Genomic DNA, 54110 nt, shown 5'->3' on the forward strand with positions numbered 1-54110 from the left:
TCGGCCGTGGCCAGCCAGCGCTGCGATTCCTTGTCGGCCAATAACCGTTGACTATGTGGCGTTTCCACCCGGCCATCGCGCGTCCAGATCTGGCCCGATACCAGTCCGAGCACCTCGCCCGTTCCCGCATCCAACGCCAACATTGCATGCAGCAGCGCGCCTCGGACGTTGCCGCCCTTGCCGATCTCGCCCAGGCCCCGCCGGTGCTGCGCCGTGGTCGTAAAGTTGATCTCACTGGTGTCTTGGACCGCCAGCACGTGACGGCCAGCGCAGGCCTGCGAACTCGTCAGCCCCCAGCCTTCGATCAGGCTCTGCGTCGTCACCCGCTTGTTCGCCAGGAACCGGCCAAAGCCAATGATCCGTCCCCGCGATCCTCCCRCAAGCCGTCGAACGCAAACGCTCTGACGATCCACCATGAGCCCCAGCAGCTGGGCCCCCTTTTTTGCAAGCGCTCGTCGCCGAACGCTCCTAATCCGATCTCATGGGCTGACATCGCGACACATCTCCATCAACGCATCGCAGACGGAATCACAGCCCAACACAAGATCGCCAATCAAAAGCGAGTCATTCACTTCAAAAGATGTGTGCATCCCCTAGACGAATGTGGGGAGAGGTGGCTCGGCGAAGCCGAGACGGAGAGGGGAGCACCCTACGAAGGCCCCCTCTCCGTCCGCTTCGCGGACACCTCTCCCCCGCCTCGGCGGGGGCGAGGAACAGCGCTGCGCCTACTTCGCGTCGTGGAAGATAATTCCGACTGTATGTCGCCGTCCTGATCTCAGTCGGCTGACCCCGTGTCTGAGATTCACCCGGTAATATCCCTTGGTGCCCTGCACCGGCCGGTTATGCACCGCAAAGATCACCGCGTCACCGCGCTTGAGCGGCACCACCTCGGCGCGGCTTYGCATGCGCGGGCGCTGCTCGGTGAGCACGAATTCGCCGCCGGTGAAATCCTCGCCAGGTTCGGACAACAGGATCRCCACCTGCAGCGGAAAGGCGAGCGCGCCGTAGAGGTCCTGATGCAGGCAGTTGAAGTCGCCAGGGCCGTATTGCAAGAGAAGCGGTGTCGGCCTCGTCTGGCCCTCGTCGTGGCAGCGCTCCAGGAAAGCAGCGTGCTCAGCCGGATAGCGCTGCGCCACGCCCATTTTCTCGTTCCAGTCGTTGGCGACGGTTGCGAGGCGCGGGTAGAGGGCGGTGCGCAGCCCGTCGATCAGGTCCGGCAGCGGATATTTGAAGTAGCGATATTCGCCCTTGCCGAAGCCATGGCGCGCCATCACGACATGGCTGCGGAAATGCTCCTCATGCGGATAGAGGCCGGCGAGGTCGGCGCACTCCTCGGCCGACAGCAGGCCGGGCATGACGGCGCAGCCATGGGCGTTAAGGTCTGAGACGATGCCCTGCCAGTCTTGCGCCGCGACGCGGGATTCGGAGGACCGGCTGACGCGCTTGGTGCTGAGGGAATGAATGGTCATGGGTCGGCTCCTTCGATGCGACCAAAGTGGGGAGAAGGACGCGCCTCGGCCACCCGATTCCTGCGGAGGTGAGTGAGATCCATCGGAGAAGCTGGAGGGACAGCGCCCCCCTCTGTCCTGCCGGACATCTCCCCCACTTGGGGGGAGATTGGCAGCTTGGGCGGCGGCGCTCTTTCTTGCGACGCTGGAGATTGGCGAAAGCGGCGACGGCAGCTGATCTCCCCCCTTGTGGGGGAGATGTCCGGCAGGACAGAGGGGGGCGCGAAGGATCTCGGCCTCAACCTTTTCTGCGATACTTCTCCAACTCCGGGTCGAGATCCACCCTCACCGCATTGGTGAACACGCAGGTCGCCACCATGATGCCGGCGAAGGCGGTGAGGTTTACCAGCAGCGTCTCGTCATAGCGCGCCTTGAGCGCGGCCCAGGTTTCGTCCGGAACGGCGTTGGCATCGGCGGCGACCGCCTTACCAAACTTTATCAGCAGCGCCTCGTCGGCCGAAGGCGCAATCCCCTCGGGTTCGAACCCGCTGTCGATCAGCGCGCGGCGGAAGAAGGTCACGGGGATCTCGGCGCGCATCGTCTCGGCAATCGCCTTCGAGAACAGCCAGATGGCGCGGTCGTCGAGCGTCGGCTTCAGCAGGTCGCGCAGCGTGAACCATTCGGCGTAGATGCGGTGGGCGGCCGGCGAATGCAGCAGGATGCGCTTCATGTTGGTCATGCGGCCGCGCAGCGCAAGCTCGCGGTCGTGCTCGGCACGGATCTCGTCGGAAGCGGTCGCGTAGTCGATCGGCGAGAGATGCGCCATCGCGATCATCCTAGCGTCGCGTGCAGCGCCGGCGCGCCGCGTAGAGTGTTGGAGACAGTGCAGATGCCCTCGGCGTCGGCGAGGATGCGCTGCTTCGTTGCCGTATCGAGGTCGCCGGTGATCTCGAGCTTGACGGTGAATGTCTCGACCCGCGATGGCTCGTCCTTCGCCTTGTCGCCGGTGACATCCGCCCTTACCTCGCCAAGCCGGTCGGCGACGCCGAGGCGCGTGGCAGCGATGCGGGCGCTGAGCACCATGCAGGCGGCCAAAGAAGCATAGAGCAGGTCAAGCGGGCTGAAGCCCGGAGCGCTCACCTGCGTGACGACATCGACCGCACCGCCGGTCGGAGTCGTGACCGTGGGCAGGCCGCCCGGCGGCAGGACGGCGAGCGCGCCGACATTTCGGGTTCTGACCTTCAATTCTGCCATCGTGAAGTCTCCAATTTTGGAGACATTGATAGCGGAGGGGAATTGCTGAGGACAACCAGCAAGGTCGGCGCTGCCCCTCATTGTCCTGCCGGACATTTCTCCCCGTATAGTGACGGGAGGAAAGGGCTTGTCGCCGGCGTCGCGGCCATTTCCTTCTCCCCGTCACTATACGGGGAGAAGGTGCCCGAGGGGCGGATGAGGGGCAGCGCGGCGACGGCCAACTGGCATCGCGCCCTACGAAGGCCCCTCTCCGTCCGCTTCGCGGCTCCCCGCCTTTGGCGGGGCGAGGAAACGCTACTTCGTCAGGTCGAGCGCCGCCGTCAGATCGCCCATCGGCGGCTGGTCGTTGTTGCGCAGCGCCTTGTCGCGGGCGACGATGCCGGGCAGCACCGGCAGGTCGTAGCGGTTGGTGATGAAGCGCAGGATCGAGGTGGTGTCGTACTGGGTGTGGTCGACGATACCCATCTTGGCATAGGGCGAGATGATGAAGGCCGGGATGCGGTTGCCCGGGCCCCAGCGGTCGGCCTTGGGCGGCGCGACGTGGTCCCAGAAGCCGCCATTCTCGTCATAGGTGATGACGACCAGCATGTGAGCCCATTGCGGGCTCTTCTCCAGATGCGAAACGAGGTCGGTCAGGTGCTGGTCGCCGGAGGTCACATCGGCATAGCCGGCATGTTCGTTGAGGTTGCCCTGCGGCTTGTAGAAGGTGACGGCCGGCAGTTTGCCGTCGTCGATCGCCTTGATGAACTCGACGCCGTCGAGGCCGCCATCCTTGATGTGCTCGGCCCGCGCGGCCGTGCCCGGCGCATAGGCCGCGAAATAGTTGAAGGGCTGGTGGTGGAACTGGAAATTCGGCACCGGCGTCGCGTTCTTGCCGTCGAGCGCGGCCTGCCAGGCGCCCGAGTACCAGGCCCAGGAAATGCCCTTCAGCGACAACAGGTCACCGATGGTGATCTCGTGCTGCGGCGGCAGCGTGGTCGGCTGCGCCGGATCGGCCAGCGCCTTGTCGCCGCCCTCGGCCGGCTTGTTGGCGCTCGGCTGGTAAGGCGGCTGCATGGTGTTGACGGCGTAGAAGTCGGGCGTGATGGCGCCGTCATTGGCGAATTTCGGCACGCCGCCAAGTGCGGAGGCCGGTGAATTGTCGGCCGGCTTCAGCGTCACGCCGTCCGGTTCGACGACGGCGATCTGGCCCTTCACCGGGCTGGTGGCGGCGTTCGGGTAATAAGGCGCGCAGGCGCAGGCGAGCATGAAGTGGTTGAGGAAGGAGCCGCCGAAGGCGCCCTGGAAGAAATTGTCCGCCAGCACGTATTTCTTGGCGATGTTCCACATTGGCAGGACCGAGCCGTCATAGTGGCCCATCACCAGCGAGCCGGAATCGGCCCAGGCGACGAACTTGTCGTTCTTGCCGCCGTCGATCTGCATCTGCTCCTGGTAGAAGCGGTGCCAGAGATCGTGCGTGACGACGTTGGTGCCCTCGTTGAAGCCCTTGGGATCGTCGATCGCGAATGTCGCGTTGGCCAGATGCGCGCTCTGCGCCTCCGTCACCGCCGGCGTGACGCCCTTGCCGGTCAGCCCGCCCCAAGCCGGCGGCAGTTCGGAAAGCGGCGTGCCGTCGCGGTCGAGCTGGCGCGCCTGGCCGGGCGAGACGTTGGCCAGGCCGTTGGCGCCGGGGAAGCCGCCATAGAGGTTATCGAAGCTGCGGTTCTCGGCGTAGATGACGACGACGGTGTCGATCTTGTCATAGCCGGGAGGTGCCGCGTGGGCAGCAGCGGAGAGCGATGCCAGCGCTGTGGAGGCGAGGCAAAGGGAGAGAAAGGTTCGGGTCATCGGGAAATGCCTCGTGGCTTGGGAATGGCTGGAGGACGGCAATGCAGGGACGCAGCTGCATCAATGCCCAGCTACTTCGACGCCTTGTCACCCATGTGACAGTTCCGCAGCGTCCGAACACGGTTTCGTGAGCGAGGAAGCCAGTCATCAATCCGTTGTACTAGCCTCCTACTTCGCCAAAGAACCCAGGGATGTCGCCGAAGATGATGGGACGTTGGAGAAATCAGGGGATCGCCATTGGCGCGGCCGCGATGATCGTCTTGACCGCGCCTGCCAACACCGCGCAGCCTTCCGGCGTCCATCCCGGCCCGATGTCACGCCAGGACGCCTTCGCCCGCGCCGAGGCGCTGACGGCGTTGGGGCGGCAGATGTTCTTCGATCCGTCGCTCTCGGCCTCGGGCAAGCAGGCCTGCTCGTCCTGCCATGATCCCAACCACGCCTTCGGACCGGCATCGGCGGCACCCGTCGAGATGGGCGGACCTAACCTCGACCGGCCCGGCATTCGCGCCGTGCCGTCGCTGCGCTACCTGCAGGCCGCGCCCGCCTTCACCGAGCATTTCTACGACTCCGAGGATGAAGGCGACGAGAGCGTCGACAACGGCCCGACCGGCGGCCTGACCTGGGACGGCCGTGCCGACCATGGCAAGGATCAGGCGAGGATCCCGCTGCTGTCGCCCTTCGAGATGGGCAACAAGGACGAGGCCCAGGTGGTCGCCAGTCTGCGCAAAGCGCCCTATGCCGACGCCTTCAAGGCTGCCTTCGGCGCCGATGTCTTCGACCATCCGCAGGACGCCTTCGACGCCGCGGTGGAGGCGCTCGGCACCTTCGAGCAGAGCAGCACCGATTTCTATCCCTATTCCAGCCGCTACGACGCCTTCCTTGCCGGCAAGGCGCAGCTCTCGGCGCAGGAGCTGCGCGGCCGCATGCTGTTCGAGGACGAGGCGAAGGGCAATTGCGCGAGCTGCCATTTGAGCGAGCCCGCCAATGACGGCGAGCCGCCGCAATTCACCGATTACGGCCTGATCGCGATCGCAGTGCCGCGCAATCCGGCGATCCCCGCCAATGCGGATCCTAATTATGTCGACCTCGGCCTGTGCGGTCCGCTGCGCACCGACTTCAAAGGGCGGACGGAATATTGTGGGCTGTTCAAGACGCCGACCTTGCGCAACGTGGCCTTGCGCAAAAGCTTCTTCCACAATGGCTATTTCCACACGCTGCGCGAGGCGGTCGCCTTCTACGCCAGCCGCGACAGCGATCCCGCGCGCTGGTATCCGAAGAAGGCCGATGGCATGGTCGACAAATTCGACGACCTGCCGAAAGCCTACTGGCCGAACCTCAACACCGACCCACCGTTCAACGGCAGGAAACCCGGCGACAAGCCGGCGCTGACCGACGCAGAGATCGACGACATCGTCGCCTTCCTCGGCACGCTGACCGATGCCGACCAGGCGGGGCAGTAGGGCCAATGGCTACGGAGATCGGTAGACGCACGGCCTGATTGCAGCCGAGGTCCGGATATCCACCATAAATGTGTGCCAATGTGAGCCACGTCATAGGAACGCCAAGTCGCGCCTGCTATGTTGCCCATCTCTTCACAGATGGAGTCTCCGATGAGGTTCGTCGCGGTGCAGGAGCCGCCCGGGAGCAGCTGGGCGGTGTTCGACGCGGGCAATGGGTCGCCGGCGGAATATGCCGGGCGGGTGCTTATCGGCCTGACATGGCGTGAGGCCCGCTGGTTCGTCGCCGCGGGCAATGACCATGCAGCCTGGCCGCGGCCCGGCCGGCCAGCGGGGCAACTGCGGCTCGTCAGCGGAGGCGGCTCGCAGCCGATCCGGGAAAGGCACGGCCAAACAGGCGGTTGAGAAGGCGCGCTGCCAGATTGATTCAAGGCAGCGCGGCCGCGGTTGCACCTCTCATTGCGCCGGCGCGTAACGGCTCACCACCATGCCGCAGGCATAGGCCTTCGAGCTGAGAAGCTTCAGGCTTGAAAAACCACCCTGGTCGAAGATGCGGCGGCCGCTGCCCAGCACCGCCGGATTGATGAAGAGCTGGAATTCGTCGACCAGGCCCGCGGCGATCAGCGCGGACGCAAAGCCCGCACCGCCGAACACGGCGATATCGCCGCCCGCGCCTTGCTTCAGCCTGCGCACCTCGCGCGGCAGATCGCCGCTCACGACCCGCGTGCGCTCCCAGCGCGATGCTTCGAGCTTGTCGCTCGCCACAACCTTCTCAATCTCGACGATGCGTTGCGCGAAGGCGTAGAACGGGTCCTTCGGATATTTCCTCGCCGCGTTGCCCCAATGGGTCAGATACCCCTCCTCAGCCATCTTGCGGCTCAACAGGATGGTGTCGATCGCCGTGAAAACAGCGTTGAAGTCCCGCTTGAGCTCCTCGTCCCATGCGCTGTCGTCGCCCCATTCCCAGAGCTGCCAGCGGCGGTCCTCGTCGGAGCCGACAAAACCGTCAACCGACATCTGCATTTGCAGGATGAGCTTTTTCATGTCCGGTCTCCCTGTGAAAGCTCAGGCCGCAGCGTGCGAACGGGCGATAGCCCGTGCCCAGGCTTCGAAGCTGGTCGGCGTGGCGTTTTCGGCCGTGGGGGCTTCCAGCGCCCAGCGCTCGCCTCTGTTGAAACTTGCCGCCGTCTCGCCAAGCGCATCGGCAAAACTCGCCGATATGCCATTGGCGACCATGCCGGCCCGCGCTTCGGCGAACGGCGCTTCATGGTAGGCGACGTCCTTGCCGATGGCCCGGCCCAGGATCGTGGTGGCCTGTTCGAGCGTGTAGGAACCGCCGCCATGCAATTCGACAACGCGTCGGGCCGGGAAATGTTCGGCACTCAATAGCGCGGCGGCGCGCTCGCCAATGTCCTTGGCGGCAATCAGCGGCATCGGCAGGTCGCCACGGAAGGGCGAGGCGAAGACTCCGGACGCCGCCTGCTCGAGGAAGCCCATGCCCTTGATGAAATTCTCCATGAAGAAGGCAGCGCGCAGATAGACGAGTTCCTCCAGGCCCAGCGCGGCGAGCCGCTCTTCCATCAGCGCAGCGCCAAGCGAGGTACCCATTCTGAGATGGGCGTTAAGGCCGCTGAGCAGTACGATCCGACGCAAGCCCGCCTTGCCGATGGAGGATACCAGCCGTGCGCCGACCTCGTCCTCAAAGCGGTGCAGATCGGGCGCGGTGACATCGAATGGGATCATCACGTAAGCGCTGTCGGCGCCCGAGAAGGCAACGTCGAGCGCCGCCTGGTCGTCAAGCGCAACGCCCAGGCTGCGGGCGATGCCGCGCACCTTATGCCCTGCCCTGGTCAGCCTGACCGAAACCTCGGCGCCGACTTCGCTGGTCGCGCCGACGACCACGATCGTACGGTTGGCTTGCTGGTTCATCACGTTCTCCTCTCTGCTCAAATGATTTACTTTTAAAACCATTTGACGCAGGGCAGGAGCGATGTCAATAGTAGAGTGATTTTAAAATGGAACCGTACCGATGTCGACCAAGGGACGATCCGGCTGCCCGATCAACCTCTCGCTCGAACTCGTCGGCGACCGCTGGACGCTGCTCATCATCCGCGACCTGGTCTTCGCCGGGAAAAGGCATTTTCGCGAGTTCCTGCAATCCGATGAAGGCATCTCGTCGCGGACGCTCGCCGAGCGGCTGCAGACGCTGCAGGACGAAGGCATCGTCACCCGCAGCGGCGACCCGACGCATGCGCTGAAGGCGATCTACCGGCTGACGGAAGCCGGCATCGACCTTTTACCGGTGCTGGCGACGCTGGGCGCCTGGGGCAGCAAACATCGCAATGCCGACGACAAGCTCGCGCAGATAGCGGATGAGCTCGCGGCCGGCGGTGAGCCGGCGCTCCAGCGGATGAAAGAGAGGCTCAGGGCGGAGCATCTGGGGTAGTAGGGCTGCCAATCTCCCTCGTGTGGAAGATGCCTCAGCGGGCCCGCCCGCGTCGCAGCGGCCCGACCGGCTCCTCGGTCGGCGGTTCCCCGGGCAGCCCCAATCGCAGCCGCTCCTCCTCGGCGAAGATCTCGGCCTGCGCGTGAATGTCGAACACCTGCTGCGTCAGCCTGCCGCCATCGACGACGCGCACGATCCATTGACCATTGATGGCTTTTACGCGGACACTGTCTGGCTCGCTCGTTACCATATACAGCCCCTGCTCTTTGCTCGAAGAACTGCCTATTTCATTCCCAATATGATCTAGCGCGCCTGGATTTGTCGAAAAGTGGTGGCTTATCGGCGTTTAGTTCTAACCAGCTCACCGTTATTCATCACAATTGCGGGGCACCGCGAATAAAGACGATTATGGTGGAGCATGCATGCCGTTGCAACTTTGCCCAGCGGAATCCGACTTCGCTACCACGTCCGGTCTGCGAAACGGCGTGGCACTGGATTTCGAAAGCGTTCGGATGGGCTGCGGATCGCGCAGCCTGGCGCCTGGCGGTGCGTGGATGCGGACGAATTCGCCGCGGCGGCGGCCCGGCAGCCTTGGGGGGTGATACTGGGTTCGGCGGCCGGGCCTGACCGGAGTTTGCGAGGCCGCCGGCTGTCATAAGCATGCGCTCGGGCCCAGCCAAGGACAAGAACGACCTAGGCCCTAGGACCAAAGCTGCAAGGGCATGGCCCTCACGACCGCCGGCCGCGTCAAAAGCCGAAGAAATGCCGGCCGACGAGATAGCCGAGCGCCGCGACGACCAGCGGAAACAGCGCCGGCGCGGCCTTGCCGAACAGCGAGGGGTTTATCTCCTTGGCGGGAGCGCTGGGTTTGGCATTGCCGAGGTTTTTGGTCATGAGCTCATTACCGGTTGGGGGCTAGCTGCCGGTTGAGCCATTAAATTAGAAACTGCTTATTAAGTTTCCGGCAAGCCCCACGCTACAATTCGCGGCAATTTATTCCGATTGCTGGGTACGCTCGGCAAGCGCGAAGGCCTGGAGGTTGCGCGACTTGCCGGGGTCCTGGTCGGCGTTGGCGATGATGGCGTGGAAGGCCGCCCGGGCGATATCCTTCTTCTTGGCATCCGGATGCCGTTTTCGCACCGCCTTGAGCAGGTCTTTCGGTTTCATATCGGGGGTGACAACGCGCATCAGCGTATCACCTATGGCCTGCAATTCGCTGGCATCCATAACGATGAACCCTGTTTTGGCGGCGGGAGCCTGGCATATAGCGACATGAGCGCGTCACTTTTGTGATGCGCTCACCCATCGCCCTGGGAGCGTTCAGAGAATCTTCGTGGCGAAGGCGTCGAGCCGTGAATTCTCGCGATAGCAAAGCCGCGTCGCTTACGCGCCGGCGACCCCCGCGGCCGCGCCGTCGAGTTTGGAACTCTTCATCCTCTCGCGGGGTTTATATGCGAGGCGAACCGCCATGGAAGACAAACCGCCTGCCGAAAACCCGGGAAGGATTCTCGCCACCGTACTGGCGATCTGCCTCATCATCATCGCCTTGTTCTTTATCGGCTTCAGATATTCGGAGCACGACCAGGGAGCATTGATCGTGCCCGGAGCGACGCAAGGCAATAAGTGATCGGCCCGCAGTCCTTGTTTCCAGAGGCAGGGAAAGGCTGTAACGGTTTGATTTTGCCTACTATTCCCTCCCAAATCTTTTAGGCTCGGGATCACGCGCCAGGGAAGAAACAGGTTTCCCGAAACGTTTATCGAACAGGCAACGCTCAGCGTCTGGCGCCCGACAAAGGCGCTCGCGAGCAATGAAACCCTCCGGCAACAGCGCGCTCCGCGCCCGAGGCCCAGGGAGACAGTAGATGTCCGCCAACGCCTATATCAACCGGATCGCGACAGCGGTTCCGGAGCATGAAGTCCACCAGTTCTACCTGCGCTACGCGGCCTCCATGCTGACCGCCGACCGCAGGAGGATATTCCAGCGCATGGCCGGCCTTGCCGGCATCGAGCACCGCTTTTCCTGCTTTGCGCCCGCTCTCGACCCCGAAGGGCCGTCGGCCGACCTTGCCGGGACCTTCAGGCGCGGCGCCTTTCCGGGAACAGCCGCCAGGATGGTTATGTTCAGCCAAGCAGCACCCATTCTGGCGCAAAAGGCCGTCGACGGATTGCAGCTTGGCGATGAGGCATCGCGCATCACCCATCTCATCGTCACCACCTGCACCGGATTCTCCGCTCCGGGCATCGACCTCGACCTTGCCGCGCGATGCGGCCTCTCAGACGGTATCGAACGCACGATGATCGGGTTCATGGGCTGCTACGCCGCGGTCAATGCCCTCAAGCTTGCCCGCCATATCGTCCGCTCCGACGCACGGGCCAGGGTCCTCGTCGTCAATATCGAGGTCTGCACCCTGCATCTGAGGGAAACCACCGAGCTGGAAAAGCTGCTGTCCTTCTGCCTTTGGGGCGACGGCTGCGCGGCGACGCTCGTAACCGCCGAGCCGTCCGGTATCGAACTCGACTCCTTCCGCTGCACCGTCGCTGAGGAGCGGCGGGAGTTGATGACCTGGGATATCCGCGATCACGGCTTCGATATGTTCCTCTCGGGCAAGGTGCCTGCGGCGGTCCATGAAACACTGCGAAGCAACCAGGACGCTATCCTCGGTGGCCGGCCGCCGGAGGCAATCGACCTCTGGGCCGTGCATCCCGGTGGGCGCAGTATTCTTGATGCCGTCGAGAGGGCGCTCGACCTCGCGCCGGCCGCGCTCGGGCCGTCGCGCGAGGTGCTGCGCCGCTACGGCAACATGTCGTCGGCGACGGTGATGTTCGTCATGGAAGAGATGCTGAAGGCGCCGGGCGGACAGCTCGGCTGCGGCATGTCGTTCGGACCCGGGCTGACGGCCGAGACCATGTTGTTCCGGACCGCCCCATGAACGCGCTCGATCGACGGACGCTCGTCCCGGAAATCCTCGATCGCCTCGCCGCGGACGATCCGCGGGCGCTCCACTCGCGGCGCGATCTGCGCAGGATTAACGCGCTGATGTTCCAGGCGCCGATCATGGCATCGCTCATGAGAAAATTCGTGGCCACGGCGCCCCGCCGCATCCTTGAGATCGGCGCCGGCGACGGCACCTTCATGCTGAAAGTCGCCTGGCGCATGACAAGAGACTGGCCGGAGGTGGAGCTGACGATGCTCGATCGCGTCGGTCTCGTCACGCCCGAGCTCACGGCGGATTTCGCCGGTCTGGGATGGAAACTCGAAACCTTCACCGGCGATGTCTTCGACTGGGCGCAGAGGACGGATGGCGGGGCTTTCGATGTGATCACGGTCAACCTGTTTCTGCATCATTTCGACGAGGCCGGACTGCTGCGTCTGTTTTCGCTGCTGGTTCGCAAGGCGCCATTGCTCCTGGCGACGGAACCGCTGAGGGCAGGCTTGGCGCTCGCGACGACTCGCCTTCTGCCGGTGATCGGCGCCAATGAAGTCACTAGGCATGACGCCGCTCAGAGCGTGCGCGCCGGTTTTCGCGGCAGCGAGCTTTCCGATCTCTGGAGCGCTGCCGGCGGCCGGCCACTCGATGAGCGGAGCGTCGGCCCCTTCTCCCATGTCTTTGCCGGCGCCGCGCCGATGCCTGACGAGGCTGTGCCATGAGACCGGCATCGACCCACGATGCGATCGTCATCGGCGCCGGCCCGGCAGGCACGTCGGCGGCGCTGGCGCTGGCCCGGCGCGGCTGGACTGTGGCGATCGTGGAAAAGAGCGCGTTTCCGCGTCGCAAGGTGTGCGGCGAATATATCTCGGCAAGCAATCTCGCGCTCCTCGAGCGACTGGAGATCGTCGATGCGTGGCGGGCCGAGGCGGGTCCCGAAATTCGCCGGATCGGCTTCTTTTCCGGCGATACCAGCGTCGAGGCGCCGATGCCGCGTGCGAAGTCCGTGCCGGCGACAGGAGACGGTTTCGGCCGGGCGCTCGGCCGCGACGTGCTGGACTCGCTGCTGTTGGATGCGGCCCGATCGGCCGGCGCGGACGTCTTTCAGCCTTGCCGCGCCGTCGCCATCGAACGCAATGGCGTCTGCCAAGCGGTGCGGATCCAGGCAGGAGCCCGGAATTCCCGCGACGAGGCGACGATCCTACGGGCACCGGTAATTGTCGCCGCGCATGGCTCGTGGGAACCGGGACCTTTGCCGAGCCAGCTAGGGAAGAAAGGGCATCCCTCGGACCTGCTCGGCTTCAAGGCGCATTTTTCAGGATCGACGCTGCCGCCCGACCTGATGCCGCTGCTGACGTTTCCCGGCGGCTATGGCGGCATGGTGCTAGCAGACCATGGCCGCATGTCCCTCTCCTGCTGCATAAGGCGCGATATGCTCGCCCGGTTGCGCGGCAACCTTGCCCGCAAACATGGTGGCCAGGTCTCGGCGGCCGAAGCTGTCGAGCATCATCTCAGGGCGACGTGCGAGGGTGCGCGGAAGGCGCTGCAGGAAGCCAGCCTCGACGGTCCGTGGCTTGCCGCCGGCCCGATCCGACCAGGCATCCGCACCGGCTACGACGGGGACATCTTTCGCGTCGGCAACATCGCCGGCGAGTCGCATCCGATCATCGCAGAGGGCATATCGATGGCGCTTCAATCCGGCTGGCTCCTGGCCCGGGAACTCGGCACGGCAGGATGTGGGCAGGCGAAACGCGAAGCGGTCGGCAGACGTTACGAGGCGGCCTGGAGAGAATTATTCTCGACCCGTGTCCTCGCTGCGGAAGCCATCGCGCGCATCGCCATTGGCCCCGGCGGCGGCGCCATGATGAGAGCTGTTGTCCGCAATTTTCCGCAAGTATTGACCATGGGCGCGCGGCTCAGCGGCAAGACGAGAGCGGCGCCGGGTTTTGGCTGACGGAGTGCGTGGCTCGACGAGCACGCCTCGGGTTATGGAACATTCAGGGGAGATCGGGGTTGGTATGCGATACGGCTCCTGCCGCCGCCGAGCCTATGTCGCGACGTGGCATGAGGCGGCGCTCGCCACGCCTGCGGGAGACATCACCATGGTCCAGCACACGATCCCCCACAATCCGCACAGCACCGCAAGCATTGCCGGCCATCCCATCCATGCAATGCTGATACCATTCCCGATCGCCTTCTTCGTCGCGACCTTCGTTTGCGACCTCATCTTCTGGCGAACCGGCAATCCGATTTGGGTCTCCGCTTCGCTCTGGCTTCTTGGGGCGGGTCTGATAATGGCCGCGCTGGCCGCCCTGGCCGGCCTGACCGATGTCTTGGGCGATGCCCAAATCCGTAGTCTTAGCGACGTATGGCTTCACGCCGGCGGCAACGTGATTGTCGTCCTGATCGAACTTTACAATTGGTATTCGCGATATGCCCACGCGGAGGCGGCCGTGGTGCCGGTCGGCCTGGTCCTGTCGCTGATCGTCGTTCTCATTCTTCTGTTCACCGGCTGGAAAGGCTGGGGAATGGTCTATCGGCGTCACGTCGGTGTCGCCGACGCAACGGACGAAACGCGTTGAAGACACCAGCGTGGTCGCGGCCAGCCAGGCCAGGAGCGTCCGAAATGCTGCCGCCGGTCGAAAAGCTCTGTTTCCCCTAGTTTCCTCCCTTCATGTCACCTCCGCCCTGCGGCGGAGGTGACTTTTTCGGGGTGTTCTGGCGCCCCAATGTCTTCCCCTCGGCTTGACCGGCTGGTCCACCGCATCTTTGGCCGGCTTGTTCCAGCGCCAGGCGCGTAGGCCGCATTTTGACCCTAATCGCCCGATAGGCGGCCAGGATTACTGCGGTTCCGGTCTTCACGGTTTCTTGACAGAGGCCGGAAAAACGGGCAGCAAAGCAGGTGGAAAGAGCATTTTTACCGTGGCGAAGACCGTGGAAAAGCTCTTTTTTCGTATGGACCGTCGCCAAATCGGCGATTGGTGGAGGGATTGGTTAACCATCTTTGTCCATCTTTTGAATCAATCGGCAACAGACGCGTGAAGGTGCAGGGGGCACCAGCGAACTGTGATCGTGACGGGTGCCAGGTCCGCAAACCGGCATGCCGATTGAGAGTGGTCGTATGGCGTTTTTGCGTTTGAAAAACCGGGGTGACGCTCCTCACGGGGGGGTAACTTCGAAAAAGTCTGGTCATCGTTGGGTTGTGGTGCCTGCTGTCGGCGCCGCTCTTGCCCTATGGTCCATCGCCACTTTGGCGGGGCTCTATTCGGTAAGCACCTCGCTGACCGCCGCTTCCAAGGGATTGCCGCAAGGTCTGCTTTCGCCACGCAACATCGCGCTTGGCGACCAGCGCCGCCAGATCGCCAACGCATGGGCGCCACGCCTTGCCGCCAATGGCGGCTACAAGGCGGGCTCGCTTATCGGCGGCTGCGACGCTGGCTGCTTCAACCTCGCGACAAGCTTCAGGCATAACGGCCAAGCTTTTGAAAAACAGAAGAATGAAGGCCGCGACGGCAAGATGGCGCGCCTCAAGCTGCCGGCGCCCGACAGCGTCGCGCAGGAAAAGGTCGCGGTGGTGGCTTCGGCCGCCGGGGCCGCCGACCGTTTCGACGGCGTGGTGAAGCGTGCGGCGCTTTCGCCGCAAAAGCTTGCCGATGCCTTTGCCCGCGCCGAGAAGGCGCCGTTCCTGCTGGCCAGCCTGCCCTCGGCGAACCGCTTCGGCGGCGCGCTGCCGGGCGCCCCGGCGGAAGCGCGGTTCGGTTCGCAGCCAGCCGAAATCGCTGGCGCTTCCGAGTTGGCGCTCGCGCTCGCCAACATATCGCCAGAGGAGACGGCCGACGTTCCGACCGCCGTCGCGCTTCAAAACAGTGACGCGCCGAATGTCGCCGACAAGCCCGACAATGGCCAGGATGGCGCGTACCAGGTCGCCTCGCTGCCGCCGCAGGACGGTTTGCCCGACACGATCGCTGTGCCCGGCCTTCGTCCGCGCACCATGCTAGAGCGCGCTACCGAGGCGCCCGAGCAGAACGCGGCCAAGCCGCAGAAGCCCGAAGCCGCGAAGCCGCAGGCCGCCAAGGCCAAGCCGCAGCCGGCCGCGGCCGACACTGCGCAAAGCACGCCGACGGCAGTCTCGCCGAGAAGCGGCGACCAGGCCCTGCCGGGCGTGGCGGGCTCGAAACCGATGGTTGCCGAGTCCAAACTCGGCAAGCGCAAGGCGCAGACATCCGAGATGCTGGCCTATGCCAAGCCCGACACGCCGGAGAGCGGCGGTCTCGGCAGCGCCTTCCGCAACCTTTTCAACGGTCCTTCCACGGGCAATGGCGTCGCCGTCTACGATATCTCGGCGAGAACCGTCTACATGCCCGACGGCTCGAAGCTGGAGGCGCATTCGGGCCTGGGTTCGATGGTCGACCAGCCGCGTTTCGTCGACCGCAAGAATGTCGGCCCGACGCCGCCCGACACCTACAATCTGTCGATCCGTGAATCGCGCTTCCATGGCGTCGAGGCGATACGCCTGACGCCGACCAGCGGCCGGAACAAATACGGCCGCAACGGCCTGCTCGCGCACACCTATATGCTGCGCGGCGGCCGCGCCGAGTCGAATGGCTGCGTCGTCTTCAAGGACTACCACCGCTTCCTTGCCGCCTACAAAAAGGGCAAGATCAAGCGCCTCGTCGTCGTCCCGCGGCTCACAAGGTCCCCCACCCAGGTCGCCCAGGAAGGCCGCCAGGGTTAAGTCCCACCCGAGCCGGCGCGCTGACCGCCGGCTTTGTCGATCCCCACTTGCTGATCGGAAGGGCTTGGCGCCAAGACGCGCCGGAGCATTTGCCGTCGCCGTTTCGAGCACAGCGATGGTCGCAACCTCACCCGAGGAAGCGATAGCGACCCTTCCCAGAATGTAGATATGGCGCAGCCCGGGCTTGCGGCAAGCCCCTGGACATGGCGTATCAACGCTGCTCCGAAAAACCCCGACGGAGCATGGAATGCGGATCTTGTTATCGACTTACGGCTCGCGCGGCGACGTGGAGCCGCTGGCGGCGCTGGGCGCGGCCTTGCAGGCGCATGGCGTCCAGGCCAGGGTGAGCGCGCCGGCCGACGCGGAATTTGCCGCGCTTCTCGCCCGCGCGGGCGTACCGCTGGCGCCGGCCTTCGCGCCGGTGCGCGAATGGGCGAAGGAAATGATCAACCGGTCGCGATCGGCCTCGCCCGAGGACCGGGCCAGGCTCATTTCCGGCCAGGCGGCCGAGATCGTCGCCAGGCAATATGAGGCGCTGAGCGCGGCTGCCGAAGGCTGCGACGCCGTGGTGGCGTTCGGCCTCTTCCCGTCCTGCGCCGCCGCGCGGCTGGTCGCGGAACAACGCGGCACGCGTTACATGCTCGGCACGTTCTGCCCCATCTGGCTGCCGTCGCAGCACAACCGGCCGCATGAATATCCTGGACATCCGCTCCCGGCTGGCGTGACCGACAACCGGCTTTTGTGGGACATCGACATCCGGACCAAGAACGCCCTCTTCGGCGAGGCGGTCAACGGCCGTCGCGCCTCGCTGGGATTATCCCCGGTGCAAAATGTCCGGGACTATGTCTATGGCAATCCCGTCCTGCTCGCCTGCGATCCGACACTGGGACCGTGGCTGCCCTCGGACCTGATCGATGCGGTGCAGACCGGGGCCTTCATCCTGCCGGATGAACGGCCCCTCCCCGACGGGCTGGAGGCTTTCCTGAATGCAGGCCCGCCGCCGGTCCATGTCGGCTTCGGCTCGATAGCGGTGGCCAAAGAAGCCGGCAGCGCCGCCATCGCGGCGATCCGCGCCAAGGGCTTCCGCACGGTGCTCGCGCAGGGCTGGGCAGAGTTGGCCCCCGTCGACGATGGCGATGATTGCTTCGCCGTCGGCGAGGTCAACCAGCAGGCGCTGTTCGGCCGAGTCGCCGCAGTCATCCACCATKGCGGCGCAGGCACGACCATTGCCGCCGCTCGGGCGGGAGCGCCGCAGGTGATCGTGCCGCAGATCGGCGACCAGCCCTATTGGGCGCGGCGGGTGGCGGAGTTGGGCATCGGCGCCGCGCATGACGGCGCGGGGCCTACGGCGGCCTCGCTGTCAGCGGCGCTGGAGATGGCATTGGCGCCGAAGGTTCCGGCGCGTGCCCGTGCCCTTGCCGRCAAGGTTCGCGCGAATGGAGCCGATGCCGCGGCGAAATGGCTGGCGGACAGGATGAGGTGAAAGGCCTTCCAATATACCCCGAACGCTTTATGAATGGCCGTCGGGCGGCTCCACCCCAATCATCACGAGGCAATCCATGACAATTCGCGCTGTCGTCTGGGGCGAGAACATCCATGAGCGGACCAATGAGGTGGTGGCCGGCATCTATCCGGAAGGCATGCACGCGACCATCGCCAAGGCCCTGAACGCCGATAAGGCAATCTCCGCTTCGACCGCAACGCTGGAGCAGCCGGAGCACGGCCTGCCGGAAGCCCGCCTTGCGGAAACCGACGTGCTGGTCTGGTGGGGCCACAAGGACCATGGCGCGGTGGCCGACGAGGTGGTCGAGCGTGTCGCAAAGCGCGTCTGGGAAGGCATGGGGCTGATCGTGCTCCATTCCGGGCACTTCTCSAAGATCTTCAAGCGGCTGATGGGCACGCCCTGCACGCTGAAATGGCGCGAGGCCGGCGAGCGCGAGCGGCTGTGGGTGACGAGCCCCAGCCATCCGATCGCCGAAGGCGTCGGCGACTATTTCGAACTGGAGAACGAGGAGATGTATGGCGAGCAATTCGCCGTGCCGGAGCCGCTGGAGACCGTCTTCATATCCTGGTTCCAGGGCGGCGAGGTGTTCCGCTCCGGGCTGACCTACCGGCGCGGCGCCGGCAATGTCTTCTACTTCCGCCCCGGACACGAGACTTATCCGACCTATCACGACGCTACCGTACAGAAGGTGCTGCGCAACGCAGTGAAGTGGGCGGTGAACCCACAAGGGTCGAATCACGCCGTCCTCAATGCGCCGAACGTGCCGGTCGAGAAGGCGCTGGAGCCGATCGAGGAGCGCGGGCCTAAGCTGCATGCGCATGGCGAGGCCGGCTTCCGCTAAAAAAGGCCCTCTCGGCTTCGGCTGGGATTGCGCGGAAACAGTGCCTGGGTCACATTCGCCTCACAGTATTGAATCGAACCAAACCGCTCAAAGGAGCAGAAAATGCGGCTTCTGATACTCGGCACCGGCTGGATGGCGCAGGAACATGCCCGCCGCTTCGGCGCCATCGAGGGCGTCGACATCGTCGGCGCGGTCGACGTCGATGCGGTTCGCGTCGGCGAGTACGCCGACGCCTACAAAATCCCGAAGCGCTTCACCTCGCTGGAGGCGGCGCTCGACTGGGGCGATTTCGACGCGGTCGCCAATGTCACGCCCGACCGCATCCACCACCCAACCACCATGGCGCTGGTCGCCGCCGGCAAGCCGGTGCTGTGCGAGAAGCCGCTGGCCGAGAATTTCGGCAAGGCGAACGAAATGGCCGATGCGGCGGAAGCCGCCGGCATCGTCAACATGGTCAACCTCACCTATCGCAACGTCGCCGCGCTGCAGAAGGCACGCCAGATGGTGCAGGCCGGCGAGATCGGCACGGTGCGCCATGTCGAGGCGTCCTATCTGCAGAGCTGGCTGGTATCGAAATTCTGGGGCGACTGGCGCACCGATCCGAAATGGCTGTGGCGGCTGTCGCGCGGCCACGGCTCCAACGGCGTGCTCGGCGACGTCGGCATCCACATCCTCGATTTCGCCAGCTATGGCGCGGCGCTCGACATCGACCATGTGTTCTGCCGGCTGCGCGCCTTCGACAAGGCGCCGGGCAACCGCATCGGCGAATACCAGCTCGACGCCAATGACAGCTTCGCCATGACGCTCGATTTTTCCAACGGCGCCTTCGGCGTGGTGCATGCCAGCCGCTGGGCCACCGGCCATATCAACGAACTCAGGCTGCGGATTTATGGCGACAAGGGTGGCATCGAGGTGGTGCACAATCTCGACGACTCGCTCCTCAAGACTTGCGCTGGCGCAAATGTCGAGAATGCCAAATGGGAAGAGCTCGATGCCGGCACCGTGCCGACCAACTACCAGCGCTTCGTCGAGGCGGTGAAGAGCGGCGTGCAGACCGAGCCGACCTTCCGCCACGCGGCCGGCTTGCAGAAGGTGCTGGACCTTGCCGTGGTGTCGGACGAGAAACGCGCCGAGCTGAGGGCCAACGCGGATACGCAGTAGCGCTTCCTCGCCCCCGCTGAAAGCGGGGGAGAGGTGTCCGCGAAGCGGACGGAGAGGGGGTCTTCGTAGCGCGCTCCCCTCTCCGTCTCGGCTTCGCCGAGCCACCTCTCCCCACTTCGTACCCACTTCGTGGGGCGAGGAACCCGGGTCATGCTCCGCGATAAATCCCCACCGCCGCAGCCACCAGCGCTGCATTCCCATCGGCCACGCTGCCGTCCGGCAACGCCTTCCCATCCTCCAGCCCGACCCGCGTCGACAACTTCCTTGCCGCCGCCCTTTCCACGAAGGGCCAGACCGTCGCGTTCTCGCCATGCAGCAGGATCGAGCGGCGAATGCCGGCGCGCTGCAAGACCGTCTCGATGCCGTCGGCCACTGCAAAGGCTTCGCCCAGCGCCTGTTCGGAAATCTCGATCAGCACGCGCAGCACCCGGCCGCCATGGTCGAGCCCGACCAAGCGCTCGGCGTCGGCGACGGACGCAAGGCCGGCCTCGATGCCGATGCCACGCTGGCGCAGGCTTTCCATGACCACAGGTGCCGCCGTCTCGCTGAGATTGACCGAGGCATAGTCGGGCAGCTCGCGCCAGCCGGAGATGGCGACCAGCGTGCGCAGATCATCCCTCTCGATCCAGGCGCCGGTGGAGACGCCGATCAGCGTGCCCGGGCAGGCGCGGCGGAGCGCTGCGACCGTCCTGTCCATCGCTTCCGGCGCCAGGCTTTCCCGGCCATCGGCGCCGCGCACATGGACATGCAGCTCGGCCGCGCCCGCAGCGATCGAGGCGGCTGCGTCGCGCGCCATGGCATCAGGATCGAGCGGCAAAGCGGGGTGGAAATCGGCGGGGCGAGCGCCGTTGATGCAGGCCTGGACGATCATCTTTGCGGCAATCCTGTTTCGGCTAGCCGGAGCCTAGCGCAGGGCAAGGATGATCGGAACGGATATGGCGAAGTCTCCTGACAGGCCGGACCTGCAAATAGAAAATCCCCCAGGGCCGACGGCCAGGGGGATAGGTGTTCCCCTTCGGTGGTCTCGGACTTGAAAGCCCGTTACGCCGGCACGCGCTTCAGCGCCTGCGCCATGCAGTGGATGCCGCCGCCGGTCTTGGAGATCTCGCTCATGTCGACGGCCGCGACCTCGAAGCCTTGCGCCTTCAGCTTCTCGATCAGCGTCTTGCTGGAGGTCGGCGCGATCACCCTGTCCTTGCCGAGCGACATGAAGTTGCAGCCGAGCGCCATCGTGTCCTGGAAGGGCACGTCGATGATCTCGTGGCCCTTGCCCTTCAGCCAGTCGACGATGCCGGGCTCGGTGCAGGCGAGGCAGACGGCGGTGAGCTTTTCGGCGATCGGCACGACCATCAGGTCGATATGGACGTAATATTCGTCGATGAAGGCAAGCCGCGTCTCCCAGCCTTCCTTCTCGAACCAGTCCTGCACCTGGCGGGCGCCTTCTTCCTGCGTGCGCGCGCCGCCGCAGCCGATCAGCACCACGCCCTCCTCGATGACGTTGAAGTCGCCGCCCTCGAAGGTGCCGGCCGTCACCATGTCGTAGATCGGGATGCCGAGCTTCTCATAGGTGCGGATGGCGGCGTAGTTCTCGCCGCGCCGCCACCAATTGGCCATGGCGGTGATGAAGGCGCCGTAGGGGGTCATGACGCTGGAGTCGCGCGAATAGACCTGCATCGGCAGTTCCGGCGTCGGCTCGTGCCAGTGGATGTTGACGCCGAAATGCTCGTAGGCCGCGACGAGGTCCTTGTGCTGCGCCTGGGCGATCTGGACGTTGCAGGGCGCCTCGCGCAGATGTTTTCTGGACAGCGAGCTGGTCGACAAATGCCTGAGGAAATTGGGGGAGCCGAGCAGCACGTCGGTCAACACGTCGGTTTCGTTGGCGAAGCCCCAGGCGGTGAGCGGCTTGGTGCCGCCATTGGGGTTGCGGCGCTGCAGTGAGAACGGCTCGGCGACGATGCGGTCATGGACGGTCATGGTGTTCTCCTCGATCGGTTTTGTTGTCATGCGGTGGAAGCGGCCGGAATCCACCAGTCGCGCCCGCGCGGCGTGGTGACATATTCCGGCCAGCGGAAATTGATCGGCGGTTCGTAGTCGCAAAGCGGCGCGATCCAGTTCGAGCCGCCGACGCCGCCGCCGGTTCGCTCTACGAACTCATCCATGGCGGCGTCGCGCGCAGCCTTGTCTTCCAGCAGGCGCAGCGCGGTCAACGCGACGGTCTTGGCTGCGCAGGTGACCATCGGATCGATGGTGGCGGAGATGCCGCCCAGCGCGTTCATCGCCCAGGACGGATAAGTATGGCCCTTGACCGCGCGCAGCGCCGGACGGGCTATGTAGAAGCGCGACGTCGGCGCGTGCCAGCTCATGTCGGTGTAGTCGTCCGAGGTCGAATTCACCTGCGAGGGCGGCAGGTCGCGGCGCAGGATCGCTTCGGCCTCTTGAGGCGAAATCAGCCGCTCCAGCTCGTCGACGAAGGGGTTCTCGGTCGCCTCGCCGCCGGCATTGACCTGGACCTCGCGGGCAATCGCCCTCGCCTCCTCGCTCCATTGCGGCGCGCCGACGGCGGAAAGCGCCTGATAGGTGATGTCGGCCATGGCGTGGTTGGCGAGACCGGGCCGCGACTTCGACACCCAGTGGCGCTCGTAGCGGCAGCCGCTCATACGGGCGGCGGCTTCGGCGTTGCGGTCGAGCACGGCAGTGACTTGCTCGGCCATGCCAATGGTCGGCACGCGGATCATGTACTGGATTTCAGCCAGGCCGGCCGGGAGATTGTCGGCGGTCGCCTGGCCTGCCGTCAGGATCGCCTCGCTGATCGACCAGCCGCCTTGATGGGTGAGCATGGAATCGCGCAGCGCCTTGGAGGCCATATACATCATCATCAGCGCGTCGTTGGCGCCGGGCGCCCTGACCGCCGAATGCGCCTGCGGGATGGGTGCTGCGTCGCTTGCCGCGCGGGTCCAGTTCTCGGGCTCGTCGCAGACGAAGCGGTAGATCATCGAATAGCCGGCGCCGCAATGCGTATCCCAGCGCGCCGTATTGCAGAGCGGCAGCATATAGAAGGGATGGAAGGAGATCATGCCGGCGAGGCCGTCATAATAGCCCTTTGCCGCGTGGATCGGCTTCGAGCCCCTCACCTTCTCCGCCGGCTCGCCGGTGAAGCGCAGCGTACCCTTGATGCCGTGCTCCAGCATTGCCGCCTTGGTGGCCAGAAGACCACCGAGGCTGCCGATGCCGAGACCCGAATGCGGATCGGTGTGGCCGCCTGCCTCAAAGCCCAGACCGGACCGCGGCCGCTTCACCGTCGCGGCGTCCTGGCAATTGCCGGGCACGGCGTCGTACTCGCCATACATGCCGATCGTCGGCCCGTCGCCATTCGTCCAATGGGCGCAGAAGGCGGTCGGCATGCCGCCCGAGCCTTCCTCGACCGAAAAGCCTTCGCGCTTCAGCCGCTCCACATACCAGGCGGCCGATTGGTACTCGCGCCAGGCGGTCTCGCCGAAATCGAAGATGGTGCGCGTCCAGGCCGACAGCAGCGGCTGGATGCTGTCGATCGTGGCAAGCGCGGTTTCTTGCGCGGAACTCGTCGCCGGTTTGTCCATGGTCCAAGAAAAGCAGTGAAGCGGCTCATCAAAAAGTGATATGTTTTCCCGGTTCGTGCAAATTCGGTTCACCTGAGGCCTCTTGCGAATACCGTCCACGCAGGCGCTGCGCGCCCTCGACAGTTTTGCCCGTCACGGCAGCGTGTGGCGCGCCGCCGACGAGCTCCATCTCACCCGCAGCGCCGTTTCGCATCAGCTACGGCTGCTCGAACGCGACCTCGGTTTCGATCTGTTGCAGCGCATCGGCAAGGGCGTGGCGCTGACGCCGCGCGGCCAGCGCTACGCGGCGGATGTCCGCAAGGCGCTGACCGTGCTCGGCGATGCCAGAACCCAGAACAGCGGCGCCGGCGTCGGCGGTTCTTTCGCCATCTCTTGCCCGCCGGGCTTTGCCTCAATGTTCCTCTGCACCCATATCGGCGAATTCCAGCAGATGTATCCGGACGTAACGCTCTCCGTGCTCACGCCGCGGCGGCTCGACGATGTCAGCAATCCGGATGCCGACGCCTTCATCGCCTTCGGCGTCGGCAATTGGCCGAACCGGGCCGTGGAGCTGCTCTGCGAAGTCTCTTTCACGCCGCTCTGCAGCCCGAGACTGCTCAACAAGGTCGGCGGCTTTTCCAAGCCCGCCGACGTGCTGCGCGCCAGCCTGCTGCATCTTTCCGACACAGAGGACTGGGCGCGCTGGCTGGCGCTGTCCAAGGTGGAAAATCCTGACACCGAAGGCGGCATCTTCTTTTCCGACATGAACCTCGTCTTCTCGGCGGCTATCGCCGGCCAAGGGATTGCGCTCGGCGACGAGCTGACCGGCCGCCAGGCGCTGAGCGAAGGCCGGCTGGTCAAGCCTTTCGAGGCGACCGTCCCATCGCCGCGCTCCTATTTTCTCGTCTTCGAACACGCCAAGGCGGGGCACCCGGTGCTCAACGCCTTCGGCGACTGGCTGAGGGCGAAGCTGTCGGAGAGCAGGGTTTAGGCGGATTGAGTGGGGCGACGGAGAGCTGATCTCCCCCCTTGCGGGGGAGATGTCCGGCAGGACAGAGGGGGGTGTGACGGAACGCCGACATTTCCGGATACCCCGGGTGGCGATTGCCATCTTCCGAAAATTCAGCGCTTTCCAGTTTCTACGCTGGCGGGACAGCACCCCCCTCTGCCCTGCCGGGCATCTCCCCCGCAAGGGGGGAGATTTGCAGTTCCAGCGACGCCCCTCTCCCTCCACCCGTGAATCAAATTTGCCGATCAGGCGAAAACTATTCGGTTGCGGTGAGCCGCAGCCATGCCTACGATTTCATTGGGAACTGAGGAAAGAGCCAGGATGCAGCAACCCGGCCGGGCCGCAGAAATCAAGGCGAACGGGATCGGCAAGAGCTTCGGCTCGTTCCGGGCGCTCGACAATCTGTCGCTCGATATCGGCCGCGGCGAGTTCCTGACGCTGCTTGGGCCCTCAGGCTCCGGCAAGACCACCTTCCTGATGATCCTGGCCGGCTTTGTGCAGCCGAGCGAAGGCAAGCTTTTCAGCGACGGCGTCGACATCACCAATCGGCCGGCCGAGCAGCGCGCCGCGGGCATGGTGTTCCAGGGCTATGCGCTGTTCCCTCATATGAGCGTGGAGCAGAACATCGCCTTCCCGCTCAAGGTGCGTAAGAAGTCCACGTCCGAAATCAAGCAACGCGTCGGCGAGATGATCGAGCGCGTCGGCCTCAAAGGGCATGAGAAAAAGCTGCCGGCGCAGCTTTCCGGCGGTCAGCAGCAGCGCGTGGCGCTGGCCCGCGCTCTGGTGTTCGAGCCGGGCGTGCTGCTCCTCGACGAGCCGTTCTCGGCGCTGGACAAGAGCCTGCGCGGCCAGATGCAGGCCGAGATGAAGCGGCTGCACCAGGAGACCGGCACCACCTTCGTCTTCGTCACCCATGACCAGAGCGAGGCGCTGGCGCTGTCGTCGCGCGTCGCCATCTTCAATCACGGCAAGCTGTTGCAGGTCGGCAAGCCGGACGAGGTCTACGACCGCCCCGCCAACCGTTTCGTCGCCGAGTTCCTGGGCGAGATCAACATGCTTCCGGTGAAGGGCGTGCGCCCCGCCGACAATGGCGCCACCGGGCTGTGCGAAGACCGCGCGGTCAACATGCGCTGCAAGGCGGAAACGATCAAAGGCGACGCGATCCTCGCCATCCGTCCCGAGGACATGTCGATCGCGCCGGAAGCGTCGGTCAATCAGAACGGCATCGCCGCGACGGCTGTCGCCTCAACTTACCTGGGTGCTGCAACCAAGCTCGACCTTACCACCCGCCAGGGCGCCAAGGTCACCGTCTCGGTGCCGAACGAGGTGGCTGCGGCGGCACTCAGCAAAGGCAATTCGGTCTGGCTGACCTGGCCAGCGGAAAAGGGCTTCCTCCTTCCGGACGGAGGACAGTAAGCACTGCCGCTGCGGCCTGAAAGCGCCGCATCGGCTTTCGGTTCAATCAACGACAACAAGGGGAACTGACATGAACGACACGAAGAAACAAATGATCGAATCGCTGGCCGAGCGGACCAAGCGCGGCGAGATCTCACGCCGGCAGTTCGCGCAGCTCGCCGGCCTCGTGCTTGCCGGCACGCCGATGCTGCTGCGTTCGACCGGCGCCCATGCCGAAACCAAAGGGCTGGTGCTGGTCAACTGGGGCGGCGACGCCATCACCGCCTATGACGCAGCCTACGGCCAGGCCTTCACCAAGGACACCGGCATCCCGGTCAAGATGGACGGCTCGGGCCCGACCGAAGGCGCGATCGCCGCGCAGTTCAAGAGCGGCGCGCCGACCTGGGACCTGGTCGACGTCGATCCGTTCTCGGCCATCACGCTCGGCGGCCAGGGCATGCTCGAGCCGATCGACTACAAGATCGTCGACAAGAGCAAGATGCGGCCGGGCTTCGGCTGGGAATATGCCGCGTCCACCTATTTCTTCTCCTATGTCATCGCCTACGACTCGCAGAAATTCGGCTCCAACGCGCCGACCGGCATGGCCGACTTCTTCGACGTGAAGAAATTCCCGGGCAAGCGCTCGCTCTACAAATGGGGCGTGTCGAGTTGGGAAGCCGCCCTTCTTGCCGACGGCGTCGCGCCGGCGTCGCTCTATCCGCTCGACCTCAAGCGCGCGCATGACAAGATCGCCGCCTTCAAGGAAAACGTCGTCTCCTATTGGGGCGGCGGCGCCGAGAGCCAGAGCGTTCTGCTCAACGGCGAGGCCTCGATGGCGATCGTGTGGTCGACCCGCGCCTCGCTGATCGAGCAGGACTCGGGCGGCCAGATCAAGTTCATCTGGGATCAGGGCCTGATCTCGCCCGGCGCGCTGGCCGTCTTGAAGAACAATCCCGGCGGCAAGGAAGCGGCRATGAAATTCATCGCCAGCACCCAGGACCCGCAGAAGGAACTGGTGATGTTCGACAAGCTCGGACAGGGTCCGGCCAATCCAGCGGCGGACGCGCTGATCCCGGCCGACAAGAAGCGCATCAACCCTGTCGATCCGGCGAACATGTCGAAGCAGATCCCGCTCGACATGGAGTGGTACGCGAAGAATTACGGCGCAGCGCTCGACGAATACACCAAGATCATCTCGGCCTGAGAGCGGGATGCATTTTGATGGATTGGGGCATCCCGCTCTGTCTTTTTGTTGGTCGCATTTGTGCGACGCCAAGTGATTTCACTTGGCTGCAAAATGCTCTGCCGAGATTTTCAGACCGATGAGAGGCACCCTCTCCGACAGGACGGGCGCGGCGCTGCTGATGGCGCCGCTGCTCCTGTTCCTGATCCTTGCCTATGCATGGCCGTTCCTCGGCGTGGTGAAATGGAGCTTTACCCTGCCGACGCCCGGGCTCGGCCAGTACCACGCCTTGCTCACCGACGATCTGGTGCAGTCGGTGTTCATCCGCACGCTGCGCATCGCGGCGATCGTCACCGTGGTTTCCGTCACCGCCGCCTATGCCATCACCGTCGTGTGGGTGCGCGGCTCACCGGTGCAGCGCGTGCTTGCCGAATTCTGCATCCTGGTGCCGTTCTGGATCTCGGTGCTGACGCGCGCCTTCGGCTGGGTGGCGCTGCTTTCCAATCGCGGCCTGATCAACACCTGGCTGCAATCGATCGGCTTCATCTCGGAGCCGCTGACCCTGGTGCGCAACGAATTCGGCGTCATCGTCGGCATGTCGCATTTTTTGATCCCCTTCGCGGTGTTCCCGCTGGCGTCCGCCATGCGCAGCCTGGACGAGCGCGTGTTGCTCGCGGCGCGCGGGCTTGGCTCCAGCCGCATGCGCACCTTCTGGACGGTGTTCGTGCCGATGACGCGCTCCGGCATCATCGGTTCGGCGCTGATCACCTTCGTGTTCTCGCTGGGCTTCTTCGTCACGCCGGCAATCCTCGGCGGCGGCCGCTCCGTCATGATCGCGGAGCTGATCTACCTGCGCATCTTCCAGAGCCCCGACTGGGGGCTAGGCGCGGCGATCAGCGTCGTGCTGGTGGTGTTCGTCGGCGCGCTGATGGCGCTGCTGTTCCGCTACGTCAAACCGAAGCAATTGGTGTAGCGCGATGCCGACCTATCGCCCCGGCCCCGTCTCGCTCATCCTCGCCGTGCTGGTGGCGCTGTTCCTTTTGATGCCGCTGCTTGCCGTCATCCCGGTGTCGCTGACGCCGAGCCGCATGCTGACCATGCCGACGGGCGAACTGTCGCTGCGCCACTACCGCTCGCTGATCGAGGATCCGCGCTGGCTGGACTCGATCCTGCTTTCGCTCAGGATCGGCGTCGTCAGCAGTATCCTCTCCACGGCGCTTGCCCTCACCTTCAGCCTCGGCGTCTGGATGTTCCAGCCGCGCTTCACCGCCGCCCTGGTCGGCTTCGTGCTGTTGCCGATGGTGGTGCCGCCGGTGGTCTCTGCGGTGACGCTCTATTTCCTGCTCACCTCGGTCTCCGGCCTGACCTCGTTCTTCGGCTACGACACCTGGCTCGGCGTCGCCATGGCGCATTCGGTGATGACGGTGCCTTTTGCCACGGTGCTGATCCTGGTCTCGCTGAGCCAGCTGGATCGCCGCATCGATCTTGCCGCGCGCGGCCTCGGCGCCAGCGTGTGGGAGCGTGCGACGCGCGTCGTCATACCCAACATCAAGTTCGGCCTCGTCACCGCGGCGCTGCTTTCTTTCGTGCTCTCCTGGGAAGAGATCGGCGTGACGCTGTTCATCACCTCGGTCAACGCGATCACGTTGCCGCGCCTGATGTGGATGGGCCTGCGCGACAACATCGACCCGGCGATCGCGGCGCTCTCGGTGATCCTGATCATCATCACCGTTCTGGTGCTCGCCGTGCGCAGCGTCGTCACAAGGCAGCGCGCCGTGAAGGCCTGATCAGACAAACCTGACAGAGACGCGACCGAACCTGCCCAGGTCGCCGGTGACTTCATCGCCCGGCTCGACTTCTATCGGCTTGACGCAGGTGCCGGTTATCACCACCTGCCCCGGCTCCAGCGCGATGCCCAGGCCCGACAATTCGTTGACGATCCATTGAAGGGCGATCCGGGGATCGCCCAGCACAGCCGCTCCCGATCCGTCGTGACGCGACTTCCCGGTGACAACCCGACCACCGGGTGCCTCGCCAGATCCACATCGCGCCAACCGTCTTCCACGGCCTCGCCGATGACGAACAGGTTGGCGCAGGCATTGTCCGCGATGAGTTGCGCCGCGCCGACCGCGCAGAAATCATCATATCGAGAGTCCGGTATCTCGATCGCCGGGTGCAGGGTCGCCACGGCATCCATCACCTCGGCAATCTCATAGGGTTTGGCGCGTGGCTTCAGGGCGCGGCCGAAGCGAAAGGCGAATTCGATTTCGGCCACGCGCATCCTGCTTGTCGCCAGCGAAACGGCCCCGCCGACCTCGACCGCCTTCTCCGCCAGCAGTCGCCCCGCCATCGGACCATCGACGTTGATGTGCCTCTGCCCCGCCAGGCTGGTGGCGGCAATTTTCCAGCCGAAAAGCGGAGCCGTCGAGCGATCCATCACATACGATTGGACGGCATAGCCTTCCGAACGCGTTTGCGGCCGCACCGTCTCGGGTATCGCATCGAGACGGGTGCCATTGTCCCAGTGGGTCACCAACAGGCGCGAAGCGGCCCTGGCTTTTTGCGTACCGAACATCGTCAGCACCGAAGATCAAGAATGCCACGTTGCCCGCCGCTTCTCGGATCGGGAGCCCGGCATGGAGCATTGCGCAATGTGAACCAAGCGAGACGATAGGTGACGGGGAATCGAGAGTCCAGATTACCGGACAGCAGCTCCCGACGACACCAAAGGCGGTGATCGCGCCAGAGCGTTTCACGGAAACGGCGAACCGCTCTATCCCGTTGTTTTTACGCAATTCCGGACGGAAAACCGCTCACACTTTTCCTGGGATTGCTCCTAAAGCGCGTCGCGCTGGAACGGATTCAGGCGACGCGCCTCAGGCCTGTGCTTGATGCATGTCGTTGTCCAGAATCGCCGCGCACTTCTGGGCGACATGCATTGGTGAGCGCGGCAAGGCACGGGGCCCCAAAACGAAAGAGGCCCGCCGTGATCGGCGAGCCTCTTACGGGGCCGAAGTGGAAGCTCGGCGCCGTCATGATCCGGGGGTGTGGATCGACTCGAAATTTAGCCAACAGCGCCCGGCCAGGCGACTTACAAATCTGTAATCTTCGGCTGTGCCGGGACCGGCCAGAACAAGAAAACCCTTTATTATCAGAAATTTGCAGCGAGAACCGAGCTTCGAAGCACCGCCTCTCAAAGAAACGTGATGAACCGCGCGGCGAGCGGCATGGCCAGAGCAGTTTAAGGAACGTGGGCGGCGTCGCGATGCGGCCCGCTTGTGCGCAGTCTGCGCCATCGAAGCGCCGCACCGGACGAAGGCCCCCCGGCCTCGTCCGTGCGTAGCAGTCCGTTCAGGCAGCCTGCGGCCGCCGCATCCTCTCGACGAAGGCCTGCCTTGCCGGTCCGGCAAGCGGCTTGTTCATCGCCAGCAGGCCGTCAAGCAACGCCAAAAGTTCGCGCGCTGCCGAAGACTTGCAGGAATAATAGACCATCTGACGATCACGGCGGGTTTCGACAAGGCCAAACCTGCGCAGTTTGGCCAGGTGTTGCGACAGCGCTGACTGGCTGAGTTCGACCTTGTCGGCGAGCACGCCGACAGAGAGTTCGCCCTCGGCGAGGTAATTCATGATGAGCAAACGCTTCTCGTTGCCCATCACCGCAAGAAAGGCTGCCGCGCTTTCTGCGTTGGCGGTAAGTTTCTTGGTAACCATCGATTTCCCCATGGTTCAGGCTCCTCCGAAGGCCATGGGGGCAATGGCTTCAGGGTTCCAGAGCGTTGATGAGCCTGCCCCGGTTTGGACGCGGGACCTGCCCTGCTTCTTTTCGACCAGAACCCTTTCGTAACCCGGTTGCCACCACGTCGGGGTTGCTGGTCTCGGACAGAACGCGCGGCGCTTTTTCTGGGCTCAAGTCAATGGAGACTCGGAAAAATTCCGCGCTGCTAATGCGTATCAGCGCAGCGCTCGTTCGGCAAGAATATAACGAGGCCGGCAAAACAGCGGCGAGCCGTAAGCAAGGAAGACAGCAACCGGCGTGCCCGGCTGAAAAGACTTCGGCCACGACCTTGCCGCGACTCACTCCCAATCTCGAAGCGTGCTATTATTAGCCAGGCAAGAGGGGCCGGGCTCGAGGAGGAAGCCATGTCCGTCGTACGCAACACGTTCAATCCCGATGAAACGGCCATGCTTGGCCGTGTCTACGAAAACGGCAATTTCGAAGGCGAGACTGCCGAGCAGAAGGAAGCGCGCGCCTCGCGCATCATCGCCAATTACATGGCGGGCATCACCGACGAAGCGGAACTGATCGAGCTTTCACGGAAGCCGCTTGGAAGATGAGCAAGCTGAGCCGCATTCGTGAAACGGCTTCACGTTAAGTTGACGTTTCGCGACGCAACTCCGCGATAAAATGTATCGTGATCCGATATAGTTCGGGAGGTTTAGCGATGATCCAGGGATGGTTTTCCAGGCCGGTCGAAGTGGCCGTCGGGCTTTCCGGCTCGATCCGCCACATATCCAACGCCGAACAGGCCGTCGAACTGTTGACCGGCCAATGGCGCGATGCCGGCAGCGCGCTGCATGGCGCGGCCCTGCGCGCCTGCCGGCGGGCGATCCGCGGCGACGTTGCGGCGGACAACGCGAGGGAGGCCTTCATCGTAGCCGCGCGCGAAGCGCATGTGCTGGTGGAATAGGCTGTGGCGGGCCCGGCGCTCTACAAGCCGGCCTATCGATAGTAAAGCCATAGAAGAGCCAGCACCGCCAACGCCGCCGGAGACAGCAGGATTCCGGCGCGAAAGATGCACATGGCCAGCTGAAGCGGAGTGAACATGCCTGGCGGTGTCGGACCTACCGATCGCGCCATTTGACGGGAAACCGACGCTCCGTTCGAAACGCGCGCGGACGATCCGTTTCAGCCTGCGAGCGGTTCAGTCGCGCTTCCTCGTAGAGCCCGAAAGCGGTCGCCATCAAGGTGGCAACGGTCATGGTGGATGCGAGCACGGCGATAAGCATGAGAGGTCTTCCCGCGTTTCATCAGCCTGCCGGATTGATTAGCGCCGCCCGCGAGGGTGCGGCAGTGACTTTGGTCACGCTATTTTCGACCATCCGCAATCGCGGATCGGCCGGCCCAAGAGCCCATCCGGACGCACTGCCCGTCGTAAAGCGGATCGCTCTATCTCTTTGTTTTTATGCAACCCCCGACGGAAGCTACGGCGAAGGGCGCCGAGGCTAGTCGCTCACACGCTTCCCGGGGTGTCCCAGCCTTGAAATTCTTCGGAACCTAACGCCCGGTGGTTGGTTAACGCGCGGGTCCGCAATCGCGGATCCGCATCGGGCGCCATCCGGCGCCGATTGCTTGCTCAAAAGACGATCATAAGAACGGAGGAAGTGATGAACGATGTCTGGTTTTCCGAGCCGGTCGTGATCGATTTCCAGCCAAACGGCCACCGCAAGGTTTCGAGCTGCTTCGAAGCGATGGAATGCCTCGACCAGCGCTGGCCCAGACAGGCGCGCGACGGCGCCTGGCGCTCGGCGAGCCGTGTCTGCCGCGACGCGCTCGACGGCCTGCGCAGTCCGGTGGAGGCCCGCAAGACGCTGCGCAAAGCGGCCAAGGTCGCCGGCCTGCTGGCGTAGCCCCGATTTTCCCCTGGCGCCCTATGAGGTGCGTCACCAAGCCCGTCGCGGTTTCCCATTGCCGCGGCGGGCTTGCGTTTTCAATGGAGGCGCGCTGACGGCCGACGCATACTTGGAACGCGTTCAAGCACGCGTCCCGTGGATACATGAAAACGCCGGCCGCTGGCTTCGGGGTTGCCTGACGGGTTCAGGCGCTTTCATTTCGGCGAGTCGGCCGGCAGGCCGCAACGCGAGCACCGAGACGTGGTAAACGGCTGGTTATTATCCACAGGCCGCGGCGGCGGATGCTTCAGCCAAAGCCGCCAAGCACCTCGGGAAACTGTGCCGCCATCGCACCTTCTTCCGCTTGCCGGGCGTAGATTTCGTACACCTTCCTGCCGTCGTAGCGGGCGCGACGGCGAAGGCGCTCACGGTTGGTCAGAAGACTACCGACCTTGTCAAAACGCCGGATGAAACGCTTAATCTGGCCGCGCTCGAAAGGAACGCGGCGCTTGAAGACAGCCTCCCAAGGCGTGCCGCTCGCCAAGTCGCGATAGATGCCGAGAGCGGCGCGTTCGACGCCGAGCGGCACCTTGTCCCAAGGCTTGCCCCAACTGAAGTGTCGGGCAAAGGCGCTGTCGAACGGTATCTGCCAACTGTAGTTGGTCATGGCGTTCCATGAAGGATGCAAGGTCTGCCATTTGCCTTCGAATGCAAGGTTCAACGCGCCTTGATCGAGTCCGTTGACGCGAAGCGAGGCAAAGTGCCGAGCCGTGGCCAATAGGCCATCTCTTCTGATCCAAGGCAGATCGAGCAAAAGAACGCCAGAATTGAAATATGGGGCACCGGGCTGCATGGAAAGGCGCTCCCGATATCCCGGCTCGAAATACGACTGAACATCATGGGCCGCCAGAAGCGGCGCGTTCAGCGGGGTTTCCATCAGGTCGACGATCGACCGGTTGAAGAGCACGTCGCTGTCCAAATAGACAACCCTGCCGTACGGAGCGAACTCGGCTATCTCATCCACGAACAGCCGCATATAAACCGCGAGGCTCAGATGGCCGGGGGAAAAGCGCACATTTTGCATCATCTGCGAGAGATCGATTACGCTGACGCGATCGGCGAGCAATCGCCGCGCTGCGGCAAGATCGGCCGCGCCGACGTTCATTTGCAGGATAAAGCCGTCTATCGATGGGGAAACGTCCAGTACCCGACGCGCCGCCAGGCAGGCATAAGGAAAGTATTTGGCATCCGCCGCCAGAAAGAAACAGGATTTCGTCATTTTGCTGCCGGCCTAGCTAGTCCGCGTGCTTCACCCCGGCGCCCGCCACAAAATGCTTGGCAATGAAAGTCTCGATCGGACCGGTGAGGGTGACCGCCTCGCTTTTGATCTTATCGTCGTCCCATTGCCACCACTGGATGTCCAGCAGCTTCGAGATGATATCCTGCGGAAAGCGATATCTGATCAGCTTGGCTGGAGATCCACCGACGACGGCATAGCGCGGCACGTCCTTGGTGACAATTGCGCCTGCGCCGATGACCGCACCGTCGCCGATTTCGATGCCTGGAAGCATTATGGCGCGATAGCCAATCCAGACATCATTGCCAATCGTGATCCCGCCGGGCCTGCCTGCGTTCGGAACCGGGTCGCGCTGATCCAGCATGCGGCTGTAGATTGGAAAGGAGGTCGCACTGTCGGTCAGATGCTGCCCGCCGCACATGAAAAGCACCTCACGAGCGACAGAGCAGAAGGCTCCGATCCTCAGCGGAGTATCCTTCGAGCAGTAAAGGATCTTTCGCCATGTCACGCCATAGGTGTGGCGCCCCACGGACGCGTTCTCAGGCAGATAGTGGCGAACGTCCTTCAACCACTTCGAAAAAGTCGACACTTTGAAACTCACCTCGGCGCGCAGCGACATAGCCCTCGAACTGCCCAGGCGCACCCGTGCATTCCAACTGGCCGTGTCTCGCCCCCTGCCGAAAACGAGAAGGCCGTATCATAGCAAAGAGGATCGCGGTCCGTAAGAATGTTGCACCGGGCCAGAAATATTCACAGCCTAGACTTCGGTAGATCGGGGCATGATCTCCACCGCAGCAGACTCGCCGCCCTACTCCGGCGGAACCGTTGCCCACCAAGGCCTTCGGGCCAAAAGTGTTACCCATGTCTCCGGTATAGACTGTAACCTATGTGTCCGGAACGGACCCTGAATAAACTGGCGATCCCGGCAGGATTCGAACCTGCGACCATCGGCTTAGAAGGCCGGTGCTCTATCCAGCTGAGCTACGGGACCGTCGGCCGGCCAAGCCGGCTGGTCATTCATGCCGCGTGGGGCAAGACTCGAAAGTCAGTGCGTCCAGGGCGTCCTGCGGTCATAGCGGAAATTGTCCGAATAGGAAATCTGCCGGCGCTTGGCCTCCTTCGGCTCTTCGACGCGATAGGCGATCTTTTCCTTCTCGGCATAGGCGACCGCCTCTTCCTTCGTGTCGAAAGTGAGCTTCACCTGGCTCAGCATGTCGCCCGAGGTGGTGTAGCCCATCAGCGGGTCGATCTTCTTGCGCTGGGCGGGGTCGAATTCCAGCACCCAATATCCGGTCTTGGCCTTGCCGGATTGCATCGCGGTTTTGGCTGGACTGAAAATGCGCGCGGACATGACCACCTCTTTGCCGCCCGAAGACCGGGCACCGTTGTTCAGCGCCATTCCAGGGTCCCATCGGGAGCCTGAACCTCGCGCCAACCCGTCATTACTGTGCAATCACCGCGGCGGCAAGGCCGCAAGCGCCGAGGCGCGACCGCGACCGCGCGGGGAACCTCGCTCGGCTGCCGACATTATCGAAACGTCAGGCGGGCCGAGCCCTGCCGGCCTTCCCTGTGAGCCACCAAAACGGACGTTTCGCCATGACCGATGCAACAGAACATGCCGTCCTGCAGCTCGCCGTGCTCGTCGGCAGCCTGCGCGCCCAATCCTTCAGCCGCAAGATCGCCAAGGCGCTGGCCGCCCGCGCGCCGGATTCGGTGCGCTGCCGCTTCGTCCAGATCGGCGAGTTGCCGCTCTACAACGAGGATCTGGATGGCGACCGCCCGCCCGCGGAGTGGTCGGCCTTCCGCGCGGCGATACGCGAATGCGACGCGGTGCTGTTCGTCACGCCGGAATACAACCGCTCGGTCCCGGGCTGTCTGAAGAATGCGCTCGATGTCGGCTCGCGGCCACCGGGCAAGAACGTGTTCAAGGGCCTGCCCGCCGGGGTCGTCAGCGTCAGCCCGAGCAAGATCGGCGCCTTCGGCTCCAACCAGGCGCTTCGGCAGACCTTCGTTTTCCTCGACATGCCGGTGATGCAGCAGCCGGAGGCTTATATCGGCAATGTCGCGGACCTGCTCGACGACAAGGGCGCCGTTACCAATGCCGACACCGCCGCCTTCCTCGAGAATTTCATGGCCGGCCTGGAAACCTGGATCAGGAGGGTGCATCCCGGCGGCTCGTCCTTCGATGCCTTCATGAAGCAGCGTGAGAAGATCGCCGATGACTATGTCAACGGCGATGCCACCTCGCTGAAGGCGATCGTCACCCATGCCGGGCCGGCGACATTCTTCTCGCCGCGCGGCGACCATGTCGAAGGCGCCGAGGCGGTTGCGGGCCGCTACGAACGCGACGCCGCGAGCTTCCACAAGGGTGGCAGCACAGACCTCGAGGTGCTGCAAGCGTCGGCAAGCGGCGATCTGGCCTTCTGGACCGGCTTGCAGCATGCCAAAACACGCATGGGCAGGAACGGCGAGGCGACCGAGATGACCTTGYGGGTGACGGAGGTGTTCCGGCTGGAGGATGGCGCCTTCAAGCTGGTGCATCGCCACGCCGACCCGGTTCATTAGCCGGCGCTTGTAATCCGCGACACAATGCCGGAGGTTTTTTGCAACAGCCACCTATTCCTTTTGGCCGGTGGGCGGCATATGTCAGTTACATGATCGTGCCACTTGAAGGCATGATGACGACGATAAAGACACGAATGGGCGCGGAAGCGAAAGTCTTGCCGTCGGGGGTCGGCGAGCCAGCGATACTGGACGGAGCGATTGTCATCGGCGCGGGCGCCGCAGGGCTTGCCGCCGCGCACGCGCTGGCCGGGGCCGGCGTGACGGTGCAAATCCTGGAACGCGAGGGGCGGCTGGCCGAGCCCTGGCATCGCCGTCACGACAATCTGCATCTCAACACGCATCGCGACCTTTCCGCACTGCCCGGCGTTTCCTATCCGGCAGGGACGCCGGCTTTCCCGCATCGCAGCGCCGTCATCCGTCACCTCAACGATTTCGCCAAAACGCACCGGCTGCCGATCGCCTTCGGTGTCGGGGTCGACAAGATCGAATTTCGCGACGACCACTGGCTGCTGCGGACGAATGTGGGCTTGATGGCGGCGCGGTATGTGGTGATCGCCACCGGGCGCGACCGGCAACCCTTCATTCCGGCCTGGAAGGGCATGGAGGATTTTTCGGGATTGATCATCCACTCCGCTGATTTCGGCAAGGCAAGCGACTATGCCGGCAAGAAGGTGCTGGTGGTCGGCGCCGGCAATTCCGGCTTCGATGCGCTCAACCATCTTTCGGGCGTCGAGACGAACCAGATGTGGCTTTCGGCGCGCAACGGACCTTCGCTGCTGCCCAAACGCATCCGCAAGATCGCCGTACACCGCATATCGCCGCTGATGGCCAGCCTGCCGACAAGGCTCGCTGACGCGGCCATGGCGGCAACACAGCGCCTGGTATTCGGCGATCTGACGAAATACGGCCTGCCGCCTGCCCCGGCAGGCGGCGCCAGCCGGCTCGGTTCCGACTATACGGCAATCGCCGCAGATGACGGCGCGGTCGAAGCCATCAAGGCCGGGCGTATCATCGTCGTGCCGCAACTGCGCGAATTCAGGCCCGATGGCGTCGTGCTCGACAATGGCCAGACGATCGCGCCCGACGTCGTCATTGCCGCCACCGGCTATCGCACCGGGCTGGAGACGATGCTGGGTGGGCTTGGCGTGCTCGACGCCAAGAGCGTGCCGCTGTTCAACGGCGCCTTGAACGATCCGAAGCTGCCCGGACTCTGGTTCACCGGCATGCGGCCGARCATTCGCGGCTGCTTTGCCAACGCAATAATCCAGGGCGCCGCGATCGCCAGGAAGATCGCCGGCCAGAAGCGCTGAGCGGAAGCCCGGTCGTCATTTATCCAAGAAGGTGGCGACGGTCTCCACCGAGGTCGCGAAGGCTTCCAGCATCGACTTCAGACAGGCCTTCGTCACGCCGCCGGTCGGAACGGACCAATAGTCGCCGGTGCCGTTCAACACCGCGGCATCGGTTCGGGTCAGGGCCTGCCGTTTTTGTGTTGCCTTCCAAGCGTCCGCCCCCTATACGCCGCGGGACGTCGGAGTGTAGCGCAGCCTGGTAGCGCACCTGATTTGGGATCAGGGGGTCGCGTGTTCGAATCACGCCACTCCGACCATCGCTTCTTCCCTAAGACATCCAGGCCGGCGGCGCGGCCCAATGAGCCTAGCCGGAGAGGCGCATATCGTGACAGCCGTGGCCGTGGCGCCCCTCCACAGGGACAATTGGGGCGCCACACCGACATCATCGTCGTCGTGGATGTTGCCGGGCAGCGGCTGAAATGGGTGCCGCGCGACTTGTGGTCTCCTCTCATAGGCGACCGCGTCAACGCCGCCTTTGCGATGGCGGCGGCAGCTTGCTGCGGTTGCGGGACTGGGATTCACGGCGCAGAGCGCGATCTGCCTCCGGCGCGGCGCGAGCGAGGCCGCGCTTGCAGCAGTAGGCGTCAGCGTGCCGATCCGCACGCCGCTTGACTTCTGGTATCCGATGGCGCCGACGAGCCGCCTTGAGGACGGGCGCCAACAGGTTTCCTTCCGACCACCGGGCGAAATGCTATCCGGTGAACGGTTGCACCAGTGGATTGGCGCCCGCACGATGGTCAATCGCAAGGGCACCGACTTCCATCGCATGGAGCGCCAGATCGTGTTCCTGCGCGCGCTCATTGCCCAGGGATTCGATTTCCGCCTCGTGCTGAAGGAACCGGACCTAGTGCGGATCACGGGCGAGGATCCGCTGCCCCTGCTTGCCCGCGTCACCGCCGGTTGGCGCATGCAGGTACATGACTGGGTGGACGACGCCGTCATCGACGGCAAGATGGTCCTGATCCCGCGCAAGCCCAAGCCAAGGTGGTGGCGAAAATGGCGAAAGCTGCGGGACCGGCTCAAGAGTGCGCGGACCTGGCCCATTTCAAGCCGCCGAACGGTAAACCCGCCGGGCGAGAACCCCAACACCTCGAGCCCGGCGAGCCTACAACCCGATCTGGAACGCGACCGGGACCGGGATCAGCCGGCACTGTCTGCTTTGCAAGAGTGATGCCGGAAAGACTGTTCCGGAATGGGACAGCTAGGCCGCAGGCTTCCACGGGTTGATCACGGACACGCCAGCCGCATGAAACGGCGCCGTGTCACGCGAAGCAACCTGAAAGCCTTTCGCGGCGGCGATAGCTGCGATGTACCCATCAGGCACCGGAAACCCCTTTCCGGCGGCTCTCGCCTTTGCAGCAAGGCTGGAATAGCGGCGCGCCGCCTCGACATCGAAGACGAGCATGCGCTGATCGAAGATTGTGCATACCCCGGCAAAGGTTTCAGCAAGCGCATTTTTTCTCCGGCCGGCGGGCATAGCTTCGATGCCGAACAGCACTTCCGCCAGCGTGACGCTGGACAGATAGAGTGTCTCGGCGACCTGGTCGTCCAGCCAGGCCAGGACCGCGGGATTAGGCTGCGGTCTCATCACCTCCGAAACGACGTTGGTGTCCAGGAGAATCATTCGAATTTCGGCGGCTCAGCCGGGTTTTTCTCACGGGCTTGTTCAAGTGCTTCAACGTCCTCGTCCGTCACGCCCGCCCGCCGAGCGATGGCGGACAAAAGCGTGCCCACCCTGACACGCCCCTCCGGTCGAACGGCATCCTCAAGGATGGCGCGGATTTCCGCTTCGGTGCTGCGGCCATTGATGGCCGCGCGCACACGCAAGGCGCGATGCGTCTCCTCCGGAAGATTTCTGATTGTAACAGCACCCATTGATATCAGTCCCATATCACTGATATCATCAATAGCACCAAGCGTTCCTGATGTCACTGGCGGGCAACATCAGATATCGAACTCGCCCTGCCCTTCGTCCATGGCGCTGACGGTCTCGGCGGCCAGGGCGCGGGTGATCGGCGTCTTGCGTTCGAGGGCTGCGCGATCGAGGCGCTCGACGACGCGCATGGCGGTACCTAGCGAGCGCTCGATGCGGCGTACCAGATATTGCACCACATGCGGCTCGACCTCGACCTGACGGTCGGCGAAGAGCTTCGTGATGACGCCGGCGAGCAGCAGGTCGTCGGGCTCGTGGATCTCGACCGTCGCCGCCGCCTTCAACCGCGAGACGAGGTCGGGCAGCGCGACGCGCCAGGCCGAAGGGAAACGCCGCGCCGTGAGCAGCAGCGTCGAACCCGCGCCGCGCACGGCGTTGATCAGATGGAAAAGGCCCTGCTCGTCGATCGCCGCCTTGTCGATGTCGTCGATGAGCGCCGGCCTGACGCCGAGCCCGGCAATGTGCCCGCCGATGCGGCCGGGATCGATGGCGACGGCATGCGTGCGATCCTGCCAGATGCGGGCGAGATGCGTCTTGCCGGAGCCCGGCGGCCCGGCCAGCACGACCACCGGCGACGGCCAATCCGGCCAGCGGTCGATCAGGGATGCGGCTTGCGCGTTGGTGCCCGAGACGACGAGCTCGTCGCGCGAATAGCCGGTGCCGTGGCCGAGATCGAGCGGCAGCTGGCGCGGCGTATCTGCTGGCTGAGCAGCCATTTCAGCCCCGCGTCGAGCGATGGCCGCCGCCGCGATCGGCCGGCAAGGGCGGCACGGGCTGGGCGGCATGGCCTTTGTAGAGCGGCGATTCGAGGTAGCGGGCGATGGCGAAGCGCACCAGCACGGCAATCGCCGCCGAGGCCGGCACGGCAATCAACAGGCCGACGAAGCCGAACAGCGCGCCGAAGGCAAACAGCGCGAACATCAGCCACACCGGATGCAGGCCGACGCTCTTTCCGACCAGCCTGGGCTGCAGGATGTTGCCCTCGATGAATTGGCCGACGAAGAACACGCAGGCTACCAGCACCACCATGGTCCAGTCCGGCCAGAACTGGACGAAGGCGACGCCGACGGCGAGCACCAGCCCGGTCAGCGAGCCGACATAGGGGATGAAGGAGATCACCCCGGCGAAGAAGCCGATGAGGATGGCGAAGTTCAATCCGGTCAGCGTCAGCCCGGTGGCGTACATGGCGCCGAGCACAAGGCATAGCGTGCCCTGCCCGCGCACGAAACCGGCGGTGGCGGTGTTGATGTCGCGGGCAAGCGCGCGCACAGTCTCGACATGGTCGCGCGGCACCCAGCCGTCGACCTCGGCCACCATGCGGTCCCAGTCGAGCAGCATGTAGAAGGCGACGACCGGGGTGACGACGAACAGGCTGACCACCGAGACCAGCGCCACGCCCGAGCTCCAGATCGAGGTGAAGACGGTGGTGAGCAGGCTGAAGCCGGAGGTCAAGAGCGAGTTCAGCCCGTCGCGCAGGCCGGCGGCGTTGACGCCAAAACGCTGTTCCAGCCATTTCGGGTCGAAGCTGGTGATCAGCGACTGCAGGCGCGTGAGGTATTCTGGCAGCTTGCGGGCGAAATCGGCCATCTGCGTGGCCAGCACCGGGACCAGGATGACGAAGGCCAGCACCACGACGACGATGAAAGCGATCAGGATCACCACCGTCGCCATGAGGCGCGAGAGGCCGAGCCGCTGCAGCCAGTCGGCGACCGGATCGAGGAAATAGGCGAGCACCATGCCGGCGACGAAAGGCAGGAGGATGCCCGAGAAGACATAGAGGAACAGCGCCAGCAGCACCGCCGTCGCCAGCCAGAAGAAGACCTGGCGGCGAAGTCCGCCCGAGCCGTCCTCAACGGCGATCACCGCGCCATCATCGTCAGACGTCCGTGCTTGAGCCGCCTGATTTGCCGATGCCCGACTTGGTGTCGCCCGACTTGATGTCGCCGGTTTGGGAGTTGCTCGTCCGGGAGCCTTCGCCATAGCCGCTCATATGCCTTAGCCAAGCCACGAGATAGGCTGCGGCCGAAGCCACGGTCAAGACCCCGGTCAGCAATATGAGCGCGGTCCGCAACGGGCCGAGATGCACGGAAAAGGCAAGTTCGCCCARCACAAGCGCCGCCAGCACGATCTGCGCGGCGGTGTTGGCTTTCGATACAAAGAGCGGCTTCACCTCGACCGGATGGCTCATCACGCTGGACAAGAGCACCGCGCAGACGATCAGCCCGTCACGCGAGACCACGGTCACCACCAGCCAGAGCGGCAGTTCGCCGGCAAAGCCCATGACGACGAAGACGGAGACCAGCAGGAGCTTGTCGGCGACCGGATCGAGATAGGCGCCGAGGCGGGACGACTGGTTCCAGCGACGCGCGATGAAGCCGTCGACACCATCGGAAATGCCGGCGACGAGGAAGCCGGCAAAGGCCCAACCCCAAAGCGACTGCAGCATGGCCAGCACCACGGCGGGCACGAGCAGCAGCCGCATGATCGTGATCATGTTGGGAAAGGTCACGTGATGTCCCGTCGTCTTTGTTTGTTGGGGAAAAGATGAGGTAGATGGGAGGTGGGCGCAAGGGCGAGCCGATGAAGCGAGCAATCTCCCCCTTGAGGGAGATTAGCTCTCGCGCCTTGCTCCCCGAAACCATTCATGCGAAGAGCCCGCAATGACCAACAGGGACGAGCCGACGATGAGCAAGGGCGACAAGGCCAAGCGCAAGAACGGGCTCACCTATGCCGAGGCGGGCGTCGATATCGATGCCGGCAATCTGATGGTCGAGAAGATCAAGCCGCTGGTGCGCGCGACGCGCCGGCCGGGCGCCGACGGTGAGATCGGCGGCTTCGGCGGCCTCTTCGATTTGAAGGCCGCCGGCTTCACCGACCCGGTGCTGGTCGCGGCCAATGACGGCGTCGGCACCAAGCTCAAGATCGCTATCGATTCCGGTAAGCACGACACGATCGGCATCGACCTCGTCGCCATGTGCGTCAACGACATCGTCGTGCAGGGCGCCGAGCCGCTGTTCTTCCTCGACTATTTCGCCACCGGCAAGCTCGATCCGGACCAGGGCGCCGCGATCGTCGGTGGCATCGCGCAAGGCTGCCGGCAGGCGGGCTGCGCGCTGATCGGCGGCGAGACTGCCGAAATGCCCGGCATGTATCACGACAAGGACTACGACCTTGCCGGTTTCGCGGTCGGCGCCGCCGAGCGCGGACAACTGCTTCCGACCGACGACATCGTCGAGGGCGACGTGCTGCTCGGCCTCGCCTCGTCGGGGCTGCACTCGAACGGCTTTTCGCTGGTGCGCCGGATCGTGGCGACGAGCGGTCTTGCCTGGAGCGATCCGGCGCCCTTCAACGAGGAACTCAGCCTAGCCGAGGCGCTGCTCGAGCCGACGCGCATCTATGTGAAGTCGATCCTCAAGGCGATCCGCAACACGCATGGCATCAAGGCGCTCGCGCACATCACCGGCGGCGGTTTCCCGGAAAACATTCCGCGCGTGCTGCCCAAGGATTTTTCGGCCGAGCTCGACCTCGAGGCGATCGACGTGCCGCCGGTGTTCTCGTGGCTGGCAAGGACCGGCGGCGTCGCGCCGCAAGAGATGATGCGCACCTTCAACTGCGGCATCGGCATGATCCTCGCCGTCGCCTCCGGCCAGGCAGCACAGGTCGCGGCGGTGCTGCAGGAAGCCGGCGAGACCGTGACGCCGATCGGCCGAATCGTGCCGCGACGCGACGCCGGTGTCATCTACAGGGGCTCGATCGGCCTATGAGCAGGAAGCGCACGGTCGTCCTGATCTCGGGACGCGGCTCGAACATGACGGCGCTGATTGCGGCGGCCAGCGACCCAGCCTATCCGGCCGAGATCGTCGGCGTCATCTCCGACCGGGCGAACGCCGCGGGCCTCGGCATCGCGCAGTCGCGCGGCATCGCCACCAAGGTCATCCAGCGCGCCGACCATCCGAGCAAGGATGCCTATGACGCCGCGATCGACGCGGCGCTTACCGGCTTCGGCGCCGACATCGTCGCGCTCGCCGGCTATATGCGCATCCTCGGCCGCGGCCTCGTCGAGAAATGGCAGGGGCGCATGATCAACATCCACCCCGCCCTGCTGCCGGCCTTCAAGGGTCTGGACACGCATGCGCGCGCGATCCGCGCCGGCGTTCGCATCCATGGCTGCTCGGTGCATTTCGTTACGCCCGAGATGGATGACGGCCCGCTCATCGCCCAGGCCGCGGTGCCGGTGATGGTCGGCGACAATGAGGATACGCTTGCCGCACGGGTGTTGAAGGTGGAACACCGGCTCTACCCGCTGGCGCTCGGTCTGGTCGCCGAAGGCAAGGCGCGCATGGAAAAGGGCCACACCGTGCTCGCCCATTTCGCCGACGACGCCGACAACGCCACCTCGGTGGTGATGGCGCCGGATCCACTGCGCGAAGAAACCGACCTCGAACAGCTGGCGCGGATCACGCCGTAGAGGCGTCAATGCTCCTGAAACAACTGCTGATCCTGCGCCACGCGAAGTCGAGCTGGGACGGTCCGGCACTTGCCGATTTCGACCGGCCGCTGGCCCCGCGCGGCTTGAAGACGGCGCCGCTGATGGGGCGGGAGCTTGCCCGGCGCGGCTGGCTGCCGGATCTGGCGCTGGTCTCGCCGACGCTGCGCACCCGCGACACCTGGCGGCTGGTTGCCCAGGAGCTGCCGAAGCATGTGCAGGCGGAATTTGCGGAAGAACTCTACGAGGCGGCGCCTGCCACCATTCTGGCGCGGGTGCGGCAGGCCAAGGCAACCAACCTGCTCGTGATCGGCCACAATCCCGGCCTGCAGCAGTTTGGGTTGCGGCTGGCGGGCGCCGGATCGGATGAGAGCGTCTTCAAGAAGATCGAAGCGAAGTTTCCGACGGCGGCGCTCGCGCGATTCACGCTGGACGAGGATTGGGTGGACCTCGACTTTCGCGGCGCCCGGCTGACCCATTGCATTCGGCCGAAGGATCTGGCGTAGACGACGCCGCCAATCTCCCGGCAAGAAAAGAATTGGCGCTTCGTCGCCGCTCAGTACAAAAGGCGGCGGAGCAAGCCCGCCGCCTTTGACATTTCGGGGTGAAAATCAGTTGCCCCAGATGCCCTGGCCCGGATCGGGCCAAGCCTTGGAACCGGCGGGACCGGTGGTCATCGAATTGTCGACATCACCCGGCCTCGCCACCTCATGCTTGCGGATCGAAGCGGTGAGGCTGGTGTCGACGCCGGCGGTCGGCCGATTGGCATCGTTAGGGTCATAATGGCTGCTTCCGGCATGATCGCTGCCGGCGAAGGCGGAGCCCATCGCGAGAAGCATTGCGGCAGTGGTGAGAGCGATCCTGGTCATTTCAGTTTTCCTTGTTCATCTGGTTTCGTCGGGGCGGTGGCCTTGGGAGGATGGCCCCGCTGCCGACAAGACCCGCGACGGTCGGGATTTATTCCCGGCCAATCCGTTTTTCAGCCACCACAGCAGCCTCGGCTTGGATTTGGCCCGGAAAAAGACAAACAATTACAAATGCTTGTGATGACAAATCCTTGTGATCGATCCAACCCGGCGATAGCCGGCTGTCGAAAAGCAGAGCGGCGGGCTTGTCCCGCCGCTCAAGGGTCTTGGAAGAGAGGGTCTTGGAAGACCGGGCCGTTCAGCGATTGCCGAACAGGTCCTGGGCCTCGGCCTGGGGCGCGGGCTTCCGGACATTCGCGTCCGACTTCTTGATCGAAGCGGTGAACGAGGTGTCGACCGAAGCAGCCTGCCGGTTGGCCTCATTGGGATTGTAGTGATCCGACCCAGCGAAGGCGGCGCCAGTGGCGACAAGCAGGGCGGCAGCGGTAAGAGCGATCTTGGTCATTTCAAATACTCCTGGTTTCGGGTTGAGCTGTTTGGTCGGGCGCGATTGACGATCCGATGACCTGGTGGATCGGCATGGGACAGCCTCGGACAATCGCCCGGGTGCCGCCCGCTCGCTCCACTCCTTGAATTTCCTGGCATCGGCCCCGTCTATCGGCCCTTGCTCCCACTTCGACGGCACCAGGGGCGTCGTTACAGGCATCACCGCTTCGTGATGAATGCTTGATCAACCCCGGAAAGCCGGCCCAAGGGTAGCCGGCTGCAGAAAAACAGAGCGGCGGGACAAGCCCGCCGCTTCGAAGTCTTGGGAGAGAGTCTTGGAAGACCGGGCCGTTCAGCGGTTGCCGAACAGATCCTGGGCAGGAGCCTGAGCCGCCGGCTTCTGGACATTCGCGTCCGACTTCTTGATCGAAGCGGTGACCGAGGTGTCGACCGAAGCGGCCGGCCGGTTGGCTTCGTTGGGGTTGTAGTGGTCGGACCCAGCGAAAGCGGCGCCAGTGGCGACAAGCAGGGCGGCGGCGGTAAGAGCGATCTTGGTCATTTGAGTTACTCCAAATTCAAAGTTGATGATTGGGTTGAGATATTGGTCAGGACTGGAACCAGCTTAGTGGTTGCCCCAGAGGCCCTGGCCGGATTCCTGCTGGTTCGAGCTCGGCGCGTTCTTGATGAAGCGCTGTTCGAACTTGCTGATSGAGCCGGTGACGGTGCGATCGACGTTGCCCGCCGGGGCCGTTACCGCCGACTGGTTGGCATCATTGGGGTTGAAGTGGTCGCTGCCGGCGAAAGCGCTGCCCGTGGCAATGAGGAAGGCAACGGCGGCAAAAGCAATCTTGTTCATTTTAGGTACTCCAGATTTCAAAAGTCGTGTCCGTCTAGTGGCGTGCCTTAATGGAAATTCGCGTCGCTCGGACCACCCCGAAATGGGTCGGCCCTGTTGCCATTTCCAATCACGAAAAGTTGTGAACCGAACCGTTCGGTTCGATCTTGAAATTGCGTGAACGATGCAGCGGCCACATTTTTATCATTTAATACCAGTCGTTTAGGGCCATCATCGCCAGATGGGGCACCCTGATATGGGCTGGCGGTGTTCACCAGGGTTACACGAACCGTCAACATTAATTGAACCGAACGGTTCGGTTTTATTACTTGCATGGCCCGACAGGTGGTTCGGCAGGCGCCGTGACCGGGCGGCGACCGCCGGGAAACCACGTTTGCCTTGCGGGCCGATCGATACTATCGGTTGCCTCAGGGACCAATTTGGACGTCGCCCGCCGCACTTGGCGAAGGTCGGCGCCGTTGGGAGGAAACAGCGACAAACGATGCGGCTGCTGCTTGTCGAGGACAATCGCGAACTGGCCGATTGGCTGAGCAAGACGCTGCGCCAGGCGAGCTATGTCGTCGACGTCGTGCATGACGGCGAGGATGTCGAGCATGCCTTGGCTGCCGGCGAGCATGCCTTGATCATCCTCGACCTCGCCCTGCCCCGCATGGGCGGCATGGAGGTGCTGAAAAGGCTGCGGGCGCGCGGCAACCCGGTGCCGGTGATCGTGCTCACCGCCAATGCCAGCCTCGACGGCCGGGTCAAGGGCCTCAACGAAGGCGCCGACGACTACCTGGCGAAACCTTTCCAGATCGAGGAGCTGGAAGCCCGCATCCGCGTGCAGCTGCGCCGTGCCAACGATCGCACCGCGCCGGTCATTGCCTGCGGCGACCTTGTGTTCGACACCAACACCCGCCTGTTCTCGCTTGCCGGCGCGACGCTGTCGCTGACACCGCGCGAGCACGCCGTGCTGGAACAGCTCGTCGTCAAGGCCGGGCGCACGGTGAGCAAGGCAGCGCTCTCGACCGCGATCTACGACTTCGAGACGGATGCCGACCCCAGCGCCATCGAGATTTATGTGCATCGCCTGCGCAAGAAGCTCGAGGGCTCGCGCGTCCAGATCGCAACCTTGCGCGGCCTTGGCTATCTCTTGCGCCACGACGATCCGGCGCCATGAGGATCGGCAGGCTTCGGATCGGCAGCCTTCGCCTGCAATTGCTGGCCTGGGTGGTGCTGCCGCTGGCCGGGCTCGCCGCCATCAATTTGTGGACGAGCCAGCGCAACGCGCTGGCGACCGCGGACCTCGTCACCGACCGCATGCTGGTCGGCTCGGCGCGCGCCATCGCCGAACAGGTGGCGATGGCCGACGGCGTGCTGGACGCGACCGTGCCGCCGGCGGCGATCGAGATGTTCGACACCGGCGACCGCGACAGCGTCTACTATCACGTCGAGACGGCCGGCGGACGGCTGCTGACCGGCTATCCCGACCTGCCCGTGGCGCCGGAGCACGGCAGCATCGAAGCCTCCTATCGCGATCACCCGCTGCGCCTGGCGACGCTCAGCCATGCCGTGATCGGCGCCGGCACGGATTCGCCGATCAAGGTCACGGTCGGCGTCACGCTCGCCGGCCATGACGCGATGGTTAGGCGCCTGTGGCTCAGCGCCTTCGCCCAGCAGCTTGCCTTGGTGGCTATTGCCGGCGTGTTCGTGCTGCTCGGCCTGCGCCGCGGGCTGGCGCCGCTCATCCGGCTGCGCGATGCCGTGCGCTCGCGAAGCCGCAGCGATCTCGATCCGGTGGAGGTCTCGGGCGCGCAGAGCGAGATCCGACCGCTGATCGACGCGCTCAACGCCTATATGGAGCGCGTGCGGGCGCAGATGGCGGCGCAGCGGCGCTTCATCGCCAATGCCGCGCACCAGCTGCGCACGCCGCTGGCGCTCTTGTCGATGCAGGCAAGCTATGCCTTGCGCGAAACCGCGGCCGACCGGCGCCAGGAGGCGCTGGTCGCCTTGCAGGCGAGTTCCGGCAAGTTGGCGCGGTTGGCCGAACAGTTGCTAACCCTGTCCAGGGCAGAACCCGGCAGCCGACGGCCGCGCGCCGATCGCATCGACCTCACCGAAGCTGCGCGCCATGTGCTGGAAGCGCAGGCGCCGGCGGCGATCGACCGCGCCATCGACCTCGGTCTCGAGGAGAACGGACCGGTGACGGTGGTCGGCGACGGCACGATGCTGCGCGAGATGATCGTGAACCTTGTCGACAACGCGCTGCGCTATTCCAAACCGGGCGGCAGCGTCACGGTGAGGCTCGCCGCCTCGGACGGCGAGGCCGAGCTCACGGTCAGCGATGCCGGGCCTGGCATTGCGCCTGAAGAGCGCGAGCATGTCTTCGAGCGCTTCTATCGTATTGCCGGCGCAACCGAGGAAGGCAGCGGGCTTGGTCTCGCCATCGTGCGCGAGGTGGTCGAGAATGCCGGCGGCAGCGTCACGCTGGGCGACGCCGCTGCCGGCGGGCTCAAGGTCGAGGTGAGGCTGCCGCTGGCTGCGGCTAAAGACTCCGCTGCCTGATCACGTCCCCTGCTCGTTGAACGGCGCCGGGCGCCATTTCACCACATAGTTCTCGAAGCGGGTGATCAGGAACTCCACCACCAGCGCCATCACCGCCAGGATGATCATGGCGGCAAAGACGCCATTGGCATTGAAGGCGCCCTGCGCGGTGGAGATCAAGAGACCCATGCCCTGCTTGGCGCCGAGGAACTCGCCGACGACCGCACCGACAAGGGCGAAGCCGAACGAGACGTGCAGGCTGGCGAGGATCCAGCTCATCGCCGAGGGGATGATGACCGATGTGGTGATCTGCATTGGCGAGGCGCCGAGGATCTGCGCGTTGGCGATCATCGCGCGATCGGCCTCGCGCACGCCCTGGAAGGCGTTGGCGAAGACGACGAAGAACACCATCACGACAGCCAGCGCCACCTTGGACGCCATGCCGAGACCAAGCGCGATGATGAATACCGAGCCGAGCACCACGCGCGGCACCGAGTTCGCGATCTTGATGTAGATCGAGAACACATCGGCCAGGAGCTTGTTGCGGCCGAGGATGATGCCCGCCACGATGCCGCCGACGGCGCCGATGGCGAAGCCGAGGAAGGTTTCCTCAAGCGTCACGTAGATCTGCAGCCAGAGCGGCCCCTGCGAGGTGCCCTCGGTGACCCAGGACCAAATCTGTTCCCAGATGCCGGACGGGCTGGAGAAGAAGAACGGATCGATGATGTTGTAGTCGGCGCAGAGTTCCCAAAGGCCAAGGAAGACGACCAGGATCGCGAGGCGCAGGCCGATGACCAGCGTGTGGCGCTTGCGCAGCCGCGCCTTTGCCTGCGCTTCGGCGGCGACAATCGAAGTGGCGCGGGCGGCTTGATCGGTCGGAGAGATGGCGGTCATGGCAGGTCTCCTTTCAATGGCCGGTCTGAAGGCCACGGCTCTGGCCGAGCTGCACTTCCTCGCGCAGATCGTTCCAGATCACCTTGGCGATCTCGATGAATTTCGGATCGTAGCGGATATCGGCCATGACGCGCGGGCGCGGCAGGTCGATGCGGTAGACGCTCTTTACCGTGCCTGGGCCGGCGGTGAGCACATAGACCTTGTCGGCCAGGGCCACCGCTTCCTCCAGATCATGCGTGACGAAGACGACGGAGGATTTCAGTCCGGACCACAGGCCCAAGAGCTCGTCCTGCATGGCGGTGCGCGTCTGCATGTCGAGCGCGCTGAAGGGCTCGTCCATCAACAGGATCTTGGGCTGGTTGATGAAGGTCTGGGCTAGCGCGACGCGCTTGCGCATGCCGCCCGAGAGCTGGTGCGGATAATGCTTCTCGAAACGCGAAAGGCCGACGCGGCCGATCCAGTCGCGCGCCTTGTCGTAGGCTTCCTGCTTCGGCGTGCCGCGGAAGAGCGGACCGGCGGCGACATTGTCAATGACGCTGCGCCATGGAAACAGCGCGTCGGCCTGGAAGACGAAGCCAATGTCGCGGCTGATGTCGGTGACCGGATTGCCCATGACGCGGACATTGCCGGTGGTCGGACGCAAGAGCCCGGTGACGAGGTTGAGCGTCGTCGACTTGCCGCAGCCGGTCGGGCCGACGACGCAGGCGAACTCGCCGCGCGCCACCGTCATCGTGAAATCGCGGATCGCCGTCATCATGTGGCCGTCCGGCGTGACGAAGCGCAGCGTCACATCGTCGATGGCTATGGCGGCATCGGTCGGCGGCGCGGCGGGAGACAGTTTCTCGGCCGCCATGGTCTGCGATTGCATGGCACACTCCTGTTGTGGTGGCGCGGGGGTGGCGCGGCTCGGGCCAGTGGCCTGCTCGCCGGCATCCGAAAAGCGCGGCTGCCAAATTGATTCAGGCAGCCGGCGCAAGCTCTTGTTTTTCTGAAGCGGACGGGGTCCGTCGCCCTCGCCCGCCGGCGCTTACTTCGCCGCGTCGACGAACTCGGTCGTGTAAGTCTTCGACAGGTCGATCTGCTTGCCCTGCAGGCTCTTGGAGAAGGTCGACAGAACCTTCAGCACCGTCTCCGGTCCGTCGGCCGGCATGCGGCCGTCAGGCGTAAACATCGCCTTGCCGCCGGCAAGGCCCTGCACGTAGAGGTCCTTGCTGCCGGCGTAATAGTCCTTCGGCATCTTGTCGGCGATCTCCTCGGCCGAGTGGCCGGCGATGAACTTCATCGTCTTGACGAAAGCGTTGGCAAGCTTCTGCGCCTCGTCCTTGTGGCCCTCGAGCCAGCTCGACTGAACGTAGAAAGAGGCTGCCGGATAGTCGCCGCCCAGCGCTTCCTTGGTCTTCTCGGGCGTGCGCATGTCGACGAGCACCTTGGCCTCGCCGGTCTGGAGCAGCTTGGCGATGGTCGGCTCGGTGGTCATGCCGGCCTGGATCTGATCCTGCTTGACGGCGGCGATGAAGGTGTTGCCGGCGCCGACCGGAAGCAGCGTGTAATCGCCCGGCTTCAGGCCGTTGCGGACCGCGAGATACTGGGTGAGGAAATCGGTTGAGGAACCGAGGCCGGTGACGCCGAGCGTCGCGCCCTTGAAGTCGGCCGGCGACTTGATCTCCGGGTGCTTGGCCGAAACCAGCTCGACCTCGCCCGGCGCCTGGCTGAACTGCACGATCGACTGGATGTATTTGCCCTTCGACTGCAGGTCGACGGTGTGGTCGTAGAAGCCGACGACACCCTGCACGGCGCCGGCCAGCAACTCGTTCTCCGCCTCGACGCCGGCTCGGGAGTTCACCAACTCCACGTCCAGCCCCTCATCCTTGAAGTAGCCGAGCTGCTGGGTGAGCACGGCCGGCAGATAGATCTGCTTTTCCATGCCGCCGACGATGATGGTGATCTTGTCGGCAGCCGAAGCCGCCGATGTGCCGGCGCCGACCATGGCAAGCGTCAGCGCCACCGAGCGCAGGACGCGTTTAGAGATGAGACGGGTCACGTGACTTCCTCCACTGGGCGGCGCGGCGCGCCGCATTTCCTCCTTGCGGCCACTCCCAGCCGCTCATGTGGCGAACGCCACAAAACCGTCATGGCACGGCCAAGCTTTCAGCTGGCTTTCAGCCTTTTTGGCGTGCGTTGAAATGCAATCCGGCGAATTTCACGAGCTAGCGAACCCCAGCACATCGTGCATGTCGTATTGGCCGGGCGACCGCCCGACGACCCAGAGTGCGGCCGCAATGGCGCCGCGCGCGAACATCGAACGGTCTCCGGCGGCATGGGAGAGCGTGAGCGTCTCACCTTGGCTTAGGAAGCTCACGCTATGCTCGCCGACGATGCTGCCGCCGCGCATGACGGCAAAGCCGATCTCGCCGGCATTGCGCGAACCAACGAGGCCGTCGCGGGCGCGCTTCGCCACATCGTCCAGCTCGACGCCGCGTCCTCGCGAAACCGCCTCGCCCAGCATCAGCGCTGTCCCCGACGGCGCGTCGACTTTCATACGATGATGTGCTTCAAAGATCTCGATGTCGCAATCGTCAGGGCCGAGGRCCCGCGCCGCCTGCTCGACCAGGCCGGTCAGCATGTTGAGGCCGAGCGAATAGCTGCCTGAACGCACTATGGCGATCTTCTTCGCGGCTTCCGCAATGGCTTCCAGCTCTGCGGCGTCAAAACCGGTCGAGCCGATGACCAGCGCCGGACCACCCCGCGCCGCGCAGGCTGTTGCCAGTTCGGCCGATGCCGCGGGCGTGGTGAAGTCGACGACCACATCGGCAAGCGCCAGCGCCCTGTCGCGCTCGACCAGCCCCTCGCCCATGYTGCCTGGCCTGTGGAAGCGGGCGACGAGTTCCAGCCGCGGATCTGCCGCGACGGTCTGCGCCATCTGCCGGCCCATGCGGCCGAGCGCGCCGGCGATGGCTATCTTGAGCTGCGGCATGGCGATCCCTGTCGAAAGCTTGAGTCGGAACAATCCTCTAGCACGCCGCCTTGGCAAATTGATTTAAACGACCGCAGGGCGATACGAAGGCCGAATTGTAGGCGAATGTGAAGCGCCACACTCATCACCGTTGACATGGCATGCTAATTTAGCGCCTGTGGGTCCGGCAGCACCCGGACCCAAGTCCGAGGGGGGACGCTCATGCTGCGGCCAGTGCATGCCCTGGTTCTTTCCTGCCTCGCCTTGACGCCCTTTGCCGGAACGGCCTTGGGGGCGCAGGCGTCTTCCGAAAAATCTGACGATGCGGCCAAGAAGGCTGCGGACGATGCGGCGAAGAAGGCCGCGCTCGCCGAGGCAATCGGCACCTGCGACAAGGGCGCTTCCGTGCCGCTCGATCCTGAAGCCAAGGCGCCGCCTGTCCAATATGGCGAGCTCTTCCCGCAAGATTTTGATCTCAGCAAGCTCAAGACCCTCGCCGACAAATGCCAGGCTGCGATGCTCGGCGCGCCGCAGGAAAAGCGGCTGGCGCTGCAATGGCTGCGGGTCCAGGTCGCGCTCAACCAGCCGGGGCTTACCTTTCTCCTCCCGCAGATCAAGCTACTCGCCGACGGCGGCAGCCCGGAGGCGAACTATCTGCTCTACGAGTTCTATTCGGTGCATCGCCACGACGGCGCCGATGCCGGTCCGCCGCCGGTCACCCGGGACATGGCGCTCGATGCCTTGCAGAAGGCCGGCAAGGCCGGTCATCTCACGGCGCTAGAGACGTTGCTCCGTCAGTATATCGACGGGCCGCTGCTGCGTCGCGACCCGCACAAGGTGGTCGAGACCGCGCAACGCGTCATCGACGCGCCGGCCCAGGGTCAGTCGCCCGGCGAATGGGACAGCCAGTTCCGCGCCGCCATGCCCCTGCTGATTGCGCGGACGACGCTGGAGAATGACGGATTTTCCAGCGAGGAGCAGCAAAAGGCCTTTCATGCAGTCGAAACGGATTCGCAGGCCGGGACGAACGGCTCCGGACGATCGGCGCTGGCTTACATCAAGGCGCTGCGGCTGGGCCGCGGGACCTCGCAGGACGCGACAAAGGCCAGGCAGTTGCTGGAAGCGCGCGTCGGCAGCGATCAGTATGCCGTGCCTGTGCTGGCCGACATGCTGGCCAAGGGCGAAGGCGGCGCCACCGACGGCAAGCGCGCGATCGCCATGCTGCGCGCCGCAACCAAGACTGCCGCCGAGGCCGGGCCGATGCTCGCCGGCCTGCTCCTGGATGGAAAATTCGTCGGCCGCCAGCCGCGTGAGGCGATCCAGCTGCTCAACGGCTCCTGGGACCTCGACACCGGCATCAGGCTTGCGAACCTGCTTCCCGACTATGACGGCTTTCAGATCGACAATCCGGACCAACTGGTCGAGCGCCTGAGCGATGCCGCCGAGGCCGGCGAGCCGGGTGCTCCCCTTGCGCTGGCGCGGCTGCAGCTCTCCGACGACCAGCAGTTCAAGAACGAGGATGTGGCGCGC

61 protein-coding genes, 2 tRNA genes and 3 pseudogenes (1 of these 66 running past the window's edge) are annotated in these 54110 nt (G+C 64.5%); 32 read left to right on the forward strand and 34 right to left on the reverse strand.

Annotated elements, in window-relative coordinates; genetic code table 11:
- From LCM4577_RS30305 to LCM4577_RS30325, 5 genes and pseudogenes are all read right to left on the reverse strand, one after another.
- Window positions 1-323, reverse strand: a pseudogene (locus tag LCM4577_RS30305) (transposase); the annotation flags it as partial.
- 402 nt (window positions 324-725) lie between these two features.
- Window positions 726-1469, reverse strand: coding sequence for a 2OG-Fe(II) oxygenase (locus tag LCM4577_RS30310; RefSeq protein ID WP_071074568.1), 744 nt, complete (start codon window positions 1467-1469; stop codon window positions 726-728).
- A gap of 277 nt (window positions 1470-1746) precedes the next feature.
- Window positions 1747-2274, reverse strand: a complete 528-nt coding sequence (locus LCM4577_RS30315) for a hypothetical protein (RefSeq protein ID WP_071074693.1) — start codon at window positions 2272-2274, stop codon at window positions 1747-1749.
- Window positions 2275-2279: 5 nt separating this feature from the next.
- Window positions 2280-2702 carry an OsmC family protein gene (locus tag LCM4577_RS30320; RefSeq protein WP_071035836.1) on the reverse strand — a complete coding sequence of 141 codons (423 nt, stop codon included), beginning with the start codon at window positions 2700-2702 and terminating at the stop codon, window positions 2280-2282.
- A 294-nt stretch (window positions 2703-2996) separates the two neighbouring features.
- On the reverse strand, window positions 2997-4529 hold the full coding sequence (locus tag LCM4577_RS30325) for an acid phosphatase (protein ID WP_071074569.1): 1533 nt from the start codon (window positions 4527-4529) through the stop codon (window positions 2997-2999).
- A gap of 251 nt (window positions 4530-4780) precedes the next feature.
- On the opposite strand from LCM4577_RS30325, the gene LCM4577_RS30330 reads away from it, so the two are divergent.
- Both LCM4577_RS30330 and LCM4577_RS30335 read left to right on the forward strand, forming a co-directional pair.
- The gene (locus LCM4577_RS30330; protein WP_244508472.1) at window positions 4781-5989 is read left to right on the forward strand and encodes a cytochrome-c peroxidase; all 1209 of its coding nucleotides are present in this window, start codon (window positions 4781-4783) and stop codon (window positions 5987-5989) included.
- A 150-nt stretch (window positions 5990-6139) separates the two neighbouring features.
- Entirely contained in the window at window positions 6140-6391 is a 252-nt protein-coding gene (locus tag LCM4577_RS30335; RefSeq protein WP_071074571.1) for a hypothetical protein, read from the forward strand.
- A gap of 51 nt (window positions 6392-6442) precedes the next feature.
- Here the strand turns inward: LCM4577_RS30335 and LCM4577_RS30340 are convergent, their stop codons facing one another.
- Window positions 6443-7030 carry a dihydrofolate reductase family protein gene (locus LCM4577_RS30340; RefSeq protein WP_071035832.1) on the reverse strand — a complete coding sequence of 196 codons (588 nt, stop codon included), beginning with the start codon at window positions 7028-7030 and terminating at the stop codon, window positions 6443-6445.
- Window positions 7031-7051: 21 nt separating this feature from the next.
- Window positions 7052-7915: an NmrA family NAD(P)-binding protein gene (locus LCM4577_RS30345; protein ID WP_071035831.1), complete on the reverse strand. Its 864-nt coding sequence runs from the start codon at window positions 7913-7915 to the stop codon at window positions 7052-7054.
- Between the two features lie 100 nt (window positions 7916-8015).
- On the opposite strand from LCM4577_RS30345, the gene LCM4577_RS30350 reads away from it, so the two are divergent.
- Entirely contained in the window at window positions 8016-8432 is a 417-nt protein-coding gene (locus tag LCM4577_RS30350) for a helix-turn-helix domain-containing protein (RefSeq protein WP_071074572.1), read from the forward strand.
- Window positions 8433-8466: 34 nt separating this feature from the next.
- Here LCM4577_RS30350 and LCM4577_RS30355 read toward each other — a convergent pair whose 3' ends face one another.
- From LCM4577_RS30355 to LCM4577_RS30365, 3 genes are all read right to left on the reverse strand, one after another.
- Window positions 8467-8682, reverse strand: a complete 216-nt coding sequence (locus tag LCM4577_RS30355; RefSeq protein WP_041009222.1) for a hypothetical protein — start codon at window positions 8680-8682, stop codon at window positions 8467-8469.
- 497 nt (window positions 8683-9179) lie between these two features.
- Window positions 9180-9326, reverse strand: coding sequence for a hypothetical protein (locus LCM4577_RS30360; protein WP_116390217.1), 147 nt, complete (start codon window positions 9324-9326; stop codon window positions 9180-9182).
- A 99-nt stretch (window positions 9327-9425) separates the two neighbouring features.
- On the reverse strand, window positions 9426-9620 hold the full coding sequence (locus LCM4577_RS30365) for a hypothetical protein (protein WP_320411881.1): 195 nt from the start codon (window positions 9618-9620) through the stop codon (window positions 9426-9428).
- Window positions 9621-9900: 280 nt separating this feature from the next.
- On the opposite strand from LCM4577_RS30365, the gene LCM4577_RS30370 reads away from it, so the two are divergent.
- The 10 genes from LCM4577_RS30370 (at window position 9901) to LCM4577_RS30415 (ending at window position 19600) form a co-directional block, all read left to right on the forward strand.
- Complete coding sequence (locus LCM4577_RS30370) at window positions 9901-10059, forward strand: hypothetical protein (protein ID WP_157900517.1); 159 nt, start codon at window positions 9901-9903, stop codon at window positions 10057-10059.
- 235 nt (window positions 10060-10294) lie between these two features.
- Window positions 10295-11362 (forward strand): type III polyketide synthase, encoded by a 1068-nt coding sequence (locus tag LCM4577_RS30375; protein ID WP_041010848.1) that lies wholly within the window; start codon window positions 10295-10297, stop codon window positions 11360-11362.
- Entirely contained in the window at window positions 11359-12081 is a 723-nt protein-coding gene (locus tag LCM4577_RS30380) for a hypothetical protein (protein ID WP_071074573.1), read from the forward strand. The genes LCM4577_RS30375 and LCM4577_RS30380 overlap by 4 nt, the downstream gene beginning before the upstream one ends.
- Window positions 12078-13313: an NAD(P)/FAD-dependent oxidoreductase gene (locus LCM4577_RS30385; RefSeq protein ID WP_071074574.1), complete on the forward strand. Its 1236-nt coding sequence runs from the start codon at window positions 12078-12080 to the stop codon at window positions 13311-13313. Before LCM4577_RS30380 ends, LCM4577_RS30385 begins: the two co-directional genes overlap by 4 nt.
- Window positions 13314-13461: 148 nt before the next feature.
- On the forward strand, window positions 13462-13941 hold the full coding sequence (locus tag LCM4577_RS30390; RefSeq protein ID WP_071035934.1) for a DUF2231 domain-containing protein: 480 nt from the start codon (window positions 13462-13464) through the stop codon (window positions 13939-13941).
- A gap of 163 nt (window positions 13942-14104) precedes the next feature.
- Window positions 14105-14401 (forward strand): hypothetical protein, encoded by a 297-nt coding sequence (locus LCM4577_RS30395; RefSeq protein ID WP_131803315.1) that lies wholly within the window; start codon window positions 14105-14107, stop codon window positions 14399-14401.
- A gap of 163 nt (window positions 14402-14564) precedes the next feature.
- Window positions 14565-16094: a tlde1 domain-containing protein gene (locus LCM4577_RS30400; protein ID WP_244508473.1), complete on the forward strand. Its 1530-nt coding sequence runs from the start codon at window positions 14565-14567 to the stop codon at window positions 16092-16094.
- A gap of 247 nt (window positions 16095-16341) precedes the next feature.
- Window positions 16342-17577: a glycosyltransferase gene (locus LCM4577_RS30405; RefSeq protein ID WP_071074575.1), complete on the forward strand. Its 1236-nt coding sequence runs from the start codon at window positions 16342-16344 to the stop codon at window positions 17575-17577.
- Window positions 17578-17653: 76 nt separating this feature from the next.
- The gene (locus LCM4577_RS30410) at window positions 17654-18439 is read left to right on the forward strand and encodes a ThuA domain-containing protein (RefSeq protein ID WP_071074576.1); all 786 of its coding nucleotides are present in this window, start codon (window positions 17654-17656) and stop codon (window positions 18437-18439) included.
- A 102-nt stretch (window positions 18440-18541) separates the two neighbouring features.
- Complete coding sequence (locus LCM4577_RS30415) at window positions 18542-19600, forward strand: Gfo/Idh/MocA family protein (RefSeq protein ID WP_071074577.1); 1059 nt, start codon at window positions 18542-18544, stop codon at window positions 19598-19600.
- Window positions 19601-19748: 148 nt separating this feature from the next.
- Here the strand turns inward: LCM4577_RS30415 and LCM4577_RS30420 are convergent, their stop codons facing one another.
- From LCM4577_RS30420 to LCM4577_RS30430, 3 genes are all read right to left on the reverse strand, one after another.
- Window positions 19749-20471, reverse strand: coding sequence for a 3-keto-5-aminohexanoate cleavage protein (locus LCM4577_RS30420; protein ID WP_071035822.1), 723 nt, complete (start codon window positions 20469-20471; stop codon window positions 19749-19751).
- A 170-nt stretch (window positions 20472-20641) separates the two neighbouring features.
- A complete protein-coding gene (locus LCM4577_RS30425; protein WP_040988460.1) occupies window positions 20642-21574 on the reverse strand; it encodes a dimethylarginine dimethylaminohydrolase family protein in 933 nt (310 codons plus the stop codon).
- A 26-nt stretch (window positions 21575-21600) separates the two neighbouring features.
- Complete coding sequence (locus LCM4577_RS30430; protein ID WP_071074578.1) at window positions 21601-23196, reverse strand: peptidase M20; 1596 nt, start codon at window positions 23194-23196, stop codon at window positions 21601-21603.
- An 82-nt stretch (window positions 23197-23278) separates the two neighbouring features.
- On the opposite strand from LCM4577_RS30430, the gene LCM4577_RS30435 reads away from it, so the two are divergent.
- The 5 genes from LCM4577_RS30435 to LCM4577_RS30455 all read left to right on the forward strand — a co-directional run bounded on the left by LCM4577_RS30435 (window position 23279) and on the right by LCM4577_RS30455 (window position 28549).
- Window positions 23279-24166 (forward strand): LysR substrate-binding domain-containing protein, encoded by an 888-nt coding sequence (locus LCM4577_RS30435; protein ID WP_040988345.1) that lies wholly within the window; start codon window positions 23279-23281, stop codon window positions 24164-24166.
- A gap of 339 nt (window positions 24167-24505) precedes the next feature.
- Window positions 24506-25600: an ABC transporter ATP-binding protein gene (locus LCM4577_RS30440; RefSeq protein ID WP_041010839.1), complete on the forward strand. Its 1095-nt coding sequence runs from the start codon at window positions 24506-24508 to the stop codon at window positions 25598-25600.
- 70 nt (window positions 25601-25670) lie between these two features.
- The gene (locus LCM4577_RS30445) at window positions 25671-26783 is read left to right on the forward strand and encodes an ABC transporter substrate-binding protein (protein ID WP_071074579.1); all 1113 of its coding nucleotides are present in this window, start codon (window positions 25671-25673) and stop codon (window positions 26781-26783) included.
- A 118-nt stretch (window positions 26784-26901) separates the two neighbouring features.
- Window positions 26902-27735: an ABC transporter permease gene (locus LCM4577_RS30450; protein WP_041010837.1), complete on the forward strand. Its 834-nt coding sequence runs from the start codon at window positions 26902-26904 to the stop codon at window positions 27733-27735.
- A 4-nt stretch (window positions 27736-27739) separates the two neighbouring features.
- Window positions 27740-28549: an ABC transporter permease gene (locus LCM4577_RS30455; RefSeq protein ID WP_071074580.1), complete on the forward strand. Its 810-nt coding sequence runs from the start codon at window positions 27740-27742 to the stop codon at window positions 28547-28549.
- Here LCM4577_RS30455 and LCM4577_RS30460 read toward each other — a convergent pair.
- Both LCM4577_RS30460 and LCM4577_RS30465 read right to left on the reverse strand, forming a co-directional pair.
- A pseudogene (locus LCM4577_RS30460) lies at window positions 28550-29337 on the reverse strand (2-keto-4-pentenoate hydratase).
- Between the two features lie 776 nt (window positions 29338-30113).
- Entirely contained in the window at window positions 30114-30473 is a 360-nt protein-coding gene (locus LCM4577_RS30465) for a helix-turn-helix transcriptional regulator (protein WP_041009196.1), read from the reverse strand.
- Between the two features lie 429 nt (window positions 30474-30902).
- Between LCM4577_RS30465 and LCM4577_RS30470 the strand changes: the two genes are divergently transcribed.
- Both LCM4577_RS30470 and LCM4577_RS30475 read left to right on the forward strand, forming a co-directional pair.
- On the forward strand, window positions 30903-31097 hold the full coding sequence (locus LCM4577_RS30470) for a hypothetical protein (RefSeq protein ID WP_040988333.1): 195 nt from the start codon (window positions 30903-30905) through the stop codon (window positions 31095-31097).
- Between the two features lie 107 nt (window positions 31098-31204).
- Window positions 31205-31450 (forward strand): DUF982 domain-containing protein, encoded by a 246-nt coding sequence (locus tag LCM4577_RS30475; protein WP_040988331.1) that lies wholly within the window; start codon window positions 31205-31207, stop codon window positions 31448-31450.
- A 154-nt stretch (window positions 31451-31604) separates the two neighbouring features.
- Here the strand turns inward: LCM4577_RS30475 and LCM4577_RS30480 are convergent, their stop codons facing one another.
- Complete coding sequence (locus LCM4577_RS30480; RefSeq protein ID WP_157900518.1) at window positions 31605-31769, reverse strand: hypothetical protein; 165 nt, start codon at window positions 31767-31769, stop codon at window positions 31605-31607.
- A 378-nt stretch (window positions 31770-32147) separates the two neighbouring features.
- On the opposite strand from LCM4577_RS30480, the gene LCM4577_RS30485 reads away from it, so the two are divergent.
- A complete protein-coding gene (locus LCM4577_RS30485; RefSeq protein ID WP_040988328.1) occupies window positions 32148-32390 on the forward strand; it encodes a DUF982 domain-containing protein in 243 nt (80 codons plus the stop codon).
- A 289-nt stretch (window positions 32391-32679) separates the two neighbouring features.
- On the opposite strand, the gene LCM4577_RS30490 is transcribed toward LCM4577_RS30485, so the two are convergent.
- The 4 genes from LCM4577_RS30490 to LCM4577_RS30505 form a co-directional block, all read right to left on the reverse strand.
- On the reverse strand, window positions 32680-33651 hold the full coding sequence (locus tag LCM4577_RS30490; RefSeq protein ID WP_071074581.1) for a glycosyltransferase: 972 nt from the start codon (window positions 33649-33651) through the stop codon (window positions 32680-32682).
- 16 nt (window positions 33652-33667) lie between these two features.
- The gene (locus tag LCM4577_RS30495; RefSeq protein WP_052458102.1) at window positions 33668-34288 is read right to left on the reverse strand and encodes a CatB-related O-acetyltransferase; all 621 of its coding nucleotides are present in this window, start codon (window positions 34286-34288) and stop codon (window positions 33668-33670) included.
- 295 nt (window positions 34289-34583) lie between these two features.
- A tRNA-Arg gene (locus LCM4577_RS30500) sits at window positions 34584-34660 on the reverse strand.
- 54 nt (window positions 34661-34714) lie between these two features.
- Window positions 34715-35020 (reverse strand): ETC complex I subunit, encoded by a 306-nt coding sequence (locus LCM4577_RS30505; protein ID WP_041009755.1) that lies wholly within the window; start codon window positions 35018-35020, stop codon window positions 34715-34717.
- Window positions 35021-35265: 245 nt separating this feature from the next.
- Here LCM4577_RS30505 and LCM4577_RS30510 point away from each other — a divergent pair.
- The 3 genes and pseudogenes from LCM4577_RS30510 to LCM4577_RS30520 form a co-directional block, all read left to right on the forward strand.
- Window positions 35266-35826, forward strand: a pseudogene (locus tag LCM4577_RS30510) (NADPH-dependent FMN reductase); the annotation flags it as partial.
- 36 nt (window positions 35827-35862) lie between these two features.
- Window positions 35863-36234 (forward strand): nuclear transport factor 2 family protein, encoded by a 372-nt coding sequence (locus LCM4577_RS30515; protein WP_244508485.1) that lies wholly within the window; start codon window positions 35863-35865, stop codon window positions 36232-36234.
- A 134-nt stretch (window positions 36235-36368) separates the two neighbouring features.
- Window positions 36369-37544 (forward strand): NAD(P)/FAD-dependent oxidoreductase, encoded by a 1176-nt coding sequence (locus LCM4577_RS30520; protein ID WP_071074583.1) that lies wholly within the window; start codon window positions 36369-36371, stop codon window positions 37542-37544.
- Window positions 37545-37559: 15 nt separating this feature from the next.
- Here LCM4577_RS30520 and LCM4577_RS30525 read toward each other — a convergent pair whose 3' ends face one another.
- Complete coding sequence (locus LCM4577_RS30525) at window positions 37560-37682, reverse strand: hypothetical protein (protein WP_274534989.1); 123 nt, start codon at window positions 37680-37682, stop codon at window positions 37560-37562.
- 81 nt (window positions 37683-37763) lie between these two features.
- Here LCM4577_RS30525 and LCM4577_RS30530 point away from each other — a divergent pair.
- Together LCM4577_RS30530 and LCM4577_RS30535 are read left to right on the forward strand one after the other, a co-directional pair.
- Window positions 37764-37840: transfer RNA gene (locus LCM4577_RS30530), tRNA-Pro, on the forward strand.
- A gap of 332 nt (window positions 37841-38172) precedes the next feature.
- Window positions 38173-38754, forward strand: a complete 582-nt coding sequence (locus LCM4577_RS30535; RefSeq protein ID WP_131803314.1) for a hypothetical protein — start codon at window positions 38173-38175, stop codon at window positions 38752-38754.
- A 30-nt stretch (window positions 38755-38784) separates the two neighbouring features.
- Here the strand turns inward: LCM4577_RS30535 and LCM4577_RS30540 are convergent, their stop codons facing one another.
- The 5 genes from LCM4577_RS30540 to LCM4577_RS30560 form a co-directional block, all read right to left on the reverse strand.
- Entirely contained in the window at window positions 38785-39207 is a 423-nt protein-coding gene (locus LCM4577_RS30540) for a type II toxin-antitoxin system VapC family toxin (protein ID WP_041009188.1), read from the reverse strand.
- Complete coding sequence (locus LCM4577_RS30545) at window positions 39204-39458, reverse strand: FitA-like ribbon-helix-helix domain-containing protein (RefSeq protein ID WP_041009750.1); 255 nt, start codon at window positions 39456-39458, stop codon at window positions 39204-39206. The genes LCM4577_RS30540 and LCM4577_RS30545 overlap by 4 nt, the downstream gene beginning before the upstream one ends.
- A gap of 69 nt (window positions 39459-39527) precedes the next feature.
- Window positions 39528-40232 (reverse strand): DnaA regulatory inactivator HdaA, encoded by a 705-nt coding sequence (gene hdaA, locus LCM4577_RS30550; protein WP_041009186.1) that lies wholly within the window; start codon window positions 40230-40232, stop codon window positions 39528-39530.
- Window position 40233: 1 nt separating this feature from the next.
- The gene (locus tag LCM4577_RS30555; protein WP_116390219.1) at window positions 40234-41496 is read right to left on the reverse strand and encodes an AI-2E family transporter; all 1263 of its coding nucleotides are present in this window, start codon (window positions 41494-41496) and stop codon (window positions 40234-40236) included.
- Window positions 41393-42025 carry a CDP-alcohol phosphatidyltransferase family protein gene (locus tag LCM4577_RS30560; protein ID WP_083354911.1) on the reverse strand — a complete coding sequence of 211 codons (633 nt, stop codon included), beginning with the start codon at window positions 42023-42025 and terminating at the stop codon, window positions 41393-41395. Before LCM4577_RS30560 ends, LCM4577_RS30555 begins: the two co-directional genes overlap by 104 nt.
- 175 nt (window positions 42026-42200) lie before the next feature.
- On the opposite strand from LCM4577_RS30560, the gene purM reads away from it, so the two are divergent.
- From purM to LCM4577_RS30575, 3 genes are read left to right on the forward strand one after another with little or no spacing between them, the layout of a single operon-like run.
- Window positions 42201-43280 carry a phosphoribosylformylglycinamidine cyclo-ligase gene (gene purM / locus LCM4577_RS30565; RefSeq protein WP_071074694.1) on the forward strand — a complete coding sequence of 360 codons (1080 nt, stop codon included), beginning with the start codon at window positions 42201-42203 and terminating at the stop codon, window positions 43278-43280.
- Entirely contained in the window at window positions 43277-43984 is a 708-nt protein-coding gene (gene purN / locus LCM4577_RS30570) for a phosphoribosylglycinamide formyltransferase (RefSeq protein WP_071074586.1), read from the forward strand. The genes purM and purN overlap by 4 nt, the downstream gene beginning before the upstream one ends.
- 8 nt (window positions 43985-43992) lie before the next feature.
- Window positions 43993-44508, forward strand: coding sequence for a histidine phosphatase family protein (locus LCM4577_RS30575; protein WP_071035807.1), 516 nt, complete (start codon window positions 43993-43995; stop codon window positions 44506-44508).
- 105 nt (window positions 44509-44613) lie between these two features.
- Here the strand turns inward: LCM4577_RS30575 and LCM4577_RS30580 are convergent, their stop codons facing one another.
- The 4 genes from LCM4577_RS30580 to LCM4577_RS30595 form a co-directional block, all read right to left on the reverse strand.
- The gene (locus tag LCM4577_RS30580; RefSeq protein WP_040988316.1) at window positions 44614-44871 is read right to left on the reverse strand and encodes a DUF680 domain-containing protein; all 258 of its coding nucleotides are present in this window, start codon (window positions 44869-44871) and stop codon (window positions 44614-44616) included.
- Window positions 44872-45166: 295 nt separating this feature from the next.
- Window positions 45167-45373, reverse strand: a complete 207-nt coding sequence (locus tag LCM4577_RS30585; RefSeq protein WP_041009182.1) for a DUF680 domain-containing protein — start codon at window positions 45371-45373, stop codon at window positions 45167-45169.
- 333 nt (window positions 45374-45706) lie between these two features.
- Window positions 45707-45913, reverse strand: coding sequence for a DUF680 domain-containing protein (locus tag LCM4577_RS30590; protein ID WP_041010800.1), 207 nt, complete (start codon window positions 45911-45913; stop codon window positions 45707-45709).
- Window positions 45914-45976: 63 nt separating this feature from the next.
- On the reverse strand, window positions 45977-46210 hold the full coding sequence (locus tag LCM4577_RS30595; RefSeq protein ID WP_071074587.1) for a DUF680 domain-containing protein: 234 nt from the start codon (window positions 46208-46210) through the stop codon (window positions 45977-45979).
- A 481-nt stretch (window positions 46211-46691) separates the two neighbouring features.
- Here LCM4577_RS30595 and LCM4577_RS30600 point away from each other — a divergent pair, with 481 nt between their 5' ends.
- Both LCM4577_RS30600 and LCM4577_RS30605 read left to right on the forward strand, forming a co-directional pair.
- Window positions 46692-47369 (forward strand): response regulator, encoded by a 678-nt coding sequence (locus LCM4577_RS30600; RefSeq protein WP_040988308.1) that lies wholly within the window; start codon window positions 46692-46694, stop codon window positions 47367-47369.
- The gene (locus LCM4577_RS30605) at window positions 47366-48754 is read left to right on the forward strand and encodes a sensor histidine kinase (RefSeq protein ID WP_071035804.1); all 1389 of its coding nucleotides are present in this window, start codon (window positions 47366-47368) and stop codon (window positions 48752-48754) included. Before LCM4577_RS30600 ends, LCM4577_RS30605 begins: the two co-directional genes overlap by 4 nt.
- Here LCM4577_RS30605 and LCM4577_RS30610 read toward each other — a convergent pair whose 3' ends face one another.
- From LCM4577_RS30610 to dapB, 4 genes are all read right to left on the reverse strand, one after another.
- Window positions 48755-49627 (reverse strand): ABC transporter permease, encoded by an 873-nt coding sequence (locus LCM4577_RS30610; protein ID WP_071074588.1) that lies wholly within the window; start codon window positions 49625-49627, stop codon window positions 48755-48757.
- Window positions 49628-49640: 13 nt separating this feature from the next.
- Window positions 49641-50495 carry an ABC transporter ATP-binding protein gene (locus LCM4577_RS30615; RefSeq protein ID WP_071035802.1) on the reverse strand — a complete coding sequence of 285 codons (855 nt, stop codon included), beginning with the start codon at window positions 50493-50495 and terminating at the stop codon, window positions 49641-49643.
- 159 nt (window positions 50496-50654) lie between these two features.
- Window positions 50655-51614, reverse strand: a complete 960-nt coding sequence (locus LCM4577_RS30620) for an ABC transporter substrate-binding protein (RefSeq protein WP_071035929.1) — start codon at window positions 51612-51614, stop codon at window positions 50655-50657.
- Window positions 51615-51827: 213 nt separating this feature from the next.
- Window positions 51828-52601 carry a 4-hydroxy-tetrahydrodipicolinate reductase gene (dapB, locus tag LCM4577_RS30625; protein WP_071074695.1) on the reverse strand — a complete coding sequence of 258 codons (774 nt, stop codon included), beginning with the start codon at window positions 52599-52601 and terminating at the stop codon, window positions 51828-51830.
- Between the two features lie 201 nt (window positions 52602-52802).
- Here dapB and LCM4577_RS30630 point away from each other — a divergent pair, with 201 nt between their 5' ends.
- Window positions 52803-54110 carry the start of a sel1 repeat family protein gene (locus LCM4577_RS30630; RefSeq protein ID WP_071074589.1) on the forward strand. Its footprint extends 1473 nt past the window's final position, so 1308 of the gene's 2781 nt are visible here — the first part of the coding sequence; the start codon lies at window positions 52803-52805; its stop codon lies off the right edge, out of view.

It is taken from the genome of Mesorhizobium sp. LCM 4577 (assembly GCF_001854795.2).
GTDB lineage: Bacteria > Pseudomonadota > Alphaproteobacteria > Rhizobiales > Rhizobiaceae > Mesorhizobium > Mesorhizobium plurifarium.

Excerpts from the sequence above, each read along its gene's own strand:
- LCM4577_RS30315 (WP_071074693.1), bottom strand. The coding sequence starts at position 2,274 with ATGGCGCATCTCTCGCCGATCGACTACGCGACCGCTTCCGACGAGATC.
- LCM4577_RS30320 (WP_071035836.1), bottom strand. The coding sequence starts at position 2,702 with ATGGCAGAATTGAAGGTCAGAACCCGAAATGTCGGCGCGCTCGCCGTC.
- LCM4577_RS30325 (WP_071074569.1), bottom strand. The coding sequence starts at position 4,529 with ATGACCCGAACCTTTCTCTCCCTTTGCCTCGCCTCCACAGCGCTGGCA.
- LCM4577_RS30330 (WP_244508472.1), top strand. The coding sequence starts at position 4,781 with ATGATCGTCTTGACCGCGCCTGCCAACACCGCGCAGCCTTCCGGCGTC.
- LCM4577_RS30335 (WP_071074571.1), top strand. The coding sequence starts at position 6,140 with ATGAGGTTCGTCGCGGTGCAGGAGCCGCCCGGGAGCAGCTGGGCGGTG.
- LCM4577_RS30340 (WP_071035832.1), bottom strand. The coding sequence starts at position 7,030 with ATGAAAAAGCTCATCCTGCAAATGCAGATGTCGGTTGACGGTTTTGTC.
- LCM4577_RS30345 (WP_071035831.1), bottom strand. The coding sequence starts at position 7,915 with ATGAACCAGCAAGCCAACCGTACGATCGTGGTCGTCGGCGCGACCAGC.
- LCM4577_RS30350 (WP_071074572.1), top strand. The coding sequence starts at position 8,016 with ATGTCGACCAAGGGACGATCCGGCTGCCCGATCAACCTCTCGCTCGAA.
- LCM4577_RS30355 (WP_041009222.1), bottom strand. The coding sequence starts at position 8,682 with ATGGTAACGAGCGAGCCAGACAGTGTCCGCGTAAAAGCCATCAATGGT.
- LCM4577_RS30360 (WP_116390217.1), bottom strand. The coding sequence starts at position 9,326 with ATGACCAAAAACCTCGGCAATGCCAAACCCAGCGCTCCCGCCAAGGAG.
- LCM4577_RS30365 (WP_320411881.1), bottom strand. The coding sequence starts at position 9,620 with ATGCGCGTTGTCACCCCCGATATGAAACCGAAAGACCTGCTCAAGGCG.
- LCM4577_RS30370 (WP_157900517.1), top strand. The coding sequence starts at position 9,901 with ATGGAAGACAAACCGCCTGCCGAAAACCCGGGAAGGATTCTCGCCACC.
- LCM4577_RS30375 (WP_041010848.1), top strand. The coding sequence starts at position 10,295 with ATGTCCGCCAACGCCTATATCAACCGGATCGCGACAGCGGTTCCGGAG.
- LCM4577_RS30380 (WP_071074573.1), top strand. The coding sequence starts at position 11,359 with ATGAACGCGCTCGATCGACGGACGCTCGTCCCGGAAATCCTCGATCGC.
- LCM4577_RS30385 (WP_071074574.1), top strand. The coding sequence starts at position 12,078 with ATGAGACCGGCATCGACCCACGATGCGATCGTCATCGGCGCCGGCCCG.
- LCM4577_RS30390 (WP_071035934.1), top strand. The coding sequence starts at position 13,462 with ATGGTCCAGCACACGATCCCCCACAATCCGCACAGCACCGCAAGCATT.
- LCM4577_RS30415 (WP_071074577.1), top strand. The coding sequence starts at position 18,542 with ATGCGGCTTCTGATACTCGGCACCGGCTGGATGGCGCAGGAACATGCC.
- LCM4577_RS30420 (WP_071035822.1), bottom strand. The coding sequence starts at position 20,471 with ATGATCGTCCAGGCCTGCATCAACGGCGCTCGCCCCGCCGATTTCCAC.
- LCM4577_RS30425 (WP_040988460.1), bottom strand. The coding sequence starts at position 21,574 with ATGACCGTCCATGACCGCATCGTCGCCGAGCCGTTCTCACTGCAGCGC.
- LCM4577_RS30430 (WP_071074578.1), bottom strand. The coding sequence starts at position 23,196 with ATGGACAAACCGGCGACGAGTTCCGCGCAAGAAACCGCGCTTGCCACG.
- LCM4577_RS30440 (WP_041010839.1), top strand. The coding sequence starts at position 24,506 with ATGCAGCAACCCGGCCGGGCCGCAGAAATCAAGGCGAACGGGATCGGC.
- LCM4577_RS30450 (WP_041010837.1), top strand. The coding sequence starts at position 26,902 with ATGAGAGGCACCCTCTCCGACAGGACGGGCGCGGCGCTGCTGATGGCG.
- LCM4577_RS30455 (WP_071074580.1), top strand. The coding sequence starts at position 27,740 with ATGCCGACCTATCGCCCCGGCCCCGTCTCGCTCATCCTCGCCGTGCTG.
- LCM4577_RS30465 (WP_041009196.1), bottom strand. The coding sequence starts at position 30,473 with ATGGTTACCAAGAAACTTACCGCCAACGCAGAAAGCGCGGCAGCCTTT.
- LCM4577_RS30470 (WP_040988333.1), top strand. The coding sequence starts at position 30,903 with ATGTCCGTCGTACGCAACACGTTCAATCCCGATGAAACGGCCATGCTT.
- LCM4577_RS30475 (WP_040988331.1), top strand. The coding sequence starts at position 31,205 with ATGATCCAGGGATGGTTTTCCAGGCCGGTCGAAGTGGCCGTCGGGCTT.
- LCM4577_RS30480 (WP_157900518.1), bottom strand. The coding sequence starts at position 31,769 with ATGCTTATCGCCGTGCTCGCATCCACCATGACCGTTGCCACCTTGATG.
- LCM4577_RS30485 (WP_040988328.1), top strand. The coding sequence starts at position 32,148 with ATGAACGATGTCTGGTTTTCCGAGCCGGTCGTGATCGATTTCCAGCCA.
- LCM4577_RS30490 (WP_071074581.1), bottom strand. The coding sequence starts at position 33,651 with ATGACGAAATCCTGTTTCTTTCTGGCGGCGGATGCCAAATACTTTCCT.
- LCM4577_RS30495 (WP_052458102.1), bottom strand. The coding sequence starts at position 34,288 with ATGTCGCTGCGCGCCGAGGTGAGTTTCAAAGTGTCGACTTTTTCGAAG.
- LCM4577_RS30505 (WP_041009755.1), bottom strand. The coding sequence starts at position 35,020 with ATGTCCGCGCGCATTTTCAGTCCAGCCAAAACCGCGATGCAATCCGGC.
- LCM4577_RS30540 (WP_041009188.1), bottom strand. The coding sequence starts at position 39,207 with ATGATTCTCCTGGACACCAACGTCGTTTCGGAGGTGATGAGACCGCAG.
- LCM4577_RS30545 (WP_041009750.1), bottom strand. The coding sequence starts at position 39,458 with ATGGGTGCTGTTACAATCAGAAATCTTCCGGAGGAGACGCATCGCGCC.
- hdaA (WP_041009186.1), bottom strand. The coding sequence starts at position 40,232 with ATGGCTGCTCAGCCAGCAGATACGCCGCGCCAGCTGCCGCTCGATCTC.
- LCM4577_RS30555 (WP_116390219.1), bottom strand. The coding sequence starts at position 41,496 with ATGGCGAAGGCTCCCGGACGAGCAACTCCCAAACCGGCGACATCAAGT.
- purM (WP_071074694.1), top strand. The coding sequence starts at position 42,201 with ATGAGCAAGGGCGACAAGGCCAAGCGCAAGAACGGGCTCACCTATGCC.
- purN (WP_071074586.1), top strand. The coding sequence starts at position 43,277 with ATGAGCAGGAAGCGCACGGTCGTCCTGATCTCGGGACGCGGCTCGAAC.
- LCM4577_RS30575 (WP_071035807.1), top strand. The coding sequence starts at position 43,993 with ATGCTCCTGAAACAACTGCTGATCCTGCGCCACGCGAAGTCGAGCTGG.
- LCM4577_RS30580 (WP_040988316.1), bottom strand. The coding sequence starts at position 44,871 with ATGACCAGGATCGCTCTCACCACTGCCGCAATGCTTCTCGCGATGGGC.
- LCM4577_RS30585 (WP_041009182.1), bottom strand. The coding sequence starts at position 45,373 with ATGACCAAGATCGCTCTTACCGCTGCCGCCCTGCTTGTCGCCACTGGC.
- LCM4577_RS30590 (WP_041010800.1), bottom strand. The coding sequence starts at position 45,913 with ATGACCAAGATCGCTCTTACCGCCGCCGCCCTGCTTGTCGCCACTGGC.
- LCM4577_RS30600 (WP_040988308.1), top strand. The coding sequence starts at position 46,692 with ATGCGGCTGCTGCTTGTCGAGGACAATCGCGAACTGGCCGATTGGCTG.
- LCM4577_RS30605 (WP_071035804.1), top strand. The coding sequence starts at position 47,366 with ATGAGGATCGGCAGGCTTCGGATCGGCAGCCTTCGCCTGCAATTGCTG.
- LCM4577_RS30610 (WP_071074588.1), bottom strand. The coding sequence starts at position 49,627 with ATGACCGCCATCTCTCCGACCGATCAAGCCGCCCGCGCCACTTCGATT.
- LCM4577_RS30615 (WP_071035802.1), bottom strand. The coding sequence starts at position 50,495 with ATGCAATCGCAGACCATGGCGGCCGAGAAACTGTCTCCCGCCGCGCCG.
- LCM4577_RS30620 (WP_071035929.1), bottom strand. The coding sequence starts at position 51,614 with ATGGTCGGCGCCGGCACATCGGCGGCTTCGGCTGCCGACAAGATCACC.